The sequence below is a fragment of the Microcoleus sp. M2_D5 genome, from assembly GCF_036701935.1.
Taxonomy (GTDB): Bacteria; Cyanobacteriota; Cyanobacteriia; order Cyanobacteriales; family Microcoleaceae; genus Microcoleus.
This window is the reverse complement of the sequence record NZ_JAUBRP010000056.1, coordinates 1-41,271: the sequence shown is the minus strand read 5'-3', so window position 1 is coordinate 41,271 and position 41,271 is coordinate 1. Positions and strand designations below refer to the sequence as shown.

Genomic DNA, 41,271 nt, shown 5'->3' with positions numbered 1-41,271 from the left:
GATTTGGGATTGTGGATTTGGGATTGTGGATTTGGGATTGTGGATTTGGGATTGTGGATTTGGGATTGTGGATTTGGGATTGTGGATTTGGTACTTGGGATTGTGGATTTGGTACTTGGGATTGTGGATTTGGTACTTGGGATTGTGGATTGTGGATTTGGGATTTGGGATTTGGGATTTGGGATTTTGGATTAGCTCCATTTGGGCTTGGGGATTTAGATAAAGATAACTTAAAGAAAATAGATGTTGAGTAGAAGTCGATTTATTATAAAGTTGATAATTAGTGTAAACCAAAAATTACTGATGACAGAAAACAATCAAGATTCCCGTTCCGTGGATGTGTTTGGCGTAGGCAATGCCCTTGTAGACATCCTAGCATTGGTGGAAGATGAATTTGTACTCGGCCACGGCCTGAATCGCGGCGGGATGACGCTGATGAATTCGGAAACGCAGGGGGGGATTTTGCACGATTTAGAGCACAATTCTCTGCAAATGCGATCGGGGGGTTCGGCGGCAAATACGATGATTGGTTTGGCTCAGAGCGGCGGTAAAGCGTATTATTCGGGGAAGGTTGCTAAGGATACTAACGGCGAATTTTACCGCCAAGATTTGCTGGCGGCGGGGATTGATTTTAACGTGCATCCTGCTGCTGAGTCGAACGGGCCTACGGGTACTTGTGTAGTGCTGACTACGCCGGATGCGGAACGCACGATGTGTACTAATTTGGGTGTTTCTACTACTCTGGCTGCGACTGATATTGATGTCGATCGACTGGCTCACTGCAAGTACAGTTATGTTGAGGGCTATCTGTGGGATGCTCCCGATCCGAGAAAGGCTAGCATTGAGACGATGGAACAGTCTAAGCGTCTGGGCGTGAAGGTGGCTTTTACTTTTTCGGATGGCTTTTTAGTCGATCGATTTGCTGATGATTTTCACAAGGTGGTTTCGGAATATTGCGATGTAATTTTTTGCAATTCTGATGAAGTTCGGAGCTTTTTTAAGGAGGAATCTCTGGAAGAGTGCGCTCGGAAAATGAGCGAGATTTCCGATTTGGCTTTTATCACTAATGGGGATAAAGGCTGCATGGTGGTGGAGAACAAACAGATTGTTGATGTGGCTGGATTTCCGGTAAAGGCGATCGATACTGTGGGTGCTGGCGATGCTTTTGCGGGGGGTGTTTTGTTTGGAATTACTAATGGTTTGAGTTCTGTACAAGCGGCTCGTTGGGGCAATTTCTTGGCTTCTAGGGTGGTGCAGATTCACGGGCCTCGACTTGAGGGTTCTCAGGCTCATCTTTTGAGCGAGGTGATTTCTGGTTAGGATTTGAAAGGGGCGATCGCACTTTTTGCCGTAAGGGCGATCGCTCTTTTTTGAACCGATCCATTGTGCCACAGTGGATGCAGAGGGGAGAAGGGCGTGTTAAAATCAATAAAATCTTAACTAATCGTACCTCATATGGTAACAACCACATTGACTCCTCCTCAACAAAGTAGCGAGGAAAAACTAATTACTTTGACAGGCATTAAATGGTCAACATTTAAAGCGATAATGTCTGATGTCGGCGACGGTAGAGCGTGGAGAATTGCTTATGCTGAAGGAGTTTTAGAAATCAGAATGCCATTACCTAAACATGAAAGACCTAAAGTCATGCTGGAACTATTTATTGGAGCTTTAGCAGATGAGTTAGAAATTGAAGCTATGAGCCTCGGTGCGTTGACTCTGGAACGGGAAGATTTAAGTCGTGCTATTGAACCGGATACTTGTTTTTACATTCAAAATGAATCTTTAGTTAGAGATAAAGATGAAATTAATTTACCCGCCGATCCGCCACCGGATTTAGTAGTAGAATCAGACTACACAAGTTCTTCTTTGAATAAGTTCTCAATTTATGCTGCTCTGGGTGTGCATGAAATCTGGAGATATCGCAATCAATGTCTTCAAGTGTATCAATTGGTTGAGGGTAATTACGAAGAAAGGGAGAATAGTCTGGCTTTTCCGTTTTTGCCGATCGCAGAAATTCCCGTTTTGATAGAGCAAAGTAAAACTATCGGACAAAGGGCAGCGGTGCGTTTGTTTCGGGACAGGATTAGGGAAGTTTTGGCGCAGTGAGTTTTGGAAAGAGTAGGAATGGGCGATTCCCTACCCTTCGGGAACCCCTGCGGGGAACGGGATAGCTTCGCTTCACGCACTATTTTGCACCGCAGATGAACACTGACATGAAAAAGCCGATCGCTATTGCTTAAATAAAATTTAACGACAGTTTATTTCTCACCAGATTATGACTATCATTGAACAGATTTACGCGATCGTCAAAACCCTTCCCGAAAACCAAGCTAGCGAAATTCTCACTTTCGCTGAGTTTATTCGTGCCAAGTACCTGAATGAGAACCAATCCACCGACACAGTAGATTCTTTAACTCCTTGGACAGAATTAGTTTATTCCCTCGCTGGAACATGGGCAGAAGACTTTCCTACTCTGGAAGAAATTCGTGCCGAGTCGGGGGAAGACATCTGGCGGGAGAGCTTCTAGATGTACATTTTGGATACAAATACATTAATTTACTATTTCAAAGGACAAGGACAAGTTGCCCAAAACATTCTGCCATAGTAAAAATAGCTTTATGGTGGAAAGTAGCGATAAATATCTTTCCGGTGAAGCACCCTGGCAAAAGTAGCAGTTTCGCCATCAAAATAAAAACCTATTCGATAGTCTCCAACCCGAAGCCGATACGCATTATCATCACCTTTCAATTTTTTTAAGTTAACAATTGTTTGTAAATCATTACTATTGGGAATTTCCGCAAAAGCAAAATCCTTGATTTGCTCAAACACAGGCGTACTTTTAAGAGCTTTTAAATCTTTCAAAAAACTGGGTAGATATTCGACTTTCATTCTGTTTCCAGTTCTGCAAGTGCTTGCTCTAAATTTAACGGGTTTTCATTTTTTACTTCGCGCATAGCCTGGAGAAGTCCTTTATCTTCGATTGCTTCTAGGAAATACTGATAGTCGGTATAATCTAGAATAACTTGACTAATGTTGCCTTCGGCATCGAATATCAATTCTTTAGCCAGTGGATAGTCTTCTATTTTCATACACTTTTATGGTGAGATGAGTTATGAGGGAATGATGCTTCTATTTTAACAGCGATATCTCAGAACCAGATGAAGGGCGATCGGGTATGTTGGTTATTGGGTCTAATAAAATTTGTCCGGCTTCGTTGACGAGAACGCGATAGTCTGTTGATTTGGGTTCGAGGTTTAAACTGAGGTGTCCTTGGGTATCTGTGCTGATTAAGTTTTTCAGAATCCAAAACATATCTTTCACCTATTATAAAGTTAGGTAAAACTCTCAAGGGTTGAGTTTTACTCAATTCTAACAAATTAGATGTTGTTTGTCTATTCTGATTTTAAGGGCGATCGCACTTTTTGCGTTAAGGGCGATCTTTTCGATCGCAGATGCACTCTGATGGATGTGGAGGAGGTAAGGGCGATCGCTCCCAAACTGTGATAGACTGGAAAAAATATCTAAGGTAAAAAGATGGCATCACAAACAGCCGTTACTTTAGAAGAAGTTCTCAACTTGGTAAAGCAGCTAAATTTGGTGAACAAAGTGCGTTTGATAGAGCGCGTAGCTCCCCAAATCGAGCGGGAATTGGCACAAAAGCCTGTACGCCGCAAGTCTTTACGGGGTTTGTGGCGGGGAGTTGATATTAGTGATTCCGACATTGCGGAAGTTCGCCGTCAAATGTGGGAAGATTTCCCCAGTCAGGATATTTAATGTCTGATGCTGTACATCATAAAAAATCATGACAACAACAGTAAGCGTAGAACACATTGAAAGAACACCGGGAGTACGAGGCGGGAAACCCCGGATTGCTGGGACGAGAATCGCCGTACAAGATGTGATGGTGATGCACCTAAAAATGGGTTATTCTCTTTTAGAAATTGCCACTAAGTACGATCTGCTTGTAGCAGCAGTTTATGACGCTATGGCTTATTATTACGATCATCGTGAAGCAATTGATAGAGAAATGGCAGAAGATGATGCTTTTGTGGATGAATTTATGCGTCAAAATCCAGGTAGGTTACAAACAAAAATCAAGGAATTAAAAGGTGAGTCTGCGAATTAGGTTTCATTTAGATGAGCATATCGATCGGGATATTGCTAGGGGGTTACGTCTCTATGGCATTGATGTGACGACAACGGTTGAAGCAGGATTAAGGACTAAGATAGATGAGCAGCAGTGGTTGTTTATTCAACAACAGCAGCGAGTGCTTGTCACTCAGGATCGAGATTTTCTAGTTATGGCTGGTATGAGCAAGGATCATCCTGGTGTGGCTTATTTTAAATAGGGTAGTTGTTCGATCGGACAAGTAATAGAAATGTTGATTTTGCTCTATGAAATTTACACACCGGAAGATATGGTCGGAATAGTAGAGTATTTGTGAGGGCGAAGGGCGATCGTACTTTTGACCAACCGCAAATGCAAGGTGATGAACGCGGATATATCGCCACTTAAGGATGAGGCGTAATTGCAATAACTGTAATAACTCCTTTCTCCGGGCCATAATACCAGAAAACTCGAAACGCTGCTGGGGTTTTATTTTCGACGTATGCCTCAAATACTTCCTCTTCATTAGGGCCAGATAATGTATCGTATTTATGAGTTTTCAAGCTGGGATGGCGTAAATTAGTTGCCATTAATCCAAGTGTTTTCAGCACTTTATTGTATTTTTTGGCATCGAGTTCCTGAAGATTAACTAAGCTATCTCTAGCTGATGAAGAAAATTCTATCCGAAAATTCATTCCTCTTCAATCTCCAAATCGGCATATTCAGAAAAGTCACCCAAATCATGTACTTCACCTTTAGCTGCTTGCGCGAGGCCGCACTTAACGGCGGCTAATGCTTGGGGGTTTTGCCACAACCACTGCTCGCGATCGGGTATGTTGGTTATTGGGTCTAATAAAATTTGTCCGGCTTCGTTGACAAGAACGCGATACTCTGTTGACTTGGGTTCGAGGTTTAAACTTAGGTGTCCTTGGGTATCTGTGCTGATTAAGTTTTTCAGAATCCAAAACATATCTTTCACCTATTATAAAGTTAGGTAAAACTCTCAAGGGTTGAGTTTTACTCAATTCTAACAAATTAGATGTTGTTTGTCTATTCTGATTTTAAGGGCGATCGCTCTTTTTGTCGTAAAGGGCGATCGCACTTCTTAATATTGCTGTGACTGAACTATTGGGCGAATTTCCTACAGCATTCCTATCTGGGTGATTGGGTCGTTCAAGGGTATACTGAACGAGGAACTTTTCACAATATCTGGCGGTGTGTTGATGACGACACCAAAGATATTAGTATAGACACCAAAAATTTCACTGGTTTCTGTGTATTGAATAATGGTGTCAGCAATACCATCTTGATTGACATCAGCAGGAGTGAAGGTGAGAATATCTATTGGTACGCCTCCATTGATACCAATACGATCGCCCTCGCTAGCATTGAAGTCAATTAACCAATCAGCAGTAGCAGGATTAGTTTCTTCTGTACCTGTGTCTGTTCTCAAGATAAAAATATCACTTCCACCTCCACCAGTCAGGCGATCGGTTCCTCTTTCACCGATTAAGATATCTTCTCCATCATCACCAAAGATTTGATCGTTGCCTTTTCCTCCCCTCACTAAATCATCAGCAACACCTCCTGAGACGAAATCATTACCTTTATTGCCAGCGAGAATGTCGTTAGCATCCTCTCCTAAAATGCGATCGTCACCTTTTCCTCCCAGCAAGTAATCGCCACCAGCAGCACCTTCCAGAGTGTCAGCACCCCTAGCAGCTAATACCACATCTGTTACGGAAGAGCCGATTATGCGATCGTTATTTTCAGTCCCCAGCAGCCCTCCGGGATATTGAGCTATGACTGCTTCAGTAATCTGAAAAGTTGAATTTTGCTCGGCTGAGGCTTGTAAGTTTTGGGCAACTCGTGGCGGGGGAAAAAGAACGCCAGACACATTAACAGATAAACCATCCAACAAGCCTTTACTAAAAGTCGCTACTCTGCCATTAAAATCATTAACAGTCTGTCCTATCTTATTTTTTATATTCCCTGGTAGCTCTTTTATTGCCTCAATCGGTTCTTCCGTTGCTTCTTCCAGAATAGATACGGGTTTAATTTTAGCAATCAATAGAGCATCAGACAAACGTTGTTCTGGGGTGTCAAAACGCCCTAGTGTTGTTTTGCCACCATCCGTCGAAAAGCCTACTAACTCAAGTCTATATCCTGAATCTCCGAATGAGCCGGGAAACTTAATGATCTCTTGAGAAATGCCAGTATCGGAAAAACGGAGTATATCTCCATCTTTAACAGGATCGCCAGTTGTGTTTTCTGTAACAGTCAAGTTAAATGAGAAATTAAAAGTCTGAGCACTAGGTACAGGATTAGTGAGAGACAGCGTGACATCGAGAGGGAAATCACCTTGAGGTTCAGAACCTTGAAGCGTAATTCCATTGCGATAAGTCAGATTGCCAAGGTTGAAAGGAATGTCACTGGCTGTACTAATTCCCTTGGCTTGACTAAATTCCTGGTCGTTACTAAATTCATTACCGTCACTTCCTCTACCATCAAACTGCACATAGCTCTCAGTGTCTCCCTGACGAGGCTCTCCTAAAATCTTCTTATTTTCGCCGTTGTCAAAAGTGCCGGAAGTTGAGCCTTCAAAAAAAACCTTAGTGGTGTCTACATCTATTCTACCCGTTTCGGGAGAGCTTAACCTTGAATAGTTGAAGTTTGATCCATCTGACTGAGGAAATATATTTCCCTTAAGTAATTGTGTATATAGTTCATTGGCGTAGCCATGATTAGCGCCGAAAGCACCTAAAAAAGGTAGGTTTCCTGGCTGTTGAAGAAAATTGTTTGGGTTAACAAAAAAATCTAAGTTTCCCAGTAACAAATCATTTCCCAGAAAGCTAGATGTATGAAGAACCACTACTCTCTTAGCATCACCTGGGTCTAAGCGATCGCTAGGTGGTACAGGCTCCTCTTCTAGAACTGGAACAGTTGTGAAAGTACCCGGCAACGTGCCTTGCACTATCACTGTTCTAAAATTCCCTGTTTTTATTCTAGTTTGAAAATTAGGCCCTGCCGGGTCTAAACCAGTTATGCGATTCAATTCTTTGCCTGTGAGTTCTTTATATTTAGTGCCAGCAAAACCTGATACATGAGCGCCTAAACTGTGACCCATAAGCTCTATTTTGTTTGGGTCAAGATTCCGTGCTTTTAGATACTGAGCAAGTTGATTTCCCACTTCTCTGGTGTTAGTGGCTGCTTCATTGTAAATGTTTAAACCCAATGCAGGTTTAGCACCGTCTTCCCAATCTACGAGAATGATATTAGCATCAGGTTCTCGTTCTCGAAGAGCCTTAGCCCTTTCTGACATCCAGGTTTCAGGTATAAATTGATTATTCTGATTACCACCCGTGTCAATTTTTGAATTACCACCCTGGTTCTGAAATCCATGAATGATTACATAGGTATTTTCATCAGGATTTGTTCCATATGGCTCCTCGATATCAAGGAGCCCAACTGGATTAGCAAACCTTAATGCGGAACCATCTGCTCCCAGCGTGCTAGGAGTAGATTCAATTATTCTCTCCTTACCCCATACATTGAAATTCACATTAACCATAATCCCATCTCCTCACAAATATAGTTGCGTCAAAACCAGCAAAGCCCGCCTAGCAAGCTTTCCTAAATATCTATCAGGGCCTTCCTCTGCTTTTTATGCAAATCGCCCTATTTTTGTAACAAAACTTTACATTGCTCCCGATCGCAGATAAGCTGTATCCCCGATCGCCCGCCAGATGCACCGTCAAACGTACCTGACAACCAAACACATCATTTCACAATACTCCACAATCCTGAATCTGTATAGGCTTAACGGCTCACCATTTGGCTCAACATCAAAGGCTCACTTGGCTCATTTGGCTCATTTGGCTCACCAAATCATGTAACATTATTTACTAAGGCAGAGTTTCCGTAGAGGAGTCGCAATGGCAGGTTTGCTCAGAGCATCCGAAGAAGGGCTAAAAATCATTGACATGGTAAGACGCAATCTCGGATGGAATAAAGCAGATGAGCTCTGGTGTCAGGCTGCTCTCACTTCAAAAGCAACTTTAAAGCGATTTTGGACACAGCAACCAATTAGACGAGAGACTTTTATACACATTTGCAAAGCTGTAGGCGTGAAAAACTGGCAAGACATTGTTGCGCGAGAAATTCAGGAACCAGAATTACTATCAGCCGCGATCGCAGATATCCCCCAAGACAGTGAAACCGATCGCACTTTCCCCCTCCCAGAAAACTTACCCCCCGTCAGAAATTGGGTACAGCGCACAAAAGAACTCGAAATCTTAAAAACTACTATTATTAACTCAGACATCACCGCCATCTCAATTGTCGGATTACCCGGAATCGGAAAAACCACCCTCATCAGCCAACTAATTCGCCAACTCCACACCGAAAATACCCCCTTCACCTCCGCCGTTTGGCAATCCTTGCAATCCGCAACTGGCAAAGCACCCCCGTGCGATCGCACAATTGACTCCCTGCTATTCACCCTCTCCAACGGCGACATTACCGCAGCCGTCAACGCTCAAAATGACTGCGGCAAAAAAACCGAAAATCTGCTCAAAATCCTCAGAGAAAAACCTTGCTTGCTCGTTTTCGATCGCGCCGACACACTTTTGAAAGCAGGAGAAGCAAAAGCCGCCGGTTATTTCGCCGAAGATTGTGCAGAATATGCTTGGTTGTTCAAACAACTATTAGAAACAGAACATCAAAGCAAAATTATATTTACCAGTCGCGAAAGCTTAGCCGAATTGCCGTCAACAGTCACCCGCGAAATCCAGCTAAACGGATTGGATCGAGATGCGGCAGTTGCCCTATTGCAATCTTTTAATCTGACTGCGAATGCAGAGGAATTAGCCGAAATGGGCGATCGCTATTCAGGACATCCCAAAGCCTTACAACTCATTGCAGCCTTGATTCGAGACGATACCGAGTTTCAGGGAAATGTCGGGATTTTTATGCACCAGAGAGACTGGTTGCTGATTCGAGATATTGAAAGATTAATTGATAAAATCCTAGCACGTCTCAGCGACGGCGAGCAAACTTGTCTCAGCCTAATTTCTGTCTATCAAACCTCAGAATATCCGCTATCTTTTGCCGGGATTAGCGCTCAAATGCCAGAAGTTAGCAAGTATGAACTTAAAGAAAATATTATTCAGGCACTCAAGCGCCGACAATTGCTATATTACGATCGCCAACTCAAATCCTATCAGTTGCATCCCCTAGTCCGAGAAAAGGGCGAGTACCTGCTAAATCAAAATGCTGAAAATCTCCGTACCGCCCACAGCCAAGCCTATAACTATTATATCAGCATTCCGCTCCAACCTAAATCAGAATGGCAAAATATCGAGGATATTAAGCCGCTAATCGGAGCGCACTATCATGCTTCTCAAGCAGGAGATTTAGATGCAGCAAATGCGATTATTTCTGAAGTCTATGAGTATCTGCGACAGTGGAATTGTGCAGAGTTAGTATGTCCAAATCTACCGTTGCCATTGTTAACGGAAGTAAAAAACATAGCTTTGTAGGGGCGGGTTCACCAATAATAATTGCCCATAATCTACAATCTCATAAACCCGCCCCCGCTGGCGTTTCATTAACGACATGATTGCCGGTACACAATAAATAAATTAGAAAAGTTATAGCCTTTCGAGCGAAAGATGAGGTATGAATGATAGCTTATATAACCACTGAAACGTATAGGGCCCAAGGCCAACAACGTCCGCGAATCTTTCGCTCGATCCGCTATATATTAAACTAGGCGGAAATTTTCACGGGAGGGCGCGCCAATTGCCGGGAAAGACACGCTACAGCAGTTAAAATACGATTATCAGCGCAATTGGTTCACACCCATGCCCATTTATCACTTCAACCGCCCAGCAGCCAAACTTTTCAGCAAGCTTCGGCTGCGAACGGTTCTGATTGTTCCGTTTGTTTTGCAAACAGTCAGCGCCGTCGGGCTAGTGAGCTTTCTTTCTTTCAAAAGCGGTCAGGAAGCAGTCGAGGATGTAGCGCATCAGCTAATCGAACAAGTAGGAGAACGTACCCGCGATCGCCTCACGGATAATGGGCCCTCGGCAATCAATACCTTTCTGCCTAGGCTGCAATTCTCGGCGTCAGGACAAACTTTTATTATGGATCGATCGGGCAATCTGATTGCCACATCCACATTAGAAACACCCTTGGTGACGCAAACAAAAAAGCAACCGGCGCCATTGCTAGCCACCAACAGCAATGATGCCCGAACGCGAGATATTGCTAGACAACTCGCCAACCGATTTGGCAACTTCCGCGCGCTGCAAACAACTCAGAAATTGACCTTAGCGATCGAGGGCCACAGGCAGTTTGTCCGCGTCACTCCCTATCGAGATTTCCGCGGATTGGATTGGTTGATTGTGGTGGTGGTGCCAGAGTCTGATTTCACGGCTCCCATTCAAGCAAATACGCGCCATACATTGTGGTTGTTGACCGGTACACTGCCGCTGGCGATCGCGATCGGATTGTTGACTTCCCGTTGGGTAACAAAGCCAATTATGCGCTTGAATACCGCTGCCCAAAATATTGCCAAAGGAAAATGGGATCGACCTTTAGAAAATAAACGCTTGGATGAAGTCGGAGAACTCGCCAATTCCTTCAATTTTATGGCCTCGCAACTGCAACAGGCTTTTGCAGACCAAAAATCTTTAAATGAAGCTTTAGCGCAAAGAGAGAGCCAACTCAAGCAATTTCTCGAAGCCATACCTGCGGGAGTATCTATCCACGATGCCTCCGGTAAAGTCGTGTACTTCAACGAAACTGCCAAGCATTGGCTCGGCGTAGAAACTATTCCCGATGCAACTTTAGAAAAAGCAGTAGAAGTTTATCAAATCTACCGCCAAAACCAGCTTTATCCCACTGAAGAACTGCCCGCATTCCGAGCACTGCGCGGCGAAACAGTATTCCTGGAAGATGTAGAACTTTATCGAGATGGGAAATTTATTCCTTTTGAGGTGCGGGCCACACCAATTTTTGACGAAGGCGGAAATATTGTTTATGCCATCAATGCTTTTTATAACATCGCACAGCGCAAACAATCTGAAAAAATATTAACTGACTACAATCACACTTTAGCCGCCGAAGTTGCCGAACGTACCGCTGCTTTAGGTCGTGCTAACGAACTATTACAATCTGAAATTTTTGAGCGCAAATTGCTAGAACAAAAACTTTACACTTCTACTGAGCAAGTTGTGAAAATATTTGACTCGATTACAGATATTGTATTAATTTTTTACATTCAAGAAGAAACCATCCAAATTATACCCACTAAGGGAATTTTTCAATACAACTATCATACGAATCAGATCGACTCCATCATCGAACAATTTTTTCAGGAGGCAAGGAAGGAGATTTATTTTTCTAAAGTTCGACAGGCATTGGCAACCCAACAAACTATTAGTTTTGATTACAGTCTGCCGATTAATAACAAAGAAGTTTGGTTTGCTGCTAAAATTTCGCCACTTTCCGATAGCTCGGCTGTTTGGGTAGCGCGCGACATTAGCGATCGCCAGTTGGCGGAAGCCCGACTGCTGGAAGCCCAAAAAATTGCCCGTATTGGCAGTTGGGAATACGATATCGCCACCGCAACAACCACTTGGAGTGAAGAACTATATCGCATTTACGAGCTCGATCCGACTCAAAAACCGCTGCCTAGCGAACAATTAATCGAGCGTTTTCATCCAGAAGATCGATCGCGCTATCTGACAATGGTGCGCGAGCAAGCTATGTCGGGACAAAGCTTTGAAATCGATCTGCGACTGATCCGAAGAGATGGCTCGCTCAGTTATATAGAAGTCCGAGGGAAACCAGTTTACGATCAAAAAGGGAATCTGCTCCGTTTGTTCGGCACTGTTTTGGATATTAGCGATCGCAAACAAGCCGAGTCAGCTTTGCGAGAAAGCGCCCGGGGAGAACAAGCCATCGCCCGCAGCATCGATCGCATCCGTCAATCCTTAGATATTGACACAATATTCAAAACCACAACTTATGAACTGCGACAAACCCTAAAATGCGATCGTGTCGGTATCTATCGTTTTAATCCTGATTGGAGCGGGGAATTTGTTGCCGAATCAATGGCTGCGGGTTGGATATCTTTGATGCAACAACCCGACGATGGTAATGTGCCAAACACTCTCGTCGAACACTCTAGCTGTACCGTGAAAACTATGCAAGCCTCCGGCGAACCAGTGCTGGATACCTATCTGCAAAAAAATCAAGGCGGTATGTATGCTAGAGGCGTTCCTTACCGGATAATTGAAGACATATATAGCGCTGGGTTGAGTCCTTGTTACCTAGAACTTTTAAAACAATTTCAAGCCAGAGCCTACGTTATTTTTCCCATATTTTGCGGCAGTCAACTTTGGGGTTTGCTCGCCAGCTATCAAAATTCTGCACCCCGCACTTGGCGCGAAGCAGAAATCAATATTGGGCTGCAAATTAGCACTCAACTGGGAGTCGCCCTACAACAAGCTCAATTGCTCGAAGCCACTCAACAGCAAGCAGTACAGCTTCAACAAGCCGCGTGGGCCGCAGAAGCCGCCAACCTTGCCAAAAGCACTTTCCTGGCAAATATGAGCCACGAACTCCGCACCCCGCTAAACGCAATTCTGGGATTCTCCCAATTGATGCAGCGCTCTACCAACCTCACTCGCGAACAACAGGAAAATATCCGTATCATCAACCGCAGCGGAGAGCACTTGCTAGCTCTGATAAATCAAATATTAGATTTAGCCAAAATAGAGGCGGGACGGATTACAATCAATCCAACAGACTTTCAATTAAGCAGCCTGTTGAAAGATATCGAAGAGATGTTTCAACTCCAGGCAAGGGAGCAAAAATTGCAGTTAATCTTTGACTGCTCTAGCGAAATTCCAGAATACGTGCAAACAGATCAAATGAAGTTGCGCCAAGTTTTAATTAATCTGCTTTCTAATGCCATTAAATTTACGGAACAAGGAGTTATTCGGTTAAGAGTGAGTGCATTTATAGACAATAAAAATCAGCAATTACCAATGAGTAATTACCAATTACATTTTGAAATAGAAGACACGGGCTCCGGCATAGCTGCTGATGAGTTAGATAAGCTTTTTCAAGCCTTTGTGCAAACCAAAACAGGAACCAAATCTCAGCAAGGAACAGGCTTGGGGCTGGCTATCAGCCAACAGTTTATCAAGCTGATGGGCGGCCTGATTACTGTACGCAGTGAAGTAGGAAGCGGCACCACCTTCGCGTTTGATATCCCCGTCAGCGCCGTTGATGCCCCGGCGACTCAACCCGTACAGCAACCGCGTCGGGCGATCGCCCTGGAACGCAACCAGCCGCGCTATCGTATTTTGATTGTGGACGATCGATCGGACAACCGCCAACTGCTGATCGAACTCCTCGCGGGCTTTGACTTTGAACTCCAAGAAGCCAGCAACGGCATGGAAGCTATTGAAATGTCGTCGAGTTTTGAGCCACACTTAATTTTTATGGATATGTGGATGCCCGTGATGGATGGACGTGAAGCGACCAAACGCATTAAAGCCACGGTTAAAGGTCAAGCTACGGCAATTATTGCCGTGAGTGCCGGTAACGCCGAGGAAGCGCAAACCGTTACTGTCTCAGATGATTGCGATGACTTTATCCACAAACCCTTTCGAGATACAGAAATCTTTGCCACCCTGCACAAACATCTGGGAGTGCGTTACATTTACGGTGAACCGGAGAGTGTTCCCGATTCAACTCAAATCGAGGCTGCGACTCCAGAGACTCTGGCAGCTTTACCCGCAGATTGGCTGGCAGCTTTAGAGAAAGCCACAATAGAGTGCGATTTAGAGTTAATTCTGATCCAAATTGAGCAAATTCGCGATCGCAATGACGCTTTAGCTAGCGCCCTAGCCGGATTTGCTAACCAGTTTCAGTTCAATCAAATACTAGCTCTCATCCATCCCGAAACGAAATAGAAATCATATTATACCCAGTTCGTAGTGACTGCGACCGTCCCGATAAAACCCGCTAGGACGATCGTACTCACTACAAGTTTATAGAGGTTATGTTACCGAACTAGATATGAATTACGAAGCAACTCCCGTCTTAAAAGGGAATATTTTAATTGTTGATGATATTCCGGCTAATTTGCAACTTTTAGCTCAAATCCTCTCGCAGCAAGGGTACAAAACACGCACCGCACCCGACGGCAAACTAGCGCTGCGGTCGATCGAATTAACTCCTCCTGACTTGATTTTGCTCGACATCATGATGCCCGGTATGAACGGCTACCAAGTCTGCCAAGCCTTGAAAGCTTCTCCCACAACCAAGGACATTCCAATTATTTTTATCAGTGCTTTGAATGAAGTATTAGATAAAGTCAAAGCCTTTGAAGTTGGTGGTATAGATTATATCACAAAACCGTTTCACGAACAAGAAGTTCTCGCCCGCGTCTCAAATCAACTCGTGCAGCGCCAGTTGTTCCAGCAAACACAATCCTATGCCCAGCAACTCGAACAAAACGTAACTGAACTAAAGAAAACTCAAGCTCAGTTAATACAGAAGGAAAAAATGGCTTCTTTAGGTCAGCTAGCCGCAGGAGTTGCTCACGAAATCAACAATCCAGTCAGCTTTATCTACGGTAATATTGCTCTAGCGGCGGACTATGCACGAGATTTGCTTCGCCTCGTCGAATTGTACCGACATTACTACCCCCACCCGGTTGCAGAAATTATCGGCGAATTGGAGGAGATTCAACCCGAATTCATCGCAGAGGATTATCCAAAACTGCTGAATTCCATGACAGAAGGTGCTTCTCGGATTAGCGAAATCGTGATGTCTTTGCGAAACTTTTCCCGCCTTGGCGAACAAAAGTACAAGCCAGTGGATATTCATGAAGGCATTGACAATACTTTGGTTATTTTGAAACATCGACTGAAGGGAGCAAACAAAGCTGGTGAGATAGAGGTCATTAAACACTACAGCCAACTGCCAAGAGTCACCTGTTACGCCAGTGAGTTAAATCAGGTGTTCATGAACTTGCTAAGTAATGCTATTGATGCCCTGGAAACTCAACCATCTCCCCGAAAAATTACCATCAGCACTTCAGTAAGTTGTGAGTCAAAATCGGCCCTGCACAATCAAGATTCACAATTAGCCACTCACAACTCTAAATCCGTTGTTATTCACATTGCCGATAACGGTTGTGGGATGAGTGAGGAAGTGCGCCACCAGATATTTGACCCATTTTTTACTACGAAGCCTGTTGGACGGGGTACTGGATTAGGGTTGGCAATCAGTCACGATATTGTAGTGGAAAAACATCGAGGTCAAATCAGTTGTATTTCTGCTCCGGGCCTAGGAACCAAGTTAATTGTGCAGATTCCGATATCTGTTAAATTTTAAATAGATATCTCCCCAAAAGCAAGTTTTGAACAGGCAAGATGCCTGTTCCACAAAGAGTGAGTTTTATTGTGGGGAAGGCGAGAAGCCCGCCCTAAAAAAAATATTGAAAATGGTACAACATCATTAACAGACGGAGATGATATATCAGATAGATTGTACCAGCATTTGTAGGGAAACGGCAATGCCGTTTCCGGCGCGGGAATTGCCGTTTTCCTACGGGAATTATGGAAGCGGAAAGGCCGTTTCCCTGTGGTTGGCACTCAGGACTTTAAATCCAACAATCCGCTCGTTTTGAGCTTGGGATTAAACCGGATTTCTTCAGTTACCCCGCGAGCTTTCAGCAGCGCGAAAATTTCATTTTCCACGCGCCGCGCGACATTTTTCAACAATTTATCTTTGGCAATTTCATCTGCGAAGATACCTTCATAATTTGCCGTTTCTTGGGCAGTCATTACAGTTTTGGTGTCGATGGGATCGTTCCACTTGGCAGCATCGGCACCGTTACCTTGGGGTTGGGAACCGTTTTCGGCAATCCAACTTTCTCTAATGCTTTCTAGAATAGTGCGGCTGGGCTTGTCAATAGTTTGGACTTTCAGCCAGTAGCAATACTGGGTTTGGCGTACCAAATGCTGTTTGAGGCTGAGGTAAATGTCGCGAGAATAGCCGACAAATTGCAGGACTTTCTCGCTGTCAAAAATTGCGTAAACGCCGATTTTTCCCTGGACAAAATCGGGCAATTTTCCATCGGAGTCTATGTATGGAATGAATTCTAAATTAGCGAGAGATTGAATGTCTTCTGTCATCCGATTTTAGATTTTAGATTTTAGATTTTAGATTGTAAATTAAACCACAAATTAACCAGCCTTTACTTAACTCTTGAAAACTCGATAAATTGCACAGAGGCGGCTGGGTTTAAATATTTTGGCTTGGAACATGAAATTAGGGGGGACGTTGACGATCGCAAAATCGCTCGATTCGTGATACTTTTCAAATTCCGCAGGCATTCCCTTCGGCGTCTCGCTGCTGTAAGGGACGGGCCCAAAAAGTAACTCGGCAAACTCAATGCGCGAGCACTGCAATTGTAGCGCTACTTGTTGGAGAAAGCTTTCACCGGTTAATAAACCGAACAGTGCAGTTTTAGCATCGGGTTCGAGGGCAAAACTGCTATCGTAGCTTTCAATAATCTTGAGACCCATTTTCTGTATACTCCTGACAGACGGCGGTGAATGGTTATTGGTTAAATGTTGAACGATCGGCTTAATCCTGAATTTTACCTGAGATTGACCGTTTTGAAGGCAGAACGTATTCGGCAGGAGGTCAATCGATTTTAGATTTTAGATTTTAGATTTTAGATTTTAGAATTGAAGCATTGACCCCACCGATGAATCCGGGGGCTGGTATCCTGGATGCTTTCGGTCAATTAAAATACCACAATCAGGAAATTTTGACAAAGAGGCCTGATTTATTTGCCGATCGCTTTTATCATGTCGGTATCGCCATCTATCCGACTACGACTAAAAGGCTATGCAGAAGATTGAAAAAGCATCATTCCCAGCTTCCAGAAGCGGCCCGAACCAGCCGGACTGGCTAGAATTGGTAGAATACGCCTCTGTTGCTGGTTCAGCGATTGGCACGATTGCAGCAGGATTGTCGGGCCAAATTGTCTACGCTGCCGCCCCCTTAACCGCAGCACTCTCGATAAATCTCGCCAATCGCCAGCGTTTCGAGCAACAAATGCAACAAAAGGCAAATTCTGCGATTGCGGACGTACAGGCCTCCGTAGAACGCCGCTCGCAGCAAGTTCAGATACTACCTGGACAACCTGCGGAACTCTACACCGCTGTCTCCGACTTGCAGCAAAAACTCCTCGGCTTGGAATCCGGCGTCATCGCCGAGGTACAAGCTGCCGTAGCCTCCCTCGAACGCCAAGCCCAGGCGCTGCCGGCTGATTCTCAGGAACTCTACACCACCCTGTCCGATTTGCAGCAAAAACTCCGCATTTTGGAAAATAGTGCCCTGAGAGAGCATGATTGGGAAAATGTCAACGTCCGATTTTTATTGATGGGCGAACAGTTAACTGAAGTTAAAACTATTACGGCTCAGTTACAGGAGCGATCGAACGAAGTAGACTTGGATACAATCCAAGGTTCTCTCAAGCAATTGCAGGATTTGCTCGATCGACCCACAATAGACACAGGGATGCTGCAAACCGAGATTCAGCAGTTGCAGCAGCAAGTGTCCGAGTTGCAGAGACAAAATCAAGAAATTGTCAAGCCTTATTTGCAGCGTCTGACTCGCGCAGTGAAAAAACTTAGTCAGTAGTCATTAGTGATTAGTCAACTGTCAACTGTCATTATTATAGCCATAACCTTGTTCCCAGGCTCTGCCTGGGAATACATACCCGGAGGCTATGCCTCAATTACCAATTACCAATTACCAATTACCAATTACCCGTTACTAAATTTTTGCCAAGCTTGCCAGAAAATATAAATCGATAAGATTGCCAAGAGCGATCGAAAAGCTAAACTAACAATACGATCGGGCAATCTCGGCAAAAACCGCGTGCTCACCTGCGCGCCCAACAAACCGCCGCCGCCAAGAATTAACCCCACAACCCACAAAACATTCCCGCGCGCCGCGTGTCCAGCCGTCGCGGAAATTGCCGTGATGACGATGACACCCAAGCTGGTTTGAATTGCGGTTTTAATGCTTTCTCCTAACAGCAAAATTTGCAGGGGAACCATAATCACGCCGCCGCCTACGCCGAACAAACCCGCTAATAAACCCGCCGCACTGCCAGTAGCAATTTTAGCAAAAGTTGGGTGGAATATAATATTTGAATTAGTGGGTAATTCGTGATTGGTAATTGGCAATTGAGCATTTTCTCCTTGTCCCGCTTGTCCTCCCAGTTCCCCTTGTTCTAGTTCCGCTTTCTTCTTAGCTGTCAGGTGCTTGCGAACTTCAATCAAATAAATATTCAGCCACAGCAACAGCCCAAAAGTAAGTAACAGCAAGTAAGGCGGAAATATCCCCGCCAAATAAGCACCGATTTGTGCTGTAATGACTGCTGGAAATCCGATGCCTGCGACTTGACTCAAGTTGAGGTAGCCCATGCGCCAATTCTGGATGCTGCCAGAAATAGCTGTAATCACGATCGACAAACCGCTAGTAGCAACCGCTTGCACCGGAGCGTAATTGAGAGCCACCAACAAAGGCACGAGCACCGTACCGCCGCCGATACCCAAAAATCCAGCTAGAATTCCGGCAAAAATTCCCGCCCCACCCAACATCAATAATTCAGTGATAGTCATTAGTCAGTAGCCATTAGTCAGTAGCCATTAGTCAGCAGTCATTAGTTAGTAGTCAGTAATCAACAATCAACAATCAAATTTTAAGAATCATTAGTCGTGCCGTCCGGCATAATTGCCCGCCTCAAATCTGCATCGCGGAAGTTAGTTCGATTGAGATTAGCATCAATCAAAACCGCTTCCATCAAAATAGCCCCGCTAAAATTAGACCAGCACAGCTTTGCCCGGTACAAATTAGCACCGCTCAAATTAGCTCTTGCCAGCGTTGACCAACTAACATTAGCAACTCTCAAATTAGCATTGCTCAGATTAGCGTCGGTGAGATTAGCTCCAACCATCGTTACTTGGCGCAAGTCTGCACCAGCCAAGTTAGCCCCGCTCAGCATCGCCCCGCTAAGAATTGCCTGATTCAGGTTAGCTCTTTCTAAAAGCGACTCGCTGAGGATGGCATTTGTCAGGTTTACCGCTTTGAGAGTTGACCAACTCAAATTTGCTTTCATCAAATTAACGCGAATCATGCTAGCGTCGGTTAAGTTGGCGGCAAACAAATTCGCTTCGGTAAAGTTGGCTTCGGTCAAATTAGCTTCCGTCAAATTAGCCTTGGTCATGTTGACTTCTCTCGCCATTGAGCCGCGCAGGTTGGCTCCCATCAGGTTAGCCCCGCTGAGATTGGCACGGCTCAAATCGGTACCGATGAGATTTGCTTCGCTGAGGTTGGCTTCCGTCAAGTCCACCCCTGCCAATTTCACCTCGCGCAAGTTCGCTCCCGTCAGGTTAGCGCCTTTGAGGTTTGCGTCTTGGAAATTCGCTCTGGTAAAGTTAGCCTCGCTGAGGTTTACCCCTTTTAAGTCGGCCCCGACGAGGTTAATCTCTCGAAAATTTCTTTCTCCGGCCGCATATTGCCTCAGAATTCGATCGGCCTCCATGTCATTCGCCTCGCAATTTTTTTTAAACGTTAGAGTGATGGGTGTTACCACATCATCCCAGATAACCACGGTATTCACTCTGCACGCTGTAGTATCTGTAGAATCTTTGCACTGCTTTAGTGGCACTGCTGCGGTACTCCCTCCGAAAAGGCCTGACAAATATCAACCCTTCTGAGAAAATCAAACATAGGGTAAAACTCTCGGCACTGGGCAGTAAAACAGCCAGCAGCAAAGAAAAACAGACAACAGAGAAAGGAAATTTTAAAATGCCTGAAAATTTGAGAAGCCAAGCTGTGACTGGAGGCGTGCAGCGCGCGCCCAACCGAGCAATGCTGCGGGCAGTCGGTTTTGGTGACGGCGATTTCACTAAGCCGATTGTGGGGATTGCCAACGGGTACAGCACGATTACGCCCTGCAATATGGGATTGAACGACCTCGCTTTGCGGGCTATTGCGGGTGCAAAGGAGGCTGGGGCGATGCCGCAGATGTTCGGTACGATTACTATCAGCGACGGGATCTCGATGGGAACAGAAGGGATGAAATATTCTCTGGTGTCGAGAGATGTGATAGCCGATTCCATCGAAACTGTTTGCAACGGCCAAAGTATGGACGGGGTGCTGGCTGTCGGCGGTTGCGATAAAAATATGCCGGGGGCGATGATTGCGATCGCCCGCATGAACATTCCTGCTATTTTTGTTTACGGCGGCACGATCAAACCAGGACACCACAACGGACGCGATTTAACCGTTGTCAGCGCTTTTGAAGCAGTCGGCCAATTCAGCGCAGGCAAAATTGACGAAACAGAACTCAATGCAGTCGAACAAAAAGCTTGTCCGGGCGCGGGTTCTTGCGGCGGAATGTTCACAGCAAATACCATGTCGAGCGCTTTTGAAGCGATGGGAATGAGTTTGCCTTATTCTTCGACAATGGCTGCTGAGGATGCCGAAAAAGCTGACAGCGCTGCCGAATCTGCAAAAGTTGTGGTGGAAGCGATTCGCAAACAGTTGTTACCGAGCCAAATTTTGACGCGCAAGGCCTTTGAAAATGCGATCGCCGTCATCATGGCAGTCGGCGGTTCAACCAACGCTGTGCTGCATTTATTAGCCATTTCCAATGCGATCGGAGTTGAACTGTCCCTCGACGATTTTGAAAATATTAGAGGGAAAGTACCGGTGCTGTGCGACCTCAAACCCAGCGGCAAATACGTAGCAACCGATTTGCACAAAGCCGGCGGCATTCCTCAAGTAATGAAAATGCTGCTAGAACAGGGTTTGCTGCACGGAGACGCCCTGACAATTACCGGCCAAACAGTTGCCGAAGTCCTAGCAGATATTCCAGCCGAACCCCGCGCCGACCAAGATGTCATCCGCCCTTGGAACAACCCGCTTTACGCCCAAGGACATTTAGCAATTCTCAGGGGAAATCTGGCAACAGAAGGAGCCGTTGCTAAAATTACGGGCGTTAAAAAACCGCAAATTACCGGCCCAGCGCGGGTATTTGAATCTGAAGAAAATTGTTTGGATGCAATTTTAGCCGGCAAAATTCAAGCCGGAGATGTGATTATCATCCGCTACGAAGGGCCCAAAGGCGGGCCGGGAATGCGCGAAATGTTAGCACCAACTTCGGCAATTATTGGCGCTGGTTTAGGCGATTCTGTCGGGTTAATTACTGACGGTCGCTTCTCTGGCGGAACTTACGGAATGGTTGTCGGTCACGTTGCACCAGAAGCGCAAGTTGGCGGGACAATTGCTTTAGTAAAAGAGGGCGATTCGATTACAATTGATGCTAACAATCGCTTGTTGCAGCTCAATGTTTCTGATGCAGAATTGGAGCAGCGGCGCGCTCTTTGGCAGCCTCCTAAACCTCGCTATACTAAAGGCGTTTTGGCTAAATATGCTAAATTGGTTTCTTCTAGCAGTATCGGTGCTGTGACTGATTTGGGTTTAGGTTAAAGTAGGAATTTTTGTAACCGCCGATCGAGGCAGATAAACGCAGATGAACGCAGATAAAATCCTATCTGCGTTCCGAAGTGTCCATCCGCTAATATCTGCGGTTACAAAATTCCCAAATTAACGGCGCTGATTCAAAAAGCGGCCTGCCATCGACATGGCATCAGTAATATCTACATCGCCGTCTCCATCTGAATCTAAAAACGTATTCAAAACGGGATTTCCACCCTGGGCTGGATTTTGGGTGTTGCCGCCTGTTTGTAGCAAATTCAGTATGAGCGGCACCAAAACAGGTATCATCGCCTGCACTGTGGCGTTATTCAAACCAGTTCTTTGGGCTATATCGGTCACTATCTGCGTGAGTTGGCCGGCTCCGAACAAACTCTGTACCGCTTGCGGATTGGGATTTGTACCGCTAAATTGGTTGACAAGTTGTTGAGCTTGTGCGTTTCCTGACTGCGATCGCACGTTTTGCAATGCCGATCGCACGTATCCGCCCAAAACCGACATCGCCAACTGAGTCGTGCCCGCATCGACGCCCTGGTTGCCGCTCAACTGCTCTACCGCACCGAGAATGTTGCCCAACTGATTGGGACTTGCTTGTTGGTTGGGATTGTCTATCGCGCTCAAAATTTGGTCAAATAGTCCCATAATTTTCGCTCCGTACAGTGATTGCTCAACTTTAAATTATAGCAACTCCTGTTTTTCAAGATTACTGAAAATAGTTTTGATTTGCGTGCGATCGCTCAGTGCGTGGGATAGCGACAGCCAGTCAATCGATTTTCGATTTTCGATTTTCGATTTGGAATGAATTATGACATCAGAGTGGGAGCTTGCTTGCAGTTGCATTTTTTATGAAACAGGGATAAAAATTGATGATTTTTAAGTTTTTACTGTTCCTCTTTTTTGGGGATTGGTTGGCACCTTCTCGTTGCCGTGGGAATTAGATTCGCGATCTACTGGAGATTCTAAGAGCGTATTTTGCCTTAAATCCTCATGCTTAATCGGCAGGGCGATCGAAAATTCCGTCCCCGTTCCCACCTCTGACCAACAGTTAATTGTCCCCCCGTGTTTCTTAACGATAATTTCGCGACCAATTGCCAATCCCAAACCAGTACCTACACCTCTCGGTTTGGTAGTAAAGAATGTTTCAAACATTTTTTCTTGGCTCTCTGGCGCTATTCCCGTACCGTTATCGGAAATTCGCACTAACACTGAGTCGTCGTCTAAGTATTCTGTAGCGATCGCAATCCTCGGCGAAAAACTCGGTGTTTCCTGGAGTGACTCCGAAGCCGATCGTTTTTTCGCCTTCTCAGAGCTGGATTTCTCAATTTTTGCTTTCTCTTCCACAGCATCTAGTGCATTGTTCAAAATGTTCACAAATACCTGGTAAAGCAAACCCATATAGCCTTCAATAGCGGGAATATTCCCGTAATCTCGCACCACTTCAATTCCCTGTTTGATGCGGCTGTTGAGAATCAGCAAACTGCTGTCTATGCAGGCGTGCAAATCGACGGGATGAGGGGCGGCCTCATCGAGGCGAGAAAAATCTTTCAAACTTAAGATAATAGCTTTGGCTCTTTCAGATCCTACTTGCATCGAGTCAAATATTTTTATCAAATCTTCTTTGAGAAAATCGATGTCTATTTCTTCGCCTTTCGCCACCACTGCGGCAGGCGGCTTGGAAATTTCTGTTTCGTAAGTTTTGAGCAAATCTAAAATATCTTCAACATAATTTCTCGCCGGAGCGATATTGGCATAAATAAAATTGATTGGGTTGTTAACTTCGTGAGCAACCCCGGCTAACATCCGCCCCAAAGTTGCCATTTTCTCATTTTGAAGTATCTGGCTTTCTTGTTCAGATTTCAATTCTTTTAGCAACTGATTTACTTTCTGAATCAGTTGATTCAGCGAAGCTGCTAATACTCCTACTTCATCGGTGCTGGTAACTGGTACTTGCAACTCAAAATTAGATTCTTCAGTCACTCGCTGAGCGATTTTAGTTACAGCGGCGAGGGGTTTGGCGATCGCCCGACTGGTGAAGCCCGCCAGCACTGCTGCAAGGACGATCGACAGTACCATGCTACCCAAAATTATTTGCACCCGCAGCGCCTGGGCTCGCAGCAGATCCTCCCGCCCTGCATCTTCTTGCTCTTGGGCGCGATCGATAATTTCTGCTATATCATTAACCGCCCTATCTAGTTGCAACCCAAGTTTATCTCGATCGAAATTCAACAGCAACTTACGTTTAACACTTTGTTGAGCGGGATTATTTGGCAAATTACTAAATTTTTTATTGACTCTTTCTAGGGGATAAATATAATTAGCCACTAGCGAATCAGAAATTTTTAGAATTTCTTCTATGTTTTCAATGTTTTCCAATTGTTTGTGTTTTTTTAATTCCAAAAACAACATTTTGAGACTCGAAATGTTATTGTATAATTGTTTGTATTTTATGTCAAACACTTGGGGCTTTTCTATCCCATAAATCAGCCATGCTTGGCTGTTTTGCGTCCGCAGTAAAGCCACCTGCAACTTATTTAAAAGCTGACTTTCTCGCTCGATGTGTACTTGATTATTAGTTATTCGATAGTAATGAGTACCCACCAACATTCCGACAGCCGTTCCCCCAATCGCAACACAAAGAGCCAGTGCGTACCCACGGCTGATTTTGTCGTGAATACTGAGGTTGCGGAAGGAACGGGCTATGTGAGCGAAATAATTGGGCTTTGGTGGCTGGATTTCTTTGATTTTATGCTCGCAAGAGGTAGAGAGTTCTTGTGAAGGCTGATTTAGAGGTTTGAGCTGCATAGATGCTAACCTGTGAATAATGCACGCACTGACAATCCAGTCTAACTTAACTCGCAGATGATTTGAAAGTACCGCATTAATATTTAATGTGATAATTTTTGTAAATTAGGACGCTCTTACCTTGCCTAAGAAACCCGGTTTCTCGTTTCTACTTTCGGATCTTCCAGGAGGCACTTGTGTTACAAAACCGGCTTTCTGTTAATATAGCGCCCATAAGCTGTGGAGCATTTAAATTGTATGGTGCGGAGCGTCCTCCGCGTTTCCCTTGTCGGTGGAAGCGATCGACCCGTGGCACCCTACTGGCCTCGTTAGTGGTTTAAATGCACAACAGCTTATATTGAATTGCCTCAGTAGAAACATTCTTTGTATTCACTTATTTTTTTTACAGACTTCGTTTTTTTTATGCCGACTTTCTGAAACTCTATTTGATTGTTGACATCGTTTCAGATCGGCGGTTGTCTTCCGTTTGTTTTAATCTATTAGTCGATCCCAATAATTATACAAGTTTATCGTGCGGCTAGTTCTTGTAGAATAAGGTTTAACATAGCATCTAAGCTGTGGAGCATTTAAACCACTAACGAGGCCAGTATGGTGCGTCAGCTATAACACTGACTATACATGGAAAACACCTTAAAACCGACGCACCGTACAAGACCATTTTAAATGCTCCATAGCATCTATCAAGCGTTATAGTTTGCAAGTGATTCGCTGATAAAATGCCCTAATTTTTCTTCATTGCTTAATCCCACTACACGAGATATTGCTGGTAGTGTTTTACGCTTAATATCATAATTGTCACAAAAAAGTAATTAAACGCGTCACAAGTTATCACTTCAGGGAATAGGGATCTGAATCCTCTGTATAATTCACAGCAATCGTCAATCGTTAACAAATTTTATCGTTGCGGCGGGTTCTCCGAGATTCCAAATACTCCAGTAAATTGTTGACAGCACTTTCTATTTGTAGAATCTCCAGAAACTGATGAAAAAGCGTTACCTTAGATTTGCAGAAATTCCCTAACTCATTTCAGGCAAAAGCGAACTGTAAGTAAATATAATATTTAGAGAATGTCGTGCAGCTACGTAACTCTTCTCGTTACTATCGCTGACCCCCGGGCTACGCTATCAGCTCATGTGTTTAAGGCGAAATGGTTAAAAAAATAATCAGCAATAAAACCCTATAAACTCATGTTCATTCGTACTACTGCTCTCACTCCCATAGAACTCAGGACTGCGATCGTCCGGGAACCCTTGGTGGTTTCGCCGGATACGACGGTGATGGATGCGATCGCCCAAATGAGCGGCGTGCGATCGCTCTGCAACCACCCTAGAACGGCCGATGGTCAACTCGACGACCTCCACAAGGAGGCGCGATCGAGCTGCGTGTTGGTAGTCGAAAACGAGCAATTGATCGGCGTACTGACCGAGCCAGACGTGGTGCGGCTCAGTGCCCAGCAGAGTTCCTTGGAGAATTTGGCGCTCCGGGAGGTGATGGCACACCCCGTCGTCACCCTCCGCGAGTCCGCCTTCACCGATTTATTTTTGGCGCTTAATCTGCTCCAGCAGCACCACATTCGCCATTTGCCCATCCTCGACGAACTCGATCGCCTAGTGGGCCTAGTCACTCACGAAACTCTGCGCCAAATATCTCCACCGATCGACCTGCTGCGGTTGCGTATCGTAGCAGAAGTGATGACCCGCGAAGTGATTTGTGCTGCGCCAGATAGTTCCCTACTGGCGATCGTCCAACTTATGGCAGAGCATCGCGTCAGTTCCGTGATGATTGTACACCCAGGCAGAATCTCTACTGAACCGCTACAAATTCCAGTGGGGATTATCACCGAGCGGGATATTGTGCAATTTCAGACATTGGGGTTGAAGCTGGAAACCTGTCGGGCTGAAGCGGTGATGAGTGCACCGATTTTTAAGGTCAAGCCAGAGGAGTCGCTCTGGACTGTGCAGCAGATCGTGGAGCAGCGATCGATCCGTCGGTTGGCGGTGACAGGGGAACAAGGGGAGTTACTGGGTATTGTCACCCAGACCAGTTTGCTGCAAGCCCTCAACCCGCTGGAGCTATACAAGCTGGTCCAGAAGTGGGAAGAGAAGGTGGTGCGGCTAGAGGCCCAAAAGGTAGCGCTGCTGGCAAATCGCAACCTTGAGATCCAGCAACAGGTAGAAGCTCGGACAGCAGCTCTCAACACCAAGCTACAACGAGAGAAATTAGTCGCAGACTTGGCTACCCAAATTCGCTCGTCCCTAAGCCTGCAAACGATTTTGGATACCACTGTGCAGCAGGTGCGGCAAGTGCTCGGCTGCGATCGCGTCAATATTTGGCGGTTTGAAGCCGATCGGGAAATCATTGTCGTGGCGGAATCCACCGACTCGTCCCTGTCTCTGTTGGGCCAACGGGTCAATGATACCTGCTTTGAGCAAGACAATTCTGAGATTTATCGTCAGGGAAATGTTCGCGTCGTACCAGATATCTCCACAGCCAACATATCAGACTGCGATCGGCAGATGCCGAGGGGCCTCCAGACACAAGCCAAAATGGTGGTGCCGCTACTGTGTGGCGATGAGTTATGGGGCTTGCTCAATGCCAGCGAAAGCCAACACCCCCGCGACTGGCAACCGGAAGAAGTCGAACTGGTACAAGCCTTATCAGTGCATCTGGCGATCGCCATTGGGCAAGCCACGATCCACCAAAAATTGCAGAATGAACTGGTAAAGCGACAGCGGATCGAAGCCACCCCGATCGAGAGCGAACAGCGCTACGCCTCCCTTGCCGCCGCCGCTCCGGTGGGGATTTTTCGCACCGATGCCGAGGGGCTATGTACCTATGTCAACGATCGCTGGTTTCAGATCGGCGGACTCACAACAGGAGCCACTATCGGACAGGGATGGCAACAACGAGTGCACCCCGACGATCGCGATCGGGTCATTGCCCAATGGAAGCAATTCATCCAAGGTAACGACTCTTTTGAACTCGAATACCGCTTTCAACGTCCCGACGGTGCTGTGGCTTGGGTATATGGGCAGTGCGTTCCCGAACTGGATGCAGGCGGGCAAGTAGTCGGCTATGTAGGAACTACTACAGACATCAGCGATCGCAAACAAGCCGAACAAAAACTCCAGCAACTCAACCAACAGCTAGAAACCAAAGTCGCAGAACGCACCCAAGAGCTCTGGCAAGTCAACAGCCTGCAACGCGCCATCCTCGATTGTGCTGATTACTCCATCATCTCCACAGACCCAACTGGCATCATCCAGACCTTTAATGCCGCAGCCGAAAGGATGCTGGGTTACAGTGCTGGAGAAATCATCGGCAAAGCCACCCCCCTACTCATCCACGATGCAAATGAGGTAATTGACCGGGCCTCATCACTCTCTGCCGAACTAGGGCAAAATATTCCTCCCGGCTTTGAGCTTTTTGTTGCCAAAGTACGCCAAGGTATTGTCAGCGAAGAAGAGTGGAGCTATATCCGTAAAGATGGTTCTCGATTTCCTGTGTCGCTATCCATCAGCACCCTCAAGGATGTCAATCAACAAATTATCGGCTTTTTAGGCATCGCCAAAGATATTAGCGGTCGCAAACGTGCAGAAGCAGAACTACAGACAGTATCGGATCGCCTCGCTTTGGCGCTCAAATCAGGGGCGATCGGTTGTTGGGACTTCGATCTTGTACAGAACACCGTCTTTTGGGATGAGCGGATGTACGAACTGTACGGTGTCACAAAACAATCTCATTCCCCTCTGCCTTACGACATTTGGGCAAACCGGCTACATCCCGAAGACCGCACCGCCACCGAAACATTGCTCCAACAAGCCGTCTTAGGACAGGCAGAATTTGATACCGAGTTTCGAGTGTTGCATCCCGACGGTAGCCTCCACTTTATTAAAGCCTATGGTGTCGTCGTGCCAGATGCCCGAGGCAATCCCCAGAGCATGATTGGGGTCAACTTTGATATTAGCAGAGGCAAACAGGCTGAACTCCAACGACAGCAGTTAATTCTAGAATTATCAGCCTTTAAGCAGGCTTTGGATCGCTCTGCAATTGTGGTCATCACCGATCGCCAAGGGGCGATCGCCTACGTCAACGATCGCTTCTGTTTAGTCTCTGGCTACTCCCGCGAGCAACTGATCGGACAAACCCATCGCCTTGTCAACTCCGGCTATCATCCCCCTGCTTTTTTCCAAGACTTGTGGCACACCATTAACAGCAGTCAGATTTGGCGCGGTGAAATTTGCAACCAGGCAAAAAACGGTAGCCTGTACTGGGTTGCCACCACCATCGTCCCCTTTTTGGACGAAGGCGGGCGACCTTTTCAGTATCTAGCTATTTGCTTCGACATTACCGATCGCAAGTTGGCCGAAGCAACGCTTCGGCAGGAAAATACTTTCCGCCAACAAATTGTAGAAAACATGGCAGAAGGGCTGTGCGTTTTCCATCAAGTTGAGGAGTTTCCCTTTCTCCGCTTCACAGTCTGGAATCAGCAAATGCAAGCGATTACGGGTTACACCTTAGAAGAAATTAACCGTCTGGGGGCGTATCAAACCTTGTACCCGAATCTAGAAGATCGAGAACAGGCGATCGCCACCTGCGGACAGATGCACCCGATCGCTGTGGAAAGAGAAATCCAGCGTCAAGATGGACAGCGGCGCACTATTTCCATTTCCACCTCTGTCCTATCGGGTGATGATGGACATCTCTATTCGCTGGCCCTGATCCAAGACATTACCCACCGCCAACAGACAGAGCGAGAAAATCGCCTGTTGAAAGAACGCCTCGAATTTCTTCTGGCATCCAGTCCCGCCACGATCTATAGCTGTAAGGCCTATGGCGACTATGACGCAACCTTTATGAGCAAAAATATCGAAGCCATTTTGGGCTACAAACCAGAAGAATTTTTATCGGAATCTGGCTTCTGGGCTAACCATATTCACCCAGAAGATGCCCCTAGAGTTTTTACACATTTATCGGCTCTCTTTGAACACAACACTCATCAGCATGAATATCGATTTTTGCATCGCGATGGTCACTACGTTTGGCTACGGGATGAGCTGCGTCTGCTGCGAGATATCGAAGGCAAGCCAATCGAGATTGTTGGCTATTTTGCAGATATTAGCGATGTCAAACAAACGGAAGAAACCCTAAAAATACAACTGGCGGCAATTGAGGCGGCGATCGATGGCATTGCCATTATCCAAGGAGATACCTACCTCTATTTGAATCAAGCCCATCTAGAATTGTTTGGCTACGAACGCCTTGAAGAAATATCGGGCAAATCTTGGAAACTTTTGTATTCCCAACACGAGTTAGAACGGTTTGAGCGGGAAGTCTTTCCGGTGCTGGGGCGCGATCGCGCTTGGCAGGGAGAGGCGATCGCCACCCGCAAAGATGGCTCTACCTTTGCCGAAGGGCTATCCCTCACCCTGACAGAGGATGGATTATTGATTTGTGTATGCCGCGATATCAGCGATCGCAAACAAATCGAAGCCCAATTAGCAGAGAGTGAAGCTAAATTCCGGCGGCTGGTAGAAGGGGCTAATGATTTGATCTGGTCATGTGAACCCGATGGCATACTCACTTATTTGTCACCGCAATTCAAGACCATGTTTGGCTGGGACGAGAGTGAATGGATGGGTAAGCCGTTTATATATCTGGTGCATCCAGACGATCGTCCTTTGGTGGTTAGTGATTATCGGGAGAATGTCAAACTTGGTAAAAAGTCAAGTGATTATGAGTTCCGACACCGCCACCGAGATGGCAATTATGTCTGGGTGAGAAGCAGCGCCCGACCTGTTATCAATGCTGAAGGGGAATTGATTAGCATCCAGGGAATTATATCGGATATCCGCGATCGCAAACAAGCTGAACTCGCCAGGGAAAGCAGTGAAATGCGTTTCCGCCGCGTGTTTGAGTCCAGTGTGAGCGGCATGGTGTTTGCCGATTTTCATGGGAACATTATCGATGCCAACGATCGCTTCTTACAGATGATTGGCTACACTAGGGAGGAACTAAATGCTGGGATGATTCATTGGGATGCCATGACCCCGCCCGAATATGCCCAGGCTGATGTTGTAGCGATGGAGCGCCTGATCCAGGATGGCGCGATCGATTCCTTGGAAAAGGAATACTACCGTAAGGATGGCAGCCGGATTTCTGTGCTCATCGGAGCCGCACTTCTTCCAGGCTCAGAGGATCAAACTATTTGTGTATTAGTAGATATCAGCGATCGCAAACAGGCCCAGAAGGCTTTGCAAGAATCTCAGCAGTTTCTGCAAACGGTACTCGATACCATCCCGCTTTCGGTGTTTTGGAAGAATCGAGAGTCGGTTTTTTTAGGATGCAATCAGCAGTTTGCCAAAACTCTAGGCTTGCGATCTACGACCGAAAGTATAGGTAAAAGAGATTTAGATATTTGCCAGAAAGAAGTCGAGGCGAACGAGTATTGTGCGATGGATCGGCGGTTAATCGAAACGGGTGAAGCTATATTAGGGATCGAAGAAACGCTAACCCTACCCAATGGTAAACCAATATTTCTCGAAACCCACAAGGCTCCCCTGCGAGACTGCTCGGGTAATATTATTGGTCTGGTAGGCACGTTTCAGGATATCACCCATCGCAAAGAAGCCGAACTGAGATTGCAACAACAAGCAAAACAGGAACGTTTGCTGGGAGCGATTACTAAACGGATGCGATCGTCTCTGAATCTGGACGAGATTCTCAATAGCACTGTTGAGGAAATCCATCAGCTATTGCAATCAGACAGAACGCTGGTTTATCGGGTTTTTCCTGAAGGGACGGGGGCTGCGATTGCTGAATCAGTTTCGCCAAATAGGCTTAAGCTTCTGGATATCCTCTTCCCAGAAGAGGTTTTCCCCGAAGAGAACTACGATCGCTATATCCAAGGAAAAGTTTATGCCCTCAACGATAGGGAAGATGAAAATGAGTCAATCTTACCCTGCTTGGTTGAATTCCTCGCAGAAATCCAAGTCAGAGCTAAACTCGTAGTTCCAATTATTCTGAATCAAACCCTCTGGGGGTTGCTGATTGTTCATCAATGCGAGCGTCCGCGCCAATGGCAAGACTGGGAAATCAATTTACTTAAACAAATTGCTAACCAATTAGCGATCGCAATTCAGCAATCTTACCTCTACGAACAGGTACAATCAGAGCTGGCTATCCGCAAGGAAACAGAAAAGGCGATCGCTTTACAACTGCAACGGCAGCGAACTTTGGGAGAAATCGCCCAGCAAATTCGCGAATCGTTGGATATTAAGGAAATTTTGGCGACTGTGACACAGCAAGTCAAAGAAATCTTGCAAGGCGATCGAATCATCGTCATCCGGCTATTTGGCAATGGCAGAAGTCAAATAGTTGAAGAATCTGTGTTGACCGAGTTTCCCCCGCTCAAAAACCATCACTGGGACGACCAACTGTGGTCTCAAGAAATCCTCAACCACTATTCCCAGGGCAAGCCCCGTATCGTCCCGGATATAATGACCGATATGGGGACTAATTGCTTGGTGGAATACGCAAGCGTCGGTCAAGTCAAGTCCAAAATGGTTGCACCTATCCTGCAAGAAGTCCGAAGCAGCCAAAGCCACACAGGGGTTGCCCCTGGCCCAACCAACAAGCTCTGGGGGGTTTTAGTCGTCCATGCTTGCCGAGAAAAGCGAGTCTGGCAAGAGTCTGAAGCGCAACTCCTGCAACAAATTGCTAACCAGTTGGCGATCGCAATTCAACAAGCTAGCCTATTTAAGCAGTTGCAGCAAGAACTCACCGAACGGCAACAAGCCCAGCAGCAACTCACCGAGCGCAACGAACAACTGGCAGTCTCTAACCAAGAACTGGCCCGTGCTACCCGCCTCAAAGACGAATTCCTCGCCAACATGAGCCACGAACTCCGCACCCCCCTCAACGCCATTCTGGGCATGAGCGAGGGGCTGCAAGAGCAAGTCTTTGGCATTGTCAACGAACCACAAATCAAAGCTTTACAAACCATCGAGCGGAGTAGCTCTCACTTGCTAGAGTTAATCAACGACATTTTGGATGTCGCCAAAATTGAATCGGGTCAAATGGAACTCGATTGCACCCCCGTTTCAATCAATCATCTGTGTCAATCCAGTCTGGCATTTATCAAACAACAAGCCCTGCAAAAACGCATCCAGCTAGAGATTAAAGTGCCACTCAATCTGCCCGACTTATTGATTGATGAACGGCGGATGCGCCAAGTCTTGATCAACCTGCTCAATAACGCGGTCAAATTCACTCCTAACGGAGGACGCATCACTCTAGAAGTCAGCCGTCAACAGTCCCGATCCGACCCAGATTCTGCCGGTTCCTCACCCCATTTTTTCGTCAAAGAAACTCTGCAAATTGCCGTCATCGATACAGGTATTGGTATTGCCCCAGAACATATCCACAAACTGTTTCAGCCCTTTATCCAAATCGATAGCGCCCTGAATCGTCAATATACAGGCACTGGCTTGGGGCTTGCCTTGGTGAAACGCATTGTCGAACTCCACGGCGGGCAGGTGTTGCTCACCAGCACTGTGGGTGTAGGAAGTTGCTTCACGATCGAATTCGAGGGCAGGTACGGGGGCACTGCCCCTACTGGTGCGCTATCCTCTGTTGACCTGGAATCTCACACCGAAGCCCGCATCGAACCCAGTCAGACCGAACAGCAGGGAGGCTGTCCCTTAATCTTGCTGGCGGAAGACAACGAAGCTAATATCAGTACGCTTTCAAGCTACTTCAGAGCTAAAGGCTATCGCATTCTCTTGGCTAAGGATGGAGAGGAGGCGATCGCCCTGGCCAAGTCACAAAACCCCAATCTAATTTTGATGGACATTCAAATGCCCGGTATGGATGGTCTAGAAGCTATGCAGCAGATTCGCCTCGATCCTAGGTTAGTCGATGTGCCGATCGTTGCCTTAACTGCCTTAGCCATGACTGCCGATCGCGATCGTTGTCTTGCCGCCGGAGCGAATGATTACCTCACCAAACCCGTTAAGCTGAAGCAATTGGCAACCACTATTCAACAACTTTTAGCTTCTCACTAAAGATAACCCGTGAACAGACCATCCGTTTTAATCGTTGACGACGATCCCAATAATTTTGATGTAATTGAAACCCTCTTGAGCGATCGGGATTATCAATTGCATTACGCTGCCACCGGGCCAGAAGCGATCGCATCCCTCGACATATTCGATCCGGATCTTATTTTGCTGGATGTGATGATGCCAGGAATAGATGGCATAGAAGTTTGTCGGCAAATCAAAGCCATGTCAAAATGGCAAGCCGTTCCCATCATTATGGTGACAGCATTAAACTCAAAATCCGACCTTGCCCATTGTCTCGCTGCCGGCGCTGACGACTTCATTAGTAAACCTGTAAATGCTATTGAACTACGTGCCAGAGTTCACTGTATGCTGCGAATTAAGCACCAGTACGACGACCTGCAAAGCTTACTCAAATTGCGGGAAGATATGGTTAAAATGGTAGTCCACGATTTACGCAATCCCCTGGCTGGCATCTTGCTTGGCTTGGAAATCCTAAAAAGCTTAGAGTATCCTAAAGAACAACAACAAATGCAACTGGAACGAATTTACTCGTCAGCACAAGCAATACAGGTATTAATTGATGATTTATTGCAAATTTATTTACTCGAATCCGGTAAAAATCGTCTGAATTACACTGATGTTTATCTGTGCGATCTTATAGAATCTGCAATCTCAAAATTTGAAGAAATCGCCGCTCAAAAAAATCAGTTTATACTCGCTCAATTACCAGTACAAAACAGTATAAAAGTCTCTGTGGATGCCACCATGATACATCGAATGCTGGATAATCTCCTCTCGAATGCCATTAAGTTTTCCCCACCCAATAGTCAAATCATAGTGACTGTAGAATTCCTCGCATCTGGCAAGGCAAAAATCCAGGTTATCGACTCTGGGCCGGGTGTTCCTGATACATTGCGGCACAAGATTTTTGAGAAATACGAGATTGGAAATCTGATGTCGGATGTCTCTCAAATAGGGTTGGGTTTAGCTTTCTGCAAAATGGTTGTTGAGGCACATGGGGGCGAAATTTGTGTCACAAACAACCAACCACAAGGTGCCATTTTTGAAATCACTTTGGCAGCATAGCTGACGAGTATCCGATGAAATTATAAAATTTTTACCTTATTGAAATGGTAGCAATTATGTCTCAATTTTCTATTTTAATTGTTGATGATGAGCCGGATAACTTTGATGTGATTGAAATTCTGTTATCAGAGCAGGATTATCAATTGCATTATGCTGCCAGCGGAAAAGAAGCGATCGCATCCCTCGACATATTCGATCCAGATATTATTTTGCTGGATGTGATGATGCCGGGAATAGACGGCATCGAGATTTGTCGGCAAATCAAAGCCATGTCAAAATGGCAAGCGATTCCCATTATTATGGTGACAGCATTAAACTCAAAATCCGACCTTGCCTATTGTCTCACTGCCGGTGCTGACGACTTCATCGGTAAACCTGTAAATCCTATTGAACTGCGGGCTCGCGTGCATTCAATGCTCAGAATCAAGCAACAGTACGATCGTATCCAGAACTTATACCACATCCAACAAAATACGCTCAATGTATTGGAAAGCACCCTCAATCAGTTGCGTGGCAACTTAGCTTCTACTCTATCCCACGAACTGAATACGCCCCTCAATGGCATCTTAGGTACGATCGGGTTGCTCAAGGACGAGATCGAAAACATGGAGATCGCCCAAACCCGTGAGATATTAGGCTGGGCACATGACTCTGCCCGTCGCCTAGAAAAATTAACGAAAAAATTCCTGATTTATTTAGGATTAGAATTATCCGCAAGTCAACAACACCAGATGGAATCTGCCCAAACTAAATTTTCAGCTTCCGCCATTGAAACCGAGTTGAAATATCAGGCTCAGAAGGTCAACCGCAGCAAGGATCTGTTGTTAACTCTTGAGGAAGCGGAGATCGCTCTATCAGAGCGATATCTATCAACGCTGCTCCATGAATTAATTGATAATGCACTGAAATTCTCCTCACCAGAGACAACCATTAAAGTTAGCAGTCAAGTCCTGGGGGAGATGCTGCATTTATCTGTACATGACTCCGGGCGGGGCATGACAGAAGAGCAAATTGCTAAAATAGGTGCATTCATGCAGTTTGATCGCAAGAGGTACGAGCAACAGGGCACCGGTATCGGCTTAAAAATTGTCAGGAAAATTGTCGAACTGGCAGGAGGAGAGTTCTCAATTACCAGTATCTATAAAAAGGAAACAACGGTACATCTCACTCTGCCAATTGTCCGCAATTAGCATGAGTTTTTCTATCAAGTCCGGTGGCATCGTTAAGGAGATTGAGAAGGAATAAATTTGCTTTGCAGGGGAGCGGCAACAGATCAAAAAAGAGGAACTAGCAGGAGAAATATTTGACTCGGAATTAGAGCTTGCTTCTGCGGTAATTGATGGGGTAGAAGGTAAAGAAAAAACCGTACACAACCATACACAAGCTATTAAATTTAACTCGAATCACTCTACTTAATCTTTTGTTACATACTGGCGAATTTTGCGACTGACTTAGTAAGGAATGAGAATTACAGCGGATTCCAGGTTTATAAAGTACACCCCAGAAACCGGGTTTCTTCTGGATTTATCGCCAGAAACCGGTTTTATTCAAGAAACCCGGTTTCTCTGTACTTCACTTACCTGGAAAGTGCTGTAAATAACTTCCACTCTTGAAAGTGAGATGGGCGTCGGGCCCGTCATGAGTGGACGGGCGGGACGCCCATCCCACAATAACAATTAAAATTGTAAGTTATTTAATTCGCGATCCCAAGTTCTCGTGCAAGCTACAATTACAGACGGTAGGCGCGATCGCACTTTATCTGCACCCGCTACCCCTAAAACCCCGCAAATCGCGCCCGCAGTCCGACAGAATCGGGATTTGCGGGTTCGCGCAGTACCATCGGGCGCTCGGCCATTTTAGATTTTAGATTTTAGATTTTAGATTTGCCATGACTGATGACTATCGGGGTAATGTAAAAATCAAAGCATCACCCTTTTATTTGCCACTTTCCTCATGCCTTTGCCGCGCCTGTTAACCTTAATTGCTGCTTTCTGCCTCGCCCTGGGGCTGATTATTGGGCTGGTGAGTTCCTTAACAGGGCTTTACAGTCAAGTTGCGTGGTCTGCTTCTCCGCTGCTGGCTAATTTGCTGATTTTCCTGATAATTGTACTTTTGGGAACCCTAATTTTTGCGCTGGTTTACTATTTTAGGCTGCTGCAAAGCCCTCAGAAAGTTAAGGGAAAACGGCCGATTACTCCGAAGGTTCCTGTTGTGAAAAGTGAAGCTGCTTCGGAAAATCTTAAAGCAATTCGGCAACAAGTCGATCGCATTCAAGATGAAGTAGCGCGGCAAGCTTTGCTGTTGAGAGCCCGCGAAATTGAAGCTAGCATGGCGAGGGGCAGCGTTCGAGTAGTTGTTTTCGGCACCGGTTCTGCGGGCAAAACTTCCGCTGTGAATGCGCTGGTGGGGCGGATGGCGGGACAGGTGGGCGCGCCGATGGGAACTACCGAAGTTGGCGAAACTTACACTCTTTCATTGAAAGGAATCGATCGAGAATTAGCGATTACTGATACCCCAGGCATCTTGGAAGCGGGAGTAGCGGGGACTTACAGAGAGGAATTGGCGAGGCAGTTGGCGGCGAGGGCAGATTTGATCTTATTTGTTTTGGACGGCGATTTACGCAAATCCGAGTACGAACCGCTGCGGGCTTTGGCGGAAATTGGCAAAAGGTCGATCGTGGTTTTTAATAAAGTTGACCTTTATCCCGACACCGACAGAGATGAAATTCTCACTAGGCTGCGGCAGCGAGTCAAAGGTTTTGTATCAGCAATGGATGTAGTAGCAATTAGCGCCAATCCGCCAAAAGTTGTACTAGAAGACGGCACAATTTTTCAGCCAGACCCGGATATTATGCCATTAATTCGGCGCGTCGCTGCGATTTTGCGAGCCGAAGGCGAAGACTTAATTGCGGACAATATTTTGCTGCAGTCTCAGCACTTGGGAGACCAAGCGCGCAAGTTAATTGATGCTCAAAGAAGGCGGCAAGCTGATAAAGCAGTAGAGCGATTTCAGTGGATCGGAGCCGGAGTAATTGCGGTAACGCCTTTGCCAGTTGTGGATTTGTTAGCGACAGCAGCAGTTAACGCTCAAATGGTAGTAGAAATTGCCAAGATTTACGGCTGCGAATTAAATATCGATCGCGCGAAAGAATTGGCATTGTCTCTTGCAAAAACCCTGGCAAGTTTGGGAATAGTTGAAGGGGTAATTCAAGTAGTGTCAAGGGCGCTGCAGTTAAGCGTAGCTGGGTTTGTACTTGGCAAAGCTATTCAAGCAGTCAGTGCGGCTTATTTAACCAGAATTGCCGGTAAAAGTTTTATTGAATATTTCCGCCATGACCAAGATTGGGGCGATGGTGGCATCGCCGAAGTTGTGCAAAGGCAGTTTCAGTTAAATCGGAAAGACGAGTTTGTCAAAGCATTTGTCAAAGATGCGATCGCCCGCGTTGTCGAACCTTTGAACATTTATCAGCAGGAATCGGAACCTGAATTAGAAATGTCAGCCGAATTGGAACCAGAACCGTTGTATGAGCCACCGCAACAAGACGATTGGGAAACTTACAGCAACAAACGAAAGGATGAGTGGTAATGGGCCAAACAGGGAATTGGGCAAACAGGGAATTGAGAATTGGGTAATTACGATCGTTCAATGAGATGTTCCCTGAGTATGCTTTGTTTAATTTTATTAAGAAATTTTACAATAATTTTACACATGGGGGAGACTCCGGGGGGATCAAGTCAAACCGAGCGATCGGATGGAACACAATTTTGATAAGATTGAAGATTGACAACAAAATTTGCTATTGTGCGTCCGGGTAAAAACAATGAGCGATCGACCAATTATTCTCGGTATTGTCGGAGACAGCGCAGCGGGCAAAACCACCCTGACGCGGGGAATTGCCCAAGTATTGGGGCCAGAAAATGTTACTGTGATTTGCACTGACGACTATCACCGCTACGACAGAAAGCAGCGGGCCGAAATCGGAATCACAGCATTGCATCCCGACTGCAATTACCTCGACATTATGCAGCAGCACCTCAGCCTGCTGCGTACCGGACAAGCAATTCTCAAACCCATCTACAACCACACGACAGGTACATTCGACCCGCCCGAATACATCAAGCCCAGCAAATTTGTAATAGTTGAAGGTTTGCTGGGTTACGCAACCAGAACAATCCGCGATTCTTACGACGTAAAAGTGTATCTTGCTCCCCCAGAAGAGTTGCGAACTCAGTGGAAAGTTAAGCGCGATGTTATGAAGCGCGGTTATACTGAAGAACAGGTGCTTGCAGAAATAAAAAAACGGGAACCGGACTCTGAAGACTTCATTCGTCCTCAGCGCAAATCGGCCGATGTTGTAGTTAGTTTTTACCCGCCCGAAACGGAGAATGAAGGCAATTTGAGCGTCCGTTTAGTGCTCAGGCCTACAATTCCTCACCCGGATTTTACTGAAATTTTAGGTCGAGGCAGCGAGAGTTTTAAACCTGCAATTCGCTTGGGGCTCGATCGAGATATGGGCAAACCTGTTGACGTTTTGGAAGTAGACTCCCATGCCACTAGCGAGCAAGTAAACGAGCTGGAAATGATGTTGTGTAGCGAGTTGCCACACCTGCGGGGATTTTGCTCCGCCCAAGGCAACCCGGAAATTGGCAAACTGATCGGCACAACAGGTGAAGTTTTGCAAAGCTACCCGCTAGCTTTGACGCAGTTGCTGGTTGCATATCACATGATGAAAGCAATTCATGTGTATTAGTTAGTCAGTTGGCAGTTGTTGGTTGTTAGTGGTTAGTTGTTATTGCAATGATTAGGAATGAGAATTAAATAACTTCCACAAGTTTGTAGGACGGGCTTTCAGGCCCATCCCACAATAACAATTAAAATTGTAAGTTATTTAATTCGCGATCCTTAATAGACCTATTGCAAAAAAAATATGTGCGATCCTTAATAGTTTTATCGAGTTTAGGTAAAACTTTGAATTATTGGGTTGATTGGCATCTCCTTAAACTTGCCGGGCCTGCTAGATTTAAAAATTGCCTCAACTTTCGATCCATAGCACAAAAATATTTTGCAATAGGTCTAATAACCCATAACCAATAACTAATGTAGTCGCAAAGTCTGGTTAACAGTGCCTAATTGCTGAAGTGGCATGGAGACTGGCAACTGACTTTGAGGTGCGGGCACCATTTCGCCTCGGAAGTCGAGGATGGTGACAAGGAGCAGATAGGCAACTGCTAAAATTATAGAAATCACTCCAGTGATAATAGCAACAAGTTTTGAACGTTCCATATTGAGAAAATATTAAATACAGCTAATATTAGTTTAACATTAAAAATAGCAATTATTACTTAAGTTATGCCATAGAATATAATCAGGTGCTAGTTATTTCTCTGACAAAAATGGAACCTCTTGTAGATGCGCCAACTTCCATCGAGATGCCCGGAGCTACCCCAGTGGTGGAAACATTTAATCTGGGGAAGTTCTACCGTACTGGCTTCTGGATGAATGAAAAAATTGAATCGCTCAAAAATTGCACTCTGACTGTCTCTGAGGGGGAAACTTTTGGGTTGTTAGGGCAAAATGGAGCGGGGAAAACTACGCTGCTGAAAACTTTGCTGGGTATAGTGCGGCCCACTTCTGGCCGGGCGCTGCTGTTGGGGAGGCCTTTGGGCGATCGCACTGTGAAGCAGCGAGTCGGCTATTTGCCAGAAAATCCCTATTTTTACGATTATCTCACGGGCTGGGAATTCTTGCAGTTTGCGGCGGGGTTATTTCAAATTCCCTCCTCGATTCAGCGACAGCGAATTCCGAATTTGCTAGACTTAGTTGGGCTATCTCAATCGGCGGCAATTAAAAAACAGTTGCGCCAGTATTCTAAGGGAATGCTGCAACGGATCGGCATGGCCCAAGCTTTGATTAACAATCCAGATGTGGTATTTTTAGATGAGCCGATGTCTGGTTTAGATCCGATGGGACGATATCAAATGCGGGAGATAATTTTATCTCTGAAAAATCAAGGAAAAACAATTTTTTTTAATTCGCATATATTGTCGGATGTGGAGAAGATTTGCGATCGAGTGGCAATTTTGGCTAAGGGTGAATTAATCTGCATGGGTGCGATCGACGAACTCTTGGGTAATACTGAAACTTACCGGGTTCAAGGTAGGGGTGGTCACTTGAATATCCTGCAAAAATGGATACCGGATATGGAAGTTGATAATGATTTGTGGTACGGTCATTTGCAGGGCGATCCGAAGGAGTTTATTTCTAGTCTTAGCGGTACGGGAGGGCAGCTAATTGCCATGAATTTGGCTAAGCCTAGTTTGGAAGAGTTTTTTATGCAGCAACTGCAAGAAAGAGGGATTTATTCTAGTGGTTGAAGTATAGCCTTTCGAGGGAAAGATGAGGTACTCATGGGCATAGGGCATACCTCACTTTTTTGAGAAAGGCTATATCTTAAAAGACGTAGATTGGGATTGATGGTGGCGCGGGGGCGGGTTTACGAGATTGTGGGTTTTGGGCAATTACAGCATATTCCATGTATATGCGGTACACACAATCTTGTCGCAAGCATCGGTGCGGATCCACCAGTCAATCTGC

At 45.7% G+C, this 41,271-nt stretch carries 32 protein-coding genes; 19 read left to right on the top strand and 13 right to left on the bottom strand.

Annotated features, from left to right (window positions below):
• The 4 genes from QUA50_RS21130 to QUA50_RS21115 form a co-directional block, all read left to right on the top strand.
• Positions 1–195 (top strand): hypothetical protein (locus tag QUA50_RS21130; RefSeq protein WP_333298742.1); only part of this gene is annotated, 195 nt, incomplete at its 5' end.
• Between the two features lie 108 nt (positions 196–303).
• On the top strand, positions 304–1,320 hold the full coding sequence (locus QUA50_RS21125; RefSeq protein ID WP_333266502.1) for an adenosine kinase: 1,017 nt from the start codon (positions 304–306) through the stop codon (positions 1,318–1,320).
• Between the two features lie 135 nt (positions 1,321–1,455).
• Positions 1,456–2,109 (top strand): Uma2 family endonuclease, encoded by a 654-nt coding sequence (locus QUA50_RS21120; protein WP_333266500.1) that lies wholly within the window; start codon positions 1,456–1,458, stop codon positions 2,107–2,109.
• 169 nt (positions 2,110–2,278) lie between these two features.
• On the top strand, positions 2,279–2,530 hold the full coding sequence (locus QUA50_RS21115) for a DUF2281 domain-containing protein (protein ID WP_333266498.1): 252 nt from the start codon (positions 2,279–2,281) through the stop codon (positions 2,528–2,530).
• Between the two features lie 89 nt (positions 2,531–2,619).
• On the opposite strand, the gene QUA50_RS21110 is transcribed toward QUA50_RS21115, so the two are convergent.
• From QUA50_RS21110 to QUA50_RS21100, 3 genes are read right to left on the bottom strand one after another with little or no spacing between them, the layout of a single operon-like run.
• Complete coding sequence (locus QUA50_RS21110; protein WP_333266496.1) at positions 2,620–2,892, bottom strand: type II toxin-antitoxin system RelE/ParE family toxin; 273 nt, start codon at positions 2,890–2,892, stop codon at positions 2,620–2,622.
• On the bottom strand, positions 2,889–3,092 hold the full coding sequence (locus tag QUA50_RS21105; RefSeq protein ID WP_333155416.1) for a hypothetical protein: 204 nt from the start codon (positions 3,090–3,092) through the stop codon (positions 2,889–2,891). Before QUA50_RS21105 ends, QUA50_RS21110 begins: the two co-directional genes overlap by 4 nt.
• Positions 3,093–3,132: 40 nt before the next feature.
• Positions 3,133–3,315: a hypothetical protein gene (locus tag QUA50_RS21100; protein WP_333266494.1), complete on the bottom strand. Its 183-nt coding sequence runs from the start codon at positions 3,313–3,315 to the stop codon at positions 3,133–3,135.
• 69 nt (positions 3,316–3,384) lie between these two features.
• Here QUA50_RS21100 and QUA50_RS21095 point away from each other — a divergent pair, with 69 nt between their 5' ends.
• From QUA50_RS21095 to QUA50_RS21080, 4 genes are read left to right on the top strand one after another with little or no spacing between them, the layout of a single operon-like run.
• A complete protein-coding gene (locus QUA50_RS21095) occupies positions 3,385–3,507 on the top strand; it encodes a hypothetical protein (RefSeq protein WP_333266492.1) in 123 nt (40 codons plus the stop codon).
• 30 nt (positions 3,508–3,537) lie between these two features.
• Complete coding sequence (locus QUA50_RS21090) at positions 3,538–3,777, top strand: hypothetical protein (RefSeq protein ID WP_333266491.1); 240 nt, start codon at positions 3,538–3,540, stop codon at positions 3,775–3,777.
• A 28-nt stretch (positions 3,778–3,805) separates the two neighbouring features.
• The gene (locus tag QUA50_RS21085; protein WP_333266489.1) at positions 3,806–4,129 is read left to right on the top strand and encodes a DUF433 domain-containing protein; all 324 of its coding nucleotides are present in this window, start codon (positions 3,806–3,808) and stop codon (positions 4,127–4,129) included.
• The gene (locus QUA50_RS21080) at positions 4,113–4,352 is read left to right on the top strand and encodes a DUF5615 family PIN-like protein (protein ID WP_333266487.1); all 240 of its coding nucleotides are present in this window, start codon (positions 4,113–4,115) and stop codon (positions 4,350–4,352) included. Before QUA50_RS21085 ends, QUA50_RS21080 begins: the two co-directional genes overlap by 17 nt.
• Before the next feature lie 163 nt (positions 4,353–4,515).
• On the opposite strand, the gene QUA50_RS21075 is transcribed toward QUA50_RS21080, so the two are convergent.
• The 3 genes from QUA50_RS21075 to QUA50_RS21065 form a co-directional block, all read right to left on the bottom strand.
• Positions 4,516–4,806, bottom strand: coding sequence for a type II toxin-antitoxin system RelE family toxin (locus QUA50_RS21075; RefSeq protein ID WP_106150292.1), 291 nt, complete (start codon positions 4,804–4,806; stop codon positions 4,516–4,518).
• Positions 4,803–5,081 carry a hypothetical protein gene (locus tag QUA50_RS21070; RefSeq protein WP_333266484.1) on the bottom strand — a complete coding sequence of 93 codons (279 nt, stop codon included), beginning with the start codon at positions 5,079–5,081 and terminating at the stop codon, positions 4,803–4,805. The genes QUA50_RS21075 and QUA50_RS21070 overlap by 4 nt, the downstream gene beginning before the upstream one ends.
• Before the next feature lie 171 nt (positions 5,082–5,252).
• The gene (locus QUA50_RS21065) at positions 5,253–7,682 is read right to left on the bottom strand and encodes a choice-of-anchor K domain-containing protein (protein ID WP_333266482.1); all 2,430 of its coding nucleotides are present in this window, start codon (positions 7,680–7,682) and stop codon (positions 5,253–5,255) included.
• 364 nt (positions 7,683–8,046) lie between these two features.
• On the opposite strand from QUA50_RS21065, the gene QUA50_RS21060 reads away from it, so the two are divergent.
• The 3 genes from QUA50_RS21060 (at position 8,047) to QUA50_RS21050 (ending at position 15,532) form a co-directional block, all read left to right on the top strand.
• Positions 8,047–9,651 (top strand): NB-ARC domain-containing protein, encoded by a 1,605-nt coding sequence (locus tag QUA50_RS21060; RefSeq protein ID WP_333266481.1) that lies wholly within the window; start codon positions 8,047–8,049, stop codon positions 9,649–9,651.
• 324 nt (positions 9,652–9,975) lie between these two features.
• The gene (locus tag QUA50_RS21055) at positions 9,976–14,103 is read left to right on the top strand and encodes an ATP-binding protein (protein ID WP_333266479.1); all 4,128 of its coding nucleotides are present in this window, start codon (positions 9,976–9,978) and stop codon (positions 14,101–14,103) included.
• A gap of 106 nt (positions 14,104–14,209) precedes the next feature.
• Positions 14,210–15,532: a response regulator gene (locus QUA50_RS21050; RefSeq protein WP_333266477.1), complete on the top strand. Its 1,323-nt coding sequence runs from the start codon at positions 14,210–14,212 to the stop codon at positions 15,530–15,532.
• 260 nt (positions 15,533–15,792) lie between these two features.
• Here the strand turns inward: QUA50_RS21050 and QUA50_RS21045 are convergent, their stop codons facing one another.
• Entirely contained in the window at positions 15,793–16,335 is a 543-nt protein-coding gene (locus QUA50_RS21045; protein ID WP_333266475.1) for a GIY-YIG nuclease family protein, read from the bottom strand.
• Between the two features lie 66 nt (positions 16,336–16,401).
• The gene (locus QUA50_RS21040) at positions 16,402–16,728 is read right to left on the bottom strand and encodes a hypothetical protein (RefSeq protein ID WP_333266473.1); all 327 of its coding nucleotides are present in this window, start codon (positions 16,726–16,728) and stop codon (positions 16,402–16,404) included.
• A 328-nt stretch (positions 16,729–17,056) separates the two neighbouring features.
• Here QUA50_RS21040 and QUA50_RS21035 point away from each other — a divergent pair, with 328 nt between their 5' ends.
• Entirely contained in the window at positions 17,057–17,854 is a 798-nt protein-coding gene (locus QUA50_RS21035; RefSeq protein ID WP_333266471.1) for a hypothetical protein, read from the top strand.
• 125 nt (positions 17,855–17,979) lie between these two features.
• On the opposite strand, the gene QUA50_RS21030 is transcribed toward QUA50_RS21035, so the two are convergent.
• Complete coding sequence (locus tag QUA50_RS21030; protein ID WP_333266469.1) at positions 17,980–18,843, bottom strand: sulfite exporter TauE/SafE family protein; 864 nt, start codon at positions 18,841–18,843, stop codon at positions 17,980–17,982.
• An 80-nt stretch (positions 18,844–18,923) separates the two neighbouring features.
• The gene (locus tag QUA50_RS21025; RefSeq protein ID WP_333266512.1) at positions 18,924–19,766 is read right to left on the bottom strand and encodes a pentapeptide repeat-containing protein; all 843 of its coding nucleotides are present in this window, start codon (positions 19,764–19,766) and stop codon (positions 18,924–18,926) included.
• Positions 19,767–20,032: 266 nt separating this feature from the next.
• On the opposite strand from QUA50_RS21025, the gene ilvD reads away from it, so the two are divergent.
• Positions 20,033–21,718: a dihydroxy-acid dehydratase gene (ilvD, locus tag QUA50_RS21020; RefSeq protein ID WP_333266467.1), complete on the top strand. Its 1,686-nt coding sequence runs from the start codon at positions 20,033–20,035 to the stop codon at positions 21,716–21,718.
• A gap of 117 nt (positions 21,719–21,835) precedes the next feature.
• On the opposite strand, the gene QUA50_RS21015 is transcribed toward ilvD, so the two are convergent.
• Positions 21,836–22,366 (bottom strand): hypothetical protein, encoded by a 531-nt coding sequence (locus QUA50_RS21015; RefSeq protein ID WP_333266465.1) that lies wholly within the window; start codon positions 22,364–22,366, stop codon positions 21,836–21,838.
• Between the two features lie 231 nt (positions 22,367–22,597).
• A complete protein-coding gene (locus tag QUA50_RS21010) occupies positions 22,598–24,526 on the bottom strand; it encodes an ATP-binding protein (RefSeq protein ID WP_333266463.1) in 1,929 nt (642 codons plus the stop codon).
• 1,187 nt (positions 24,527–25,713) lie between these two features.
• Here QUA50_RS21010 and QUA50_RS21005 point away from each other — a divergent pair.
• The 5 genes from QUA50_RS21005 (at position 25,714) to QUA50_RS20985 (ending at position 39,427) form a co-directional block, all read left to right on the top strand.
• Complete coding sequence (locus tag QUA50_RS21005) at positions 25,714–33,591, top strand: PAS domain S-box protein (protein ID WP_333266461.1); 7,878 nt, start codon at positions 25,714–25,716, stop codon at positions 33,589–33,591.
• Positions 33,592–33,600: 9 nt separating this feature from the next.
• Positions 33,601–34,677 (top strand): response regulator, encoded by a 1,077-nt coding sequence (locus QUA50_RS21000; RefSeq protein ID WP_333266459.1) that lies wholly within the window; start codon positions 33,601–33,603, stop codon positions 34,675–34,677.
• Positions 34,678–34,733: 56 nt separating this feature from the next.
• Positions 34,734–35,867 carry a hybrid sensor histidine kinase/response regulator gene (locus QUA50_RS20995; protein ID WP_333266457.1) on the top strand — a complete coding sequence of 378 codons (1,134 nt, stop codon included), beginning with the start codon at positions 34,734–34,736 and terminating at the stop codon, positions 35,865–35,867.
• A gap of 763 nt (positions 35,868–36,630) precedes the next feature.
• Positions 36,631–38,262, top strand: a complete 1,632-nt coding sequence (locus QUA50_RS20990; protein ID WP_333266455.1) for a GTP-binding protein — start codon at positions 36,631–36,633, stop codon at positions 38,260–38,262.
• 235 nt (positions 38,263–38,497) lie between these two features.
• Positions 38,498–39,427 carry a phosphoribulokinase gene (locus QUA50_RS20985; protein ID WP_333266454.1) on the top strand — a complete coding sequence of 310 codons (930 nt, stop codon included), beginning with the start codon at positions 38,498–38,500 and terminating at the stop codon, positions 39,425–39,427.
• A gap of 344 nt (positions 39,428–39,771) precedes the next feature.
• On the opposite strand, the gene QUA50_RS20980 is transcribed toward QUA50_RS20985, so the two are convergent.
• Positions 39,772–39,960, bottom strand: coding sequence for a hypothetical protein (locus tag QUA50_RS20980; protein WP_333266452.1), 189 nt, complete (start codon positions 39,958–39,960; stop codon positions 39,772–39,774).
• Between the two features lie 110 nt (positions 39,961–40,070).
• Here QUA50_RS20980 and QUA50_RS20975 point away from each other — a divergent pair, with 110 nt between their 5' ends.
• Complete coding sequence (locus tag QUA50_RS20975; protein ID WP_333298741.1) at positions 40,071–41,051, top strand: ABC transporter ATP-binding protein; 981 nt, start codon at positions 40,071–40,073, stop codon at positions 41,049–41,051.
• Positions 41,052–41,271: the final 220 nt, after the last annotated feature.

Bases quoted from the DNA above. Each gene is read 5' to 3' on its own strand.
- QUA50_RS21125 (WP_333266502.1), top strand. From the start codon at position 304: ATGACAGAAAACAATCAAGATTCCCGTTCCGTGGATGTGTTTGGCGTA.
- QUA50_RS21120 (WP_333266500.1), top strand. From the start codon at position 1,456: ATGGTAACAACCACATTGACTCCTCCTCAACAAAGTAGCGAGGAAAAA.
- QUA50_RS21115 (WP_333266498.1), top strand. From the start codon at position 2,279: ATGACTATCATTGAACAGATTTACGCGATCGTCAAAACCCTTCCCGAA.
- QUA50_RS21110 (WP_333266496.1), bottom strand. From the start codon at position 2,892: ATGAAAGTCGAATATCTACCCAGTTTTTTGAAAGATTTAAAAGCTCTT.
- QUA50_RS21105 (WP_333155416.1), bottom strand. From the start codon at position 3,092: ATGAAAATAGAAGACTATCCACTGGCTAAAGAATTGATATTCGATGCC.
- QUA50_RS21100 (WP_333266494.1), bottom strand. From the start codon at position 3,315: ATGTTTTGGATTCTGAAAAACTTAATCAGCACAGATACCCAAGGACAC.
- QUA50_RS21095 (WP_333266492.1), top strand. From the start codon at position 3,385: ATGTTGTTTGTCTATTCTGATTTTAAGGGCGATCGCACTTTTTGCGTT.
- QUA50_RS21090 (WP_333266491.1), top strand. From the start codon at position 3,538: ATGGCATCACAAACAGCCGTTACTTTAGAAGAAGTTCTCAACTTGGTA.
- QUA50_RS21085 (WP_333266489.1), top strand. From the start codon at position 3,806: ATGACAACAACAGTAAGCGTAGAACACATTGAAAGAACACCGGGAGTA.
- QUA50_RS21075 (WP_106150292.1), bottom strand. From the start codon at position 4,806: ATGAATTTTCGGATAGAATTTTCTTCATCAGCTAGAGATAGCTTAGTT.
- QUA50_RS21070 (WP_333266484.1), bottom strand. From the start codon at position 5,081: ATGTTTTGGATTCTGAAAAACTTAATCAGCACAGATACCCAAGGACAC.
- QUA50_RS21065 (WP_333266482.1), bottom strand. From the start codon at position 7,682: ATGGTTAATGTGAATTTCAATGTATGGGGTAAGGAGAGAATAATTGAA.
- QUA50_RS21060 (WP_333266481.1), top strand. From the start codon at position 8,047: ATGGCAGGTTTGCTCAGAGCATCCGAAGAAGGGCTAAAAATCATTGAC.
- QUA50_RS21055 (WP_333266479.1), top strand. From the start codon at position 9,976: ATGCCCATTTATCACTTCAACCGCCCAGCAGCCAAACTTTTCAGCAAG.
- QUA50_RS21050 (WP_333266477.1), top strand. From the start codon at position 14,210: ATGAATTACGAAGCAACTCCCGTCTTAAAAGGGAATATTTTAATTGTT.
- QUA50_RS21045 (WP_333266475.1), bottom strand. From the start codon at position 16,335: ATGACAGAAGACATTCAATCTCTCGCTAATTTAGAATTCATTCCATAC.
- QUA50_RS21040 (WP_333266473.1), bottom strand. From the start codon at position 16,728: ATGGGTCTCAAGATTATTGAAAGCTACGATAGCAGTTTTGCCCTCGAA.
- QUA50_RS21035 (WP_333266471.1), top strand. From the start codon at position 17,057: ATGCAGAAGATTGAAAAAGCATCATTCCCAGCTTCCAGAAGCGGCCCG.
- QUA50_RS21030 (WP_333266469.1), bottom strand. From the start codon at position 18,843: ATGACTATCACTGAATTATTGATGTTGGGTGGGGCGGGAATTTTTGCC.
- QUA50_RS21025 (WP_333266512.1), bottom strand. From the start codon at position 19,766: ATGGAGGCCGATCGAATTCTGAGGCAATATGCGGCCGGAGAAAGAAAT.
- ilvD (WP_333266467.1), top strand. From the start codon at position 20,033: ATGCCTGAAAATTTGAGAAGCCAAGCTGTGACTGGAGGCGTGCAGCGC.
- QUA50_RS21015 (WP_333266465.1), bottom strand. From the start codon at position 22,366: ATGGGACTATTTGACCAAATTTTGAGCGCGATAGACAATCCCAACCAA.
- QUA50_RS21010 (WP_333266463.1), bottom strand. From the start codon at position 24,526: ATGCAGCTCAAACCTCTAAATCAGCCTTCACAAGAACTCTCTACCTCT.
- QUA50_RS21005 (WP_333266461.1), top strand. From the start codon at position 25,714: ATGTTCATTCGTACTACTGCTCTCACTCCCATAGAACTCAGGACTGCG.
- QUA50_RS20995 (WP_333266457.1), top strand. From the start codon at position 34,734: ATGTCTCAATTTTCTATTTTAATTGTTGATGATGAGCCGGATAACTTT.
- QUA50_RS20990 (WP_333266455.1), top strand. From the start codon at position 36,631: ATGCCTTTGCCGCGCCTGTTAACCTTAATTGCTGCTTTCTGCCTCGCC.
- QUA50_RS20985 (WP_333266454.1), top strand. From the start codon at position 38,498: ATGAGCGATCGACCAATTATTCTCGGTATTGTCGGAGACAGCGCAGCG.
- QUA50_RS20980 (WP_333266452.1), bottom strand. From the start codon at position 39,960: ATGGAACGTTCAAAACTTGTTGCTATTATCACTGGAGTGATTTCTATA.
- QUA50_RS20975 (WP_333298741.1), top strand. From the start codon at position 40,071: ATGGAACCTCTTGTAGATGCGCCAACTTCCATCGAGATGCCCGGAGCT.